The 57,671-nt window shown below is 44.2% G+C and carries 51 protein-coding genes (2 of these 51 running past the window's edge); 7 read left to right on the forward strand and 44 right to left on the reverse strand.

Going from position 1 to position 57,671, the window contains the following annotated elements; all coding sequences use genetic code 11:
* Positions 1 to 844 carry the end of a sensor histidine kinase gene (locus tag AC58QG_RS05420; protein ID WP_497361078.1) on the forward strand. 959 nt of this gene lie to the left of the window's left edge, so 844 of the gene's 1,803 nt are visible here — the last part of the coding sequence; its start codon lies beyond the left edge, outside the window; the stop codon is at positions 842 to 844.
* A 57-nt stretch (positions 845 to 901) separates the two neighbouring features.
* Here the strand turns inward: AC58QG_RS05420 and AC58QG_RS05425 are convergent, their stop codons facing one another.
* The 21 genes from AC58QG_RS05425 to AC58QG_RS05525 all read right to left on the reverse strand — a co-directional run bounded on the left by AC58QG_RS05425 (position 902) and on the right by AC58QG_RS05525 (position 28,103).
* Positions 902 to 1,960 (reverse strand): glycoside hydrolase family 183 protein, encoded by a 1,059-nt coding sequence (locus AC58QG_RS05425; protein WP_497361079.1) that lies wholly within the window; start codon positions 1,958 to 1,960, stop codon positions 902 to 904.
* Between the two features lie 3 nt (positions 1,961 to 1,963).
* Complete coding sequence (locus AC58QG_RS05430; RefSeq protein WP_497361080.1) at positions 1,964 to 3,163, reverse strand: Gfo/Idh/MocA family protein; 1,200 nt, start codon at positions 3,161 to 3,163, stop codon at positions 1,964 to 1,966.
* Positions 3,164 to 3,187: 24 nt separating this feature from the next.
* Complete coding sequence (locus AC58QG_RS05435; RefSeq protein ID WP_497361081.1) at positions 3,188 to 4,177, reverse strand: Gfo/Idh/MocA family protein; 990 nt, start codon at positions 4,175 to 4,177, stop codon at positions 3,188 to 3,190.
* Positions 4,178 to 4,202: 25 nt separating this feature from the next.
* Complete coding sequence (locus AC58QG_RS05440) at positions 4,203 to 5,486, reverse strand: Gfo/Idh/MocA family protein (RefSeq protein WP_497361082.1); 1,284 nt, start codon at positions 5,484 to 5,486, stop codon at positions 4,203 to 4,205.
* A gap of 26 nt (positions 5,487 to 5,512) precedes the next feature.
* The gene (locus AC58QG_RS05445) at positions 5,513 to 6,661 is read right to left on the reverse strand and encodes a mandelate racemase/muconate lactonizing enzyme family protein (RefSeq protein ID WP_497361083.1); all 1,149 of its coding nucleotides are present in this window, start codon (positions 6,659 to 6,661) and stop codon (positions 5,513 to 5,515) included.
* Positions 6,662 to 6,684: 23 nt separating this feature from the next.
* The gene (locus AC58QG_RS05450) at positions 6,685 to 7,488 is read right to left on the reverse strand and encodes a sugar phosphate isomerase/epimerase family protein (protein ID WP_497361084.1); all 804 of its coding nucleotides are present in this window, start codon (positions 7,486 to 7,488) and stop codon (positions 6,685 to 6,687) included.
* Between the two features lie 74 nt (positions 7,489 to 7,562).
* Positions 7,563 to 8,444, reverse strand: a complete 882-nt coding sequence (locus AC58QG_RS05455; protein ID WP_497361085.1) for a carbon-nitrogen hydrolase family protein — start codon at positions 8,442 to 8,444, stop codon at positions 7,563 to 7,565.
* A 23-nt stretch (positions 8,445 to 8,467) separates the two neighbouring features.
* Positions 8,468 to 9,349, reverse strand: coding sequence for an AEC family transporter (locus AC58QG_RS05460; RefSeq protein ID WP_497362785.1), 882 nt, complete (start codon positions 9,347 to 9,349; stop codon positions 8,468 to 8,470).
* A gap of 29 nt (positions 9,350 to 9,378) precedes the next feature.
* Positions 9,379 to 10,401, reverse strand: coding sequence for a DUF4185 domain-containing protein (locus AC58QG_RS05465; RefSeq protein WP_497361086.1), 1,023 nt, complete (start codon positions 10,399 to 10,401; stop codon positions 9,379 to 9,381).
* Between the two features lie 20 nt (positions 10,402 to 10,421).
* Positions 10,422 to 11,123, reverse strand: coding sequence for a gamma-glutamyl-gamma-aminobutyrate hydrolase family protein (locus AC58QG_RS05470; RefSeq protein ID WP_497361087.1), 702 nt, complete (start codon positions 11,121 to 11,123; stop codon positions 10,422 to 10,424).
* Between the two features lie 33 nt (positions 11,124 to 11,156).
* Positions 11,157 to 13,184 (reverse strand): serine hydrolase, encoded by a 2,028-nt coding sequence (locus AC58QG_RS05475; protein WP_497361088.1) that lies wholly within the window; start codon positions 13,182 to 13,184, stop codon positions 11,157 to 11,159.
* 4 nt (positions 13,185 to 13,188) lie between these two features.
* Positions 13,189 to 14,184, reverse strand: coding sequence for a hypothetical protein (locus AC58QG_RS05480; protein ID WP_497361089.1), 996 nt, complete (start codon positions 14,182 to 14,184; stop codon positions 13,189 to 13,191).
* Positions 14,185 to 14,217: 33 nt separating this feature from the next.
* Positions 14,218 to 15,699 carry a sulfatase-like hydrolase/transferase gene (locus tag AC58QG_RS05485; protein WP_497361090.1) on the reverse strand — a complete coding sequence of 494 codons (1,482 nt, stop codon included), beginning with the start codon at positions 15,697 to 15,699 and terminating at the stop codon, positions 14,218 to 14,220.
* Between the two features lie 2 nt (positions 15,700 to 15,701).
* Complete coding sequence (locus AC58QG_RS05490) at positions 15,702 to 16,937, reverse strand: TolB-like translocation protein (protein ID WP_497361091.1); 1,236 nt, start codon at positions 16,935 to 16,937, stop codon at positions 15,702 to 15,704.
* 114 nt (positions 16,938 to 17,051) lie between these two features.
* Positions 17,052 to 19,709, reverse strand: a complete 2,658-nt coding sequence (locus AC58QG_RS05495) for a dockerin type I domain-containing protein (protein WP_497361092.1) — start codon at positions 19,707 to 19,709, stop codon at positions 17,052 to 17,054.
* A 31-nt stretch (positions 19,710 to 19,740) separates the two neighbouring features.
* Positions 19,741 to 20,871 carry a Gfo/Idh/MocA family protein gene (locus AC58QG_RS05500; RefSeq protein ID WP_497361093.1) on the reverse strand — a complete coding sequence of 377 codons (1,131 nt, stop codon included), beginning with the start codon at positions 20,869 to 20,871 and terminating at the stop codon, positions 19,741 to 19,743.
* A 110-nt stretch (positions 20,872 to 20,981) separates the two neighbouring features.
* Positions 20,982 to 23,192 carry a hypothetical protein gene (locus AC58QG_RS05505; protein ID WP_497361094.1) on the reverse strand — a complete coding sequence of 737 codons (2,211 nt, stop codon included), beginning with the start codon at positions 23,190 to 23,192 and terminating at the stop codon, positions 20,982 to 20,984.
* Positions 23,193 to 23,327: 135 nt separating this feature from the next.
* Entirely contained in the window at positions 23,328 to 24,209 is an 882-nt protein-coding gene (locus AC58QG_RS05510; RefSeq protein WP_497361095.1) for a carbohydrate ABC transporter permease, read from the reverse strand.
* A 13-nt stretch (positions 24,210 to 24,222) separates the two neighbouring features.
* Positions 24,223 to 25,128, reverse strand: coding sequence for an ABC transporter permease (locus tag AC58QG_RS05515; protein WP_497362786.1), 906 nt, complete (start codon positions 25,126 to 25,128; stop codon positions 24,223 to 24,225).
* A gap of 73 nt (positions 25,129 to 25,201) precedes the next feature.
* Positions 25,202 to 26,854, reverse strand: a complete 1,653-nt coding sequence (locus AC58QG_RS05520) for an extracellular solute-binding protein (protein WP_497361096.1) — start codon at positions 26,852 to 26,854, stop codon at positions 25,202 to 25,204.
* A 244-nt stretch (positions 26,855 to 27,098) separates the two neighbouring features.
* On the reverse strand, positions 27,099 to 28,103 hold the full coding sequence (locus tag AC58QG_RS05525; protein ID WP_497361097.1) for a hydroxyacid dehydrogenase: 1,005 nt from the start codon (positions 28,101 to 28,103) through the stop codon (positions 27,099 to 27,101).
* A 207-nt stretch (positions 28,104 to 28,310) separates the two neighbouring features.
* On the opposite strand from AC58QG_RS05525, the gene AC58QG_RS05530 reads away from it, so the two are divergent.
* Entirely contained in the window at positions 28,311 to 29,495 is a 1,185-nt protein-coding gene (locus AC58QG_RS05530) for an ROK family protein (protein ID WP_497361098.1), read from the forward strand.
* A 150-nt stretch (positions 29,496 to 29,645) separates the two neighbouring features.
* On the opposite strand, the gene AC58QG_RS05535 is transcribed toward AC58QG_RS05530, so the two are convergent.
* Both AC58QG_RS05535 and AC58QG_RS05540 read right to left on the reverse strand, forming a co-directional pair.
* Entirely contained in the window at positions 29,646 to 30,122 is a 477-nt protein-coding gene (locus AC58QG_RS05535; RefSeq protein WP_497361099.1) for a MarR family winged helix-turn-helix transcriptional regulator, read from the reverse strand.
* Between the two features lie 12 nt (positions 30,123 to 30,134).
* Positions 30,135 to 30,908, reverse strand: coding sequence for a pirin family protein (locus tag AC58QG_RS05540; RefSeq protein WP_497361100.1), 774 nt, complete (start codon positions 30,906 to 30,908; stop codon positions 30,135 to 30,137).
* Positions 30,909 to 31,151: 243 nt separating this feature from the next.
* Between AC58QG_RS05540 and AC58QG_RS05545 the strand changes: the two genes are divergently transcribed.
* Positions 31,152 to 32,252: a GerAB/ArcD/ProY family transporter gene (locus tag AC58QG_RS05545; RefSeq protein WP_497361101.1), complete on the forward strand. Its 1,101-nt coding sequence runs from the start codon at positions 31,152 to 31,154 to the stop codon at positions 32,250 to 32,252.
* 215 nt (positions 32,253 to 32,467) lie between these two features.
* Here AC58QG_RS05545 and AC58QG_RS05550 read toward each other — a convergent pair whose 3' ends face one another.
* The 9 genes from AC58QG_RS05550 to AC58QG_RS05590 all read right to left on the reverse strand — a co-directional run bounded on the left by AC58QG_RS05550 (position 32,468) and on the right by AC58QG_RS05590 (position 39,750).
* Positions 32,468 to 33,640, reverse strand: coding sequence for a Ger(x)C family spore germination protein (locus tag AC58QG_RS05550; RefSeq protein ID WP_497361102.1), 1,173 nt, complete (start codon positions 33,638 to 33,640; stop codon positions 32,468 to 32,470).
* Entirely contained in the window at positions 33,637 to 35,241 is a 1,605-nt protein-coding gene (locus AC58QG_RS05555) for a spore germination protein (RefSeq protein WP_497361103.1), read from the reverse strand. Before AC58QG_RS05555 ends, AC58QG_RS05550 begins: the two co-directional genes overlap by 4 nt.
* A 112-nt stretch (positions 35,242 to 35,353) precedes the next feature.
* Positions 35,354 to 36,445: an NAD(P)H-dependent flavin oxidoreductase gene (locus AC58QG_RS05560; protein WP_497361104.1), complete on the reverse strand. Its 1,092-nt coding sequence runs from the start codon at positions 36,443 to 36,445 to the stop codon at positions 35,354 to 35,356.
* A gap of 17 nt (positions 36,446 to 36,462) precedes the next feature.
* A complete protein-coding gene (locus tag AC58QG_RS05565; protein WP_497361105.1) occupies positions 36,463 to 36,690 on the reverse strand; it encodes a tautomerase family protein in 228 nt (75 codons plus the stop codon).
* 61 nt (positions 36,691 to 36,751) lie between these two features.
* Entirely contained in the window at positions 36,752 to 37,384 is a 633-nt protein-coding gene (locus AC58QG_RS05570; protein WP_497361106.1) for a DsbA family oxidoreductase, read from the reverse strand.
* Positions 37,381 to 37,923 (reverse strand): NAD(P)H-dependent oxidoreductase, encoded by a 543-nt coding sequence (locus AC58QG_RS05575; protein WP_497362787.1) that lies wholly within the window; start codon positions 37,921 to 37,923, stop codon positions 37,381 to 37,383. Before AC58QG_RS05575 ends, AC58QG_RS05570 begins: the two co-directional genes overlap by 4 nt.
* A 62-nt stretch (positions 37,924 to 37,985) precedes the next feature.
* Positions 37,986 to 38,309 (reverse strand): NIPSNAP family protein, encoded by a 324-nt coding sequence (locus tag AC58QG_RS05580; protein WP_497361107.1) that lies wholly within the window; start codon positions 38,307 to 38,309, stop codon positions 37,986 to 37,988.
* Positions 38,310 to 38,358: 49 nt separating this feature from the next.
* Positions 38,359 to 39,102, reverse strand: coding sequence for an SDR family NAD(P)-dependent oxidoreductase (locus tag AC58QG_RS05585; protein WP_497361108.1), 744 nt, complete (start codon positions 39,100 to 39,102; stop codon positions 38,359 to 38,361).
* Between the two features lie 66 nt (positions 39,103 to 39,168).
* Entirely contained in the window at positions 39,169 to 39,750 is a 582-nt protein-coding gene (locus AC58QG_RS05590; RefSeq protein WP_497361109.1) for a TetR/AcrR family transcriptional regulator, read from the reverse strand.
* A 207-nt stretch (positions 39,751 to 39,957) separates the two neighbouring features.
* Here AC58QG_RS05590 and AC58QG_RS05595 point away from each other — a divergent pair, with 207 nt between their 5' ends.
* Both AC58QG_RS05595 and AC58QG_RS05600 read left to right on the forward strand, forming a co-directional pair.
* Positions 39,958 to 41,316 (forward strand): catalase, encoded by a 1,359-nt coding sequence (locus AC58QG_RS05595; protein WP_497362788.1) that lies wholly within the window; start codon positions 39,958 to 39,960, stop codon positions 41,314 to 41,316.
* A 269-nt stretch (positions 41,317 to 41,585) separates the two neighbouring features.
* A complete protein-coding gene (locus AC58QG_RS05600) occupies positions 41,586 to 42,677 on the forward strand; it encodes a phosphodiester glycosidase family protein (RefSeq protein WP_497361110.1) in 1,092 nt (363 codons plus the stop codon).
* A 383-nt stretch (positions 42,678 to 43,060) separates the two neighbouring features.
* Here AC58QG_RS05600 and AC58QG_RS05605 read toward each other — a convergent pair whose 3' ends face one another.
* The 4 genes from AC58QG_RS05605 to AC58QG_RS05620 all read right to left on the reverse strand — a co-directional run bounded on the left by AC58QG_RS05605 (position 43,061) and on the right by AC58QG_RS05620 (position 47,075).
* On the reverse strand, positions 43,061 to 43,504 hold the full coding sequence (locus AC58QG_RS05605) for a cell wall hydrolase (RefSeq protein ID WP_497361111.1): 444 nt from the start codon (positions 43,502 to 43,504) through the stop codon (positions 43,061 to 43,063).
* A gap of 125 nt (positions 43,505 to 43,629) precedes the next feature.
* Positions 43,630 to 45,093, reverse strand: a complete 1,464-nt coding sequence (locus AC58QG_RS05610; RefSeq protein ID WP_497361112.1) for a flagellar hook assembly protein FlgD — start codon at positions 45,091 to 45,093, stop codon at positions 43,630 to 43,632.
* 60 nt (positions 45,094 to 45,153) lie between these two features.
* A complete protein-coding gene (locus tag AC58QG_RS05615) occupies positions 45,154 to 45,924 on the reverse strand; it encodes an arylamine N-acetyltransferase family protein (protein WP_497361113.1) in 771 nt (256 codons plus the stop codon).
* 149 nt (positions 45,925 to 46,073) lie between these two features.
* Positions 46,074 to 47,075 carry a glycoside hydrolase family 130 protein gene (locus AC58QG_RS05620; RefSeq protein WP_497361114.1) on the reverse strand — a complete coding sequence of 334 codons (1,002 nt, stop codon included), beginning with the start codon at positions 47,073 to 47,075 and terminating at the stop codon, positions 46,074 to 46,076.
* Positions 47,076 to 47,182: 107 nt separating this feature from the next.
* On the opposite strand from AC58QG_RS05620, the gene AC58QG_RS05625 reads away from it, so the two are divergent.
* Entirely contained in the window at positions 47,183 to 48,043 is an 861-nt protein-coding gene (locus AC58QG_RS05625; protein ID WP_497361115.1) for a helix-turn-helix transcriptional regulator, read from the forward strand.
* A gap of 80 nt (positions 48,044 to 48,123) precedes the next feature.
* Here AC58QG_RS05625 and AC58QG_RS05630 read toward each other — a convergent pair whose 3' ends face one another.
* The 4 genes from AC58QG_RS05630 to AC58QG_RS05645 form a co-directional block, all read right to left on the reverse strand.
* The gene (locus AC58QG_RS05630; RefSeq protein ID WP_497361116.1) at positions 48,124 to 48,654 is read right to left on the reverse strand and encodes a hypothetical protein; all 531 of its coding nucleotides are present in this window, start codon (positions 48,652 to 48,654) and stop codon (positions 48,124 to 48,126) included.
* Positions 48,655 to 48,725: 71 nt separating this feature from the next.
* Positions 48,726 to 49,685, reverse strand: coding sequence for a D-2-hydroxyacid dehydrogenase family protein (locus AC58QG_RS05635; protein ID WP_497361117.1), 960 nt, complete (start codon positions 49,683 to 49,685; stop codon positions 48,726 to 48,728).
* A 63-nt stretch (positions 49,686 to 49,748) separates the two neighbouring features.
* Positions 49,749 to 50,741 (reverse strand): glycoside hydrolase family 43 protein, encoded by a 993-nt coding sequence (locus AC58QG_RS05640; protein ID WP_497361118.1) that lies wholly within the window; start codon positions 50,739 to 50,741, stop codon positions 49,749 to 49,751.
* A 155-nt stretch (positions 50,742 to 50,896) separates the two neighbouring features.
* On the reverse strand, positions 50,897 to 51,691 hold the full coding sequence (locus tag AC58QG_RS05645) for a Nif3-like dinuclear metal center hexameric protein (protein ID WP_497361119.1): 795 nt from the start codon (positions 51,689 to 51,691) through the stop codon (positions 50,897 to 50,899).
* A 278-nt stretch (positions 51,692 to 51,969) separates the two neighbouring features.
* On the opposite strand from AC58QG_RS05645, the gene AC58QG_RS05650 reads away from it, so the two are divergent.
* Entirely contained in the window at positions 51,970 to 53,019 is a 1,050-nt protein-coding gene (locus AC58QG_RS05650; RefSeq protein ID WP_497361120.1) for a rod shape-determining protein, read from the forward strand.
* 65 nt (positions 53,020 to 53,084) lie between these two features.
* Here AC58QG_RS05650 and AC58QG_RS05655 read toward each other — a convergent pair whose 3' ends face one another.
* The 4 genes from AC58QG_RS05655 to icmF all read right to left on the reverse strand — a co-directional run.
* Positions 53,085 to 54,377 carry a sensor histidine kinase gene (locus tag AC58QG_RS05655; RefSeq protein ID WP_497361121.1) on the reverse strand — a complete coding sequence of 431 codons (1,293 nt, stop codon included), beginning with the start codon at positions 54,375 to 54,377 and terminating at the stop codon, positions 53,085 to 53,087.
* Positions 54,378 to 54,803: 426 nt separating this feature from the next.
* On the reverse strand, positions 54,804 to 55,700 hold the full coding sequence (locus AC58QG_RS05660) for a polysaccharide deacetylase family protein (protein ID WP_497361122.1): 897 nt from the start codon (positions 55,698 to 55,700) through the stop codon (positions 54,804 to 54,806).
* 172 nt (positions 55,701 to 55,872) lie between these two features.
* A complete protein-coding gene (locus AC58QG_RS05665; RefSeq protein ID WP_497361123.1) occupies positions 55,873 to 56,640 on the reverse strand; it encodes a sugar phosphate isomerase/epimerase family protein in 768 nt (255 codons plus the stop codon).
* 89 nt (positions 56,641 to 56,729) lie between these two features.
* On the reverse strand, positions 56,730 to 57,671 hold the final stretch of the coding sequence (icmF, locus tag AC58QG_RS05670; RefSeq protein ID WP_497361124.1) for a fused isobutyryl-CoA mutase/GTPase IcmF. 2,325 nt of this gene lie beyond the right edge of the window; the window shows 942 of its 3,267 coding nt (coding positions 2,326-3,267); the start codon falls outside the window, past its right edge; it ends in the stop codon at positions 56,730 to 56,732.

A 57,671-nucleotide genomic window follows, 5' to 3' on the forward strand; every position in this document is an offset into this window, starting at 1 on the left:
TGTTTCATGGCGAATGTTTATACCGATTAAACAGATCATGTCTGTTGTTAGTCGACCTGGCGACTGGCTGGAAGATTCAGAGCGAGCCAGCCCTATTAAATCGGTGAAAACGCAGGTTAACGAAATCAAATATATTACCTCTAGCATACTTAGTTCTTATGGCGAAAAGCAGGAATTAGAGAATGAGCTTCGCTATCGCCTGTCGCTGCTTGATCGCGCGTATGCAGTGGCCTTGCAATCCCAAATTAATCCCCACTTCCTGTATAACACACTCGAAACGATTAATTGGCAAGCGTTACGGCTTACAGGCTCGGAAAATCCCGTTTCCGAAATGATTAGTTCGCTTTCTCAGCTTCTACGCTTTTCCTTAGAAGGCGAAGGACATTTAGTTTCGATCCGAGAAGAGCTCGCGTATTGCATGCACTATCTCGACATACAGAAAATTAGATATCCTCGGAAATTTGAAGTGGTCGTGCAAGTTGATGAGAAACTCAATGATTACAAAATCCCGAGGATCACCCTCCAACCCCTGATCGAAAATTGCATCTATCACGGGATCAAACCCAAAGACGGCGAAGGTAAAATTACAGTTACCGGAACGTTGGAAGGTGCTCACGCCGTGCTCCGTATTTCTGATAACGGAATCGGAATTGAGTCGGATAAGTTAGAACAAATTAATGCCGAGCTGGCCAATAAGAATTGGATTACCGGGAATCATATAGGCGTTATGAACGTGAATCAGCGGATTAAATTAACCTTCGGAGAGCAATGTGGGTTACAAATGGTGAGCGAGCTTGGACTTGGCACTGAAGTAACGGTTAGAATTACCGCGTTAGAGGGATAAGGAAATAAGGGGCTGAGCGAATGTACTGCATCGCTCGGCCCCTTATATTTCGTGGTCTTATAGCTGTAATTCCGCTTTTCTTACACAGAAATTATCGTCTCCTGAGAATACCAAGTAGACTGTCTTGCCATCCGGGCTCATCCACTTTGCGGGAAATTCTCCTCGTTCTCCCGGTCCTATGTCCCATTTTTCAGTAAAATAAACCGTCGTCCATGGTCCCCATGGCTCAGGGGCATCATAAACCCCGAATCCTCCAGAGAAGCGAGTGTCGCCTCGATCCCTATGACCAGGCTCGTTTGGAATATGCTGCCACCATAAATACCTTTTTAAAGCACTATTGTAGCTGATACCCGATCTTAAGCAGGCATCTTGGTGCTGGAACACCGCACCTCGATCTTCGATATCCTTCGTCCACCCCGGAGACTCTCCGTCAAATGAATGCAAGAATTCATATGCCCCCCTATCTGCAATCCTGTCCTTCGGTACTCGCATGAGTATCATTCGATCTGAAGGTACGTCCGCTTTCGGATGATCATGGGTTACGGTGTAGACATATTCGTCCCTTGCATCCCAGTAATTCTTACCGTAATTGATAAAGGCGCACAAGCCAAATTCTTCAAACTTCCAATCGCTAAAGCTCCAGGTTTGGGCATGATCTATTGACCAGGCTAACTGCGCCTGTCCCCCTTTCTCATCTGCATGAAACAGCCACGCATAAAGAACTCCGTCGACCATGAGAACTCCGCTACCTTTTTTTCCCTGTCTGCCATATCCTTTGTTTTCACCTGATGCGGAACGCACATTAATTCCCTGAACATCAGGTGGATTCCCTGTTACATAGGCAAAGCCCAGACCTAGCTTCTCATCCAATACGGGGTCAAAGCCATATCCATCACCATATAACGTATAGAGGCTATCATCATCAGCCCACGTTACTGGCCAATTATCGCTCCCATCATATTTAACAGGGTCTGTCATATAAACTACACCGATTGCTGTACGAATCATGCTTTCAGTTGGCTCCCAGACAAGTCCCTTAATAACACTACTTTTAGGATACGGAGGTTTCCTAAGCTCCCGTTCCATATCTGTCGTTTTACCTTTATTGTCATTCATTGGTCACCTCGACATAGAGATTTCTTCACCCGACTTTGCCCAATGAAGTCCAGCTTCTGCAGGCAAGATTGCTTGCTCATAACAATAAGTCATCTGTTCAACAAGGCCTTCAACGTAATTGCCAGTCTCATTTTTCCAGAAGTGCTCTCCACGTTTTACGAACTCTTCAGGGAACTTCACAATCTCACGCATAGATGCCTGCATGCCGCTAATACACATCGTTTGGGACATGGCTGCCTCCACCCCGCAGACGGGCATCCCATCCCCCGCAGCAGCGGCTATAGCCATCCATAGCTTGGTGTCCGCTTGTTGATTTGGATTCTCGTATTCTTTGGTTTCTCCATTATGAAAACGTGCCATAATAGGGGAACCTTTTTTGTAATCCCCATCGTCTAAATCGACCACGGCATGCTCGAACTCATAGCGGAACAAAGCCCCCTTGCTTTGATTCACGGCATGGGATCCGTAATATAGCACCTCTATCCCACTGTCCGTAATGGCTCTCATTGCTGCGGTATCGAAATTGTCAATGTAATTCGCACGGTACAACTCCGCAATGACCAAGGATGGATACGCGCTTGCAGCGATTTCCTCACCAAGAACATAGAACATGTTATGTAAGTAATGCGCCGTTGCATTATTAGCTACACTGTCTAAAATCATCGTTCCATTCGCATCTTGCTTTTTTCCTGCCCAGCCTCTGGCATAATAGGTATCTGTTCGTGGCCAAAGGACGAGTGTCTTGAGCCGCTTCGGCTTCCCAAATAATCCAGCTATGATATCTCTCTTTAGTTCCTGTATGCCTCGACTATGACTCCACTGGTACCCGATTGAAACAAATTTCTTCGCTCGATCCCTAGCCGCAATTATGTTGAAAGCTTCTTCGATTGTAGGGCTTAACGGTTTTTCAGTTAAAACATTACTCCCCTGTGACAAAGCCAGACAGGTTTGGGAACTATGAAATTGAATTGGCGAGGAAATAATAGCCAAATCGGACTTGGCGTTTACATAGAAGTGCTCCAGAGACGGATAAATTGGTATCTTCATTTCTAGTATTTTTTCATAATGATGACTTTTTTCAGGATAAGGATCTACAACGCCAATAAGGATATAGGGGTAATTGCCACCACCCTTTAACAAAGTATTCACATAGAAACCACCATATCCTCCTATGCCGACCAATACTACTTGTACAGGATTCATCGCAACTTCTCTCTCCCGTTCTATTCAAAAATAAACGACGCGACCTTCATCTGCGGACATTCTTGCTCGAAGACTAGCTTCTGTAACAGCAAACGATTGTTCAGCACTCACTAAACACGTTCCTTGTCCCCGAACCTGCTGCAAGAAATCGACAAAAATATCCTGTGAAGGCAGCAAAGGGACTTCTTGGATACCTTCGCCTTGTTCGTTGATTAGATACACTTGATTATGCATCACTTCGACAATGCCTCGCGTACCTACGATTCGGATTCGATCATCCGCATGACTCGGAGCCTGCTTCGGTCTTAAATAGTCGATGGTGAGAGAACCCATGACTTCATTCGTAAATGTAAAATGGCAAAGAGCAGTCGCCTCTAATTCGCCATGATCCTTATTGGCCCTCGTCGAGTGGGAGGCGAATACGGACAGCAATTGCTCACCACTCCATTCGTAGAGCCAATCAATTGCATGACTTCCCACCCAAGGAATCGTGCCACCATAGGTTTCACGTCTCTTGTACAGCGCATTACGCTCCCCTAAACGGTATGATTTCTGCGCATTAATTAGTCTAATTTCACCAATGCTTCCATCACGAAGCAGCTTTCTGATCGTTAAAAAACAAGGTGTATAACGGATACCGAACATCGCAGCCAGTTGTGCATTCGCGTTCTGATAAGCCGCCTTTACTTTATCCAAATCCGTCAAGGTGGTAGCCACTGGTTTTTCCACAAAGACATGGATACCTCGATTTAATGCCTGTATGGTAATTGAAGCATGATCATTGAAATGGCTAGCGATGGCTACGACATCTGGCTTTAATGTATCCAACATGACCGTATAGTTTTCATATCGCTCAGGCGTGAATCCACGCTGAAGCGCATGGCGATATAAGCCATCAACGTCCTCTCCCAGTGATCCAGGTGCAATGCCTGCTAAATAGGCATCTGGTTGTTCCCGCAATCCTTCCAGCACATAACCTGTGTGGCCAGATGAGCCTATGATACAAATTTTCAATACCAAACTCCCTACCTTTCTATGACTAAAATTGAACCAATTTATCCACTCTCACTAATTGACCAGTTTGTATGGATATATTACCTGCGATACCAGTCAGAATGGACATGGCACCGTCTATATGTGAAGCAGTGCGATTCAAGCGGTCATTCACCGGCTCCACAAAGATATCCCGAAGTAATGCTGGATCTCCGCCGCCATGGCCGCCTACGCCTTCTTCGTACGCAACCTCATAAGAGCTACCGAACATCGGATGAACGGTAATCGATGCTACTTTTGAATATTCCTGTGCATGGGTTCCATCCGGATTGTTCAAGTGCTTTACAATTGTTTTGATTTCCATTCTTCCTTTTGTTCCGTTCATACTAACGGCAAGACCCTCCCAAGGGGTGTAAGCATTTAAAGAGTAGGTCATAATTGTATTGTTCTCATAGCGAACAAGAACACCAAGGGTATCCTCAATGCTGATCCCGTCGCCAAATACACTTTGATCACGTTGATAGCCATCCTCTTTCTCAGCGTCTAGATACATCTCTTTCAAGGTTTCATTGCCTGCCAGATCAATAGCGAACGGGTCATTTCTAGCAGCCTCGCTGCCGAATGAACGCTGGTAGAATTGTTCCACGCCGCGTCTTTCCGCGTTTTCTCTACCATAGAACATCAAATCTCCCATCGCAACAACCGTTTTCGGCTTGGTTCCCAACCAGTAATTGACGAGGTCGAAATGATGCGTCGACTTATGAACCAGCAAGCCCCCACTATTTCGCTTATCCCGATGCCATCTGCGGAAATAATCAGCACCATGCTTAATATCAAGCAGCCACTCAAAATTGACAGACTGTACTTCTCCGATTACGTCATCCAAAATGAGCTCACGAACCTTACTGAACTGAGGGGCATATCGATAATTGAATGCAACTCGCAATTGTTTACCCGTCCGTTTCACAGTATCAAGGATGGCCTGACATTTCTCGGCGTCAACCGTCATCGGCTTCTCCGAAACAACATCACAGCCCATTTCCAACGCTTTGATGATATACGTATGATGGGTTCGATCAATAGAAGTTACAAAAATAACATCTGGTTTCTCCGTTCGTATCAAATCCTCGAATTGATTCGGTTTATACGTAGGTACAGGATGATAGCCGCATTCTTCCACTAAGACGCGATTCGTGAAATCCATACGTGTTTGATTAATGTCACATATCGCAACTAAATCTACGTTAGATTTAAAATCTGTCACCATAGCTGTATAGAAAAACTTTGCTCGTATTCCGCAACCTACTAAGGCATATCGCTTCTTCGACATTGTGTAGTTTCTCTCCTTTTTTTTCATTAAGTTATAACGATTTCACCTATCGTTTTTATGAGTAATTCATGCAGTTTTTCAACTTCAGGTTCAACACCTAAACCCGGTGCAATTGGAACCTGCGCCATACTTCCTTGGATATCAAGTCCTTTAACCAACATATCTTGAAGCAGCTCTGGACCATTTAATTCGGCAGGAAGCGCAAGATTAAGTGTACTGAACAGGTGAATGGACGCTGCAAAGGCTACGCCGCAATCCGTCAAACCACTGCCTAACAATTCGACTCCGTTCGCTTTCGCAACAACAGCCGATTCCATGCATTTGCGAATACCAGCTGATTTGCAAATTTTGAGTACAACCATATCTACAGCTTCCATCTGAATAGCTTTCGCCAGATCCATGGCTGAGAAACTACCTTCATCAATTGCAATTGGCAATCGGCTTCGTCTGCGTATAGCTGACATTCCTGACCAATCCGGGCTTTTAACCGGTTGTTCTACGCAAACGACAGATGGGAATCCACGGATGGCTTCCAAGAGCTGAACCATCGTTCCGGGAGTGTAAGACTGGTTGGCATCCAGCCATAGTGGTTTATTCCCTGTTACTTTAAGTATGGCTTGTATCCGCTTAAGATCACCGCTAACATCACCCGATATTTTAATCTTATACGCAGAATAATGACTAGATTCTTGCGCTTGCTCGGCCATGACCTCAGGTAGATTCACGCCAATCGCAGAACAAAGCGGAATTTCCGAAGTGATCGCCCCGCCGAGTAAGGCATGTAAAGGCAAACCAGCCATTTTTCCTGCAAGATCGTGGAAAGCCATGTCGATTGCAGCTCTAGCAAATGGCATACCATTGGAAACGGATACGCTAAGTGCCTCTTCTGCTCGTTTATGGAACAGGTTAACCTCATAGGGGGATAAGCCGAGCGCTAATGGAGCTAGATGATGTTGAATCACTGCAACCATCGTTTCAATCGTCTCATAGCTCCATCTAGGTTCGGCTCGTTGTTCCCCCCAGCCCACCATTCCGTCATTCGTTTCCATTCTGATAAACAACACGGGCTTACCAGAATCATTGGTATTATTGGTGGCGCCGTTGCCAAGTGTAAACACTCTACGGTAAGGAACAAGTACTGGATATAGTTGTATCTTGGCTATATAGGAACGCATCCCATCTCTCCTCCTAGTAGACTTCATTTATGAACGAGCGCTTTTACATAGGCCATATCTTCCGCAATATGTGAGTCAACATTCGCTTCATCGTTATATTCGGCTGTTAAACACAGAACACCCTTGTAATCCCGTTGAATCAAATTATCAATAATGGCTGACCATGAGGCCATTCCATGGCGTGCCGTTGTCCAATAGGGCTCCCATTGCGCCTGCTCTGCTTCATTTCCGTTCACTCTATGGTAGAAGCCATTTTTTAAGTTCACCATGCATAAGTATGATGAAACCACATCGAGACTCAACTCGTGCCGCTCCCCCGTTAAAGCGTCATGTGCTGCATCCCAAATCGCTCCAATGCAGTTCGGATCTAAGCCTTCAAGGATACGATGTAGACCAAAAGCATTTTTGATGCGGGTACGTCCAATATGCTGTTGAATGCCAACTTTTACCCCGTATCTTTGACATAACACTTGAATCTTCTCCAGTTCCAATTTAATTCTTCTCTCAGATGCCCAATAGCCTTCATTAAAATCTACATCGACCATAATCCGAATGAGGGGAATGCCTGATTCCGCGCAAGCTGCAAAAATCGATTCATCTGTTGTACTTGCGATACTATAAATTTGCAAACCATACTCCTTAAATGTGCGGCTTACGATTGGCAACTCTTTCTCTACCTGATTGGGCTGAACTTGAAATCCTTCTCTAACGGGTAATTCAATGCCATCAACTCCTAACGAATGGACCTTTACTGCTAATTGATCTATTGGCAATGATTTCCATGGCTTGGTAAAGACAGAAAAGGCAAAACGAGATTGTTGTTCCACACATAAAACCTCCTTCATGTTAACGGAGGCCATCCAGAGATGATCTGAATGGCCTTATCGTCCTCTTCCTGTCTTTACTCAAAAAATTCAATCTCATTCCAATCCTTTTGCGGACAATCTTCTAATAATGGTTGATAGGCTTCCATTCGACGGAGCTTAAGCAACACTTGTTTAATATCCTCGCAAGAGCCTTTTACAGCTCTCGTATTCGTTATAATCTTGGTGCTCAAATCGATTTCAACCACTTGATAAGTGCCCTCTTCCTCTACTTTGCTGATGATCTCTCCGCTTGGCGAGACCATCCCAGTAAAAGAAGTCCCCGGCTCAGCATGTAAATGGCAAGTCGCGACATAGACAGAATTGTCAATTGCTCTTGCTCTTAATTTGATTTCCCCTTGCGGATTTAAGGTATCGCCAAACAAAGGAAACAGGATCAATTCTGCTCCACGTAATGCCAATATTCTAGCGGATTCTGGATAATAATTGTCAAAGCAGATCATGATGCCAACCTTGCCGAAGTCAAGGTCGAACACAGGAAAATCGTGACCATTGGTTAACACTTTCGTCTCACCGCGGGTCAGATGCACCTTCCGATACCTTCCGATCTCAACGCCATTTCGGTCCAGAACATAAGATACGTTATAGACATTCTCATGCTCATCTATTTCATAATCCCAAGGAACTACGTAGGCATTGTACTTCTTGGCGAGGTTGCTGCAGCGCTGCTTATAGGCTTCGGAATACGTTCTGGAGAGCTCACCCCTTGGAATATGACGCCTGGCCAAACGATATTGATATGCCTCTGGCATGAATACAAGATCGGCTCCATCCTTAAGGCTTTCCTCTGCCAGAAGCAGCAGCTCTTCTAGGCAACCCTCTACAGTAACACTGTCATCATACCTTGGCTTCACTTGAATGAGACCAATTTTGGCTGTTCGTCTCGGGCTATCCTTCATTGCTCTCAGCTCCTTTTTTTTATTTACGCTAAAGCGAAGATGGTGAACGTAACCGTCAACATGCTGGCTACTGTAGAGAATAACACGGCATGCGCGGAGAAGTAGGCCTCATTATCGTATTCCAGTGCGATCAATGCACAAATTAAGGAGGTTGGCGCCGCACATGAGAGGACTAAAGCGCTCGCAATATCTCCTTGGAAGCCCATTAGTTTGACAAGTCCATATCCGATCAGAGGTCCTGCCAGCAAACGAAGTGTGGCTGAGATGAGAACATCATCGTATCGTATGTTCAAATTCAATGTGGAAAGCTGAACGCCTAATGTAATGAGAGCCAAAGCAATCGTTGCACCAGACATATATTCCAAAGGAAGATACAACGGTTCTGGAATCGTAATATGCCATAATCTAATAATGATCGCTGCAAGCACGGCATAAATGCCGGGATATAGAATAATTGTTTTTATTGCAAATTTAAATTCACCTTTATGCGCATTCGCGTTATAGATGCCATATGTTCCCGGCAGCAGATTTTGAATCACCGAAACGATAATTTGAACGGCTAGAGTAACCGGATTTCCTGCGAACACAAGTTGATTCAGAGGAATCATGTAATTGCCACTATTATAAAATAGGATCGTATTACGCATAGCCCCTCGCATCGGAGCATCATATCGACGTATTCGGATCACAACTTCCGCCAATACAGCTGAAACAACAGCAAATAAAACGCTGAATAAGGCTACTTTCAATACGAGCTCCCAACTAATCGACACTTTGATTAAAAGTACAAACATAAAGATTGGCATAAACAAGTTAAATACTAGCTTGGATAAAGAAGCTGCGTGAATCGTATATTTTCTTCCCATTACAAAACCAATCGCAATGATCAAGCCAATGGGAACCACATTCGACAATAAAATATGTAAAAAATAGGTCAGATGATGAAGCCTCCCTCAATGGAATTCCAAGCATCATTATATTCTCTGCCTGAGAACACCATGACGAATTCCCAGCCATCGTTGTCCCACCATTTCGGAGAAAAGCTCAAGTAAGATACTAGTTTGCATTCCCAATCTTCCGGAACGAAGCAATCCGAGTAATAGATCGTTTTCCATGATCCCCAAGGTTCATTAGCTTCGTAAATGCCCCATCCGTAGTTTCTTGCCGTATGTTGGGTGACGAGAAGATATTTCTTAAGCGCAGGATTGTACACCGCGTTTACCCGCATGACGCCATTCGCATCGTAAAAGACAGGCCTGCGCTGTTCGCCGTCTTTGGTCCATTTCGGCGTTCCACCGTACTCATTTCCAGCGAAAAACTCATAATGTTCCTGAGAGGTAATTTTATCTTTCGGTACACGGATTAACGAGATTTCGCCTGGCACTTGAAGCTCCCAGACTAAGCTCTTCACCTCCGGTGCATACATGTAGACGTAATTGTCTCTAGCCCCTTGATAATTCTGGCCAAACTGCAAGAAGGTCGGTACGAAAAACCCCCTAGATCGGCTAAACGAATCGATATGGAACTCGACACCGGTATCGTCCCAGGTAGCTCCACGATCATCTGATTTGTATAGCTTCTGAAATTCGTAGCAATCGCTAGATGCCGCACCGCTTCGCCACATGTAGAAGATCCCGTCTATACAAATAATGCCCCATGATTTACCTGTAAAAGTTGCCGGATTCTCCGCATCCTTTCCACCCCAAACATTAAACGTCTTATACGCTTTTCGATCCCCTTCTATTCTTGCTACACCCATACTGGCACGCCCAATTTCGTTCGTACCACCAAAACCGCCGCCATCGCCAAATACCGTATATTGGTGCCCATCATCCGCCCAAGTTAACGGCCAATTATCACTTCCAGGGGCTAGTCGAATGCGACTGGACCAATCAAAGGTGATACCTTTGATGAATTTACTATTCGGATAAGGCGGGTACAATTTATTAGCAGACATCTCGTCCATCCTCCTGCTTTCTATTCACCGCTGCATACACGGACAAATGCTTTAAAAATACGACTCGCTGTCTCGTCTGTTCTAGCTAAGTTTTCCGGATGCCACTGCACGCCTAATACAAACCGATGAGTCAGGCTTTCCAACCCCTCAATTATGCCGTCAGCAGCGGTTGCATTCACAAGAAAGCCAGGTGCTGTTCGTTTAATCGCTTGGTGGTGGAAGCTGTTCACGCGAATGTGAGTGGAACCGATGATTCGTTCCAACAGCGTTCCTTCTTGAATGAGTACCTGATGTGACAGGTGATCTCTCGGCGCATTCTGTCTATGCTGTAAACATCCCGAATGCTCCCGATCAATGTCTTGGATTAACGTTCCCCCTGCGACAGCATTCAAAAGCTGCAAGCCTCGGCAAATGGCTAGGATGGGCTTACCCGATTGTAGAAATCGTTCTGTTAATCGTCTCTCGATCTCATCGCGTTCTGGTGATATGGTTCCTAAACCTGGAGAAGGTTCTTCACCGTACAGGAAAGGATCAACATCCTCTCCTCCGCTTAGCATGAGCCCATCTGCCATATCGCAAACTTGATCCAACATGTCCTCTGAAGTCATATATGGCAGGACGAACGGGATGCCGCCAGCTTCCACGATTGCGTTCGAATAATCCTTATGAAGAAACGTATTGCCGCTATCGAAAGTCGAGGTTACCACAATAATAGGTTTCATGTACTAGAAGCCCCCTATAGGTGAAACTGCTTGTCAATCAGTCAATGTAAGGGTCATGGAACGAACGCACATCGCATCATAATCAATCGATTTGAAGCGTCTTCCGGAGAAGATTAGATTCAGTTGAGTCCCATCTTCACTAATCCATTTCGTCGGAAACCGGTAGGAGTGTGTCTTGCCAAGTCCCCAATACTCCGTGAAATAGACCGTGCTCCATGGACCATAGGGGGTTGGTGAATCGAAAATCCCCCATCCACCTTCGTGATTGCATGCTGAAACGAGCCAATATCTTTGGGTGGCCGCGTGGTAGATGGCTTCGAGCCTGTGACAGTGCTTGGGAAACGTGAATACCGGACCCATCTCTTCAATATATGGGGTCCATACAGGCTCCCCTAACTCATCGCGACCTCTGAAATATTCATATTCAGCTAAGTGCTTGAGTTGATACCGATTTACCCGAGCCATAACGATATGGTCATATTCTTCATAAGCACTAGTCCCGTGAGGAGAATAAATGTAGATGTAAGCGTCAGGCGCACCGGCATAGTTTTGTCCGTAGTTGACGAATGTCGGGCAACCAAAGCTGGTTTCAAACTTGAAGCCCCACTCCCAAGATTGCCCTCTATCCTCTGACCAGGCGATTTGCGAATTGCCTGCATTCCTAGCAAGCATATACATCACACCGTCCACCATGAGTAAACCGCTAGCTTTTTCACCTGAGGGTCCGTCGCCTTCCCGCTCGCCTGTTTCCGTACGCAAATTAATGCCCTCAAATGCTTGTGAAGTACCTAAGATTTTGGCAAAGCCTAGGCTAAGCTTTTTCTCTGTATGCGGAAGGAATCCGTAGCCGTCCCCGTAGGAAGTATAGAGCTCTCCATCATTCGCCCATGTACACGGCCAATTATCGCTGTCTTCACCGCTCATTCTGATCCGCTCAGGAGCTTCGAACGATACATGACGTACCTTATCACTTGCTGGGAATGGGCTTTGATGCAGCAGCATGGCTTGAATTGGATCGCAGATATAGTCCTTGATCTCGGCCCAGATCGTAGGATTCTTAAGTTCGAGCATCCGATTACCCATCCGAACTACAATTAAATCGAGACTCGGAATAACCATCATCACTTGTTGTCCTGCGCCTGCTCCAATAAAGGTACAATCCGGAATGTTAGGAAATACCGTGCAATGATTCGAAAATCCGCAAATGGATGCGGTCAATAGGTCACCATGCGGGAATCCTTCCTGTGTGATGGAGTGAACGTTTGCTGTCATCATCGGCTTTAACACCTGGGACTTAATTAAAGTTTGACCTTCCCATTGGCCCTTTTGAAGGTATAAACGAGCAATTTGGAGAACTGCGCGAGCCGTAAATTCTGCTCCTCCCCATGTCCCGTACACGTCTATGCCATTATATCGAATTGGCTTTTTGTAACCGATGCTCCATTCATTATCCGGAATGCCAAGGGGGCTGAAGATCCTTTCTTGCAGCAACGTCTGAATATCCGGATAAGGTGAATGCTGCAAGCTTGCCGTAATGGCATAAGAAAGGGCACCAAATCCCGGGTTGCTGTAAAGAAACTTCGTCCCAGGAGGGTGCAGCATTTGCGCCATTTCAAGGGAACAGGTAATTGGATCCAAGGCCGAAGGACTAGGATCTTTTTGCCAAAACATCAGCTTCCACCCAGTTAACTCATTATCAAACGCCGATGTGTCTTCTAAACCCGAGGTATGCGTAGCTAAATGCCGTATCGTAATTTTCGATTTAAGGGGATCGTTCTGCCAACTTGGAATGTAAGTACAGGCAAGATCATGATACGCGATGTACCCTTCCGTTACCGCAACCGCCAATGCTAAGCCACCTACGATCGTCTTGGCGAGCGAAGCTGTGTAATGCGGACTTTCTGGACTGAAATCATCCGAATAACATTCTTTAATAAGTTTATCGTTGCGCATGATCAGTAAAGCTTTGGTGTTCATCTCCATTAATTGCTTCGCGTAATTGTCGATCAACTGCGTATCAAGTCCTTGATGATGAGGTTGATCGTACTCAAAAGAAATCATATGCTTATGCCTCCAAATTCTTGTCAAGTAGTCGCTTCAATGTCGTTTCAATCGCGGAAGATTGCGCTTTGACTTGAATGTCTACGGGATATTGAGCACGATTTGTAATGACTTCGGTACTGATTCTACTCATACGTTTATGGATTTCACGGAAGTTTCGACGGAAATACTCAGCTTGGATATCGGTATATGGCGTGCAAATAGGAGCCTTCGCTGCAAAACCATTATCCTGCCAGCCCTCCGTAATGTCATCTGCCCAAGCTCTGTTCTCTTCTGCGTGCTTACCGTGTACAAGATCAGGAAGCGGCATGAAAATCTGACATGTATATCCCGTATCTTGAGAATTCTGACCTAGAAACATCATTTGATGTAAATCTAGCCAATATTCATAGCTATACTGTTTATCCATTTGATAAAACAGTTTAAAGTAGGACGAAAGTTGGCTTCGGTTCGGCTCCACATAACGGAACTCATCAATGGGTTCATAGACGATACCGATAGGATTAGGCACCTTTTCCTCTCGGCTATCCCACAGATCTACTCTCTTCCATGACTCACCAGGCTGATCTGGGTCTTCACCAAAAATCAGACATCGGAATTGCTTAGGATCGTATTTTGATCCATCGTAATACAGCTCAGGCGAGTTCTCGCGACCGAACGGATTGGCATCCGGACTGAAGGTAATGATTGTATTCGCCAGCACCTTCTCGCGGTCAAATTGACAAGGATTCCCGAGCAAATCTTTACCAGTAAGAAGCTGCTCAATGACATCTACCATGCCAGCTGTCGTTCCTGGCTCATGCGCATGTGGCTGGGAGATGTACAGCGCTTTTTTCTTAGAGCGATCAATTGAAAAATCTGAAATCGTGATGGCATACACCTTATGCCCGCTGTAAGCTACCAAATGATCCAACACCATGTTAGAACCTGCTATGTGCTGCCATTCCTTTATTTTCTTTTCAACTTGTTCTGGCTTCGCAATGAATGGAATCATTGTCATCTCACCTCTTCCATTTGCAATTAATTAACATCATTAATGAATACCTCGGGGGTTAAAATCTTGTACTAGATCAGCTTTCTCTCTAGCATTTAGCAAGCGTTTCGTACCTTTCGGAGCCAATTGCCCATCATTTACAGCCAAATCAGACTCTCTTGCGCTCAATATACGCACCAGCTCAGCTCTCCATTGCTGCAATTGCTCCTCGTTCAGGTTCGTTAGATCATGCGTTTCCAAAGGATCCGCGAAAAGATCGAATAGTAGCTCCTGTCCATCTTCTTCAAACCAAATATATTTCCAATGTCCGTCAGTTACCATCAGGGTCCGTTGACTAATGCGGCCAAATTCACCTAATAGGCAATTCCGAACAGAAGATTGCTCTGGTTCTACGACAAGCGGCAATAAGCTTCTTCCATCCACCCCTTCTATCTCCGCTATACCAGCAATGTCTAGACATGTCGGCATAATATCTTGAAGACCTACCGGTGAACGATTCGTACGACCAGATACCCAAGATTCTCCACGGATTGGGCTCTTAGAAGGCGGCACAACAATGAGTGGTATTTGGCATGCGCCACGATTAAAGTTAGCCTTGAACCAAAGCTTATGGTCCCCCATGTTATCACCGTGATCGGAAGTAAAAATAATCCAAGTGTTATCAAGTATGCCAGCTTCGCGCAAAGTCCCAATGATTCGGTTGATCGCGCGATCAACCTGAGTAATTGACGCATAAAAACCGCGATAAGCTAGATCTGTTTGTTTATCCGTCAAGCTTTCTCCGCAATACCCCTCAACCGTTCGTTGATCATATAAAGAGTGCCGTTCCACCCAATCTCCGATGACGGGCTTCGGCATCTCATCACGTTCATACATATATAAGTCGCGCATCAAAGGCGCTAATGGTGGATGAGGTGCAGTAAAGGACGCCCAAAGAAATAATGGACGCGTCCAATCCCTCCTCTTGATCGTCTTGCAGCTCTGGTCTGCAATCCACTCCGTCGGGTGTAAATGGTCTGGCAAATGCCACGGGGACATCGCATATTCATTGTTGGCTATCCCGTGCGCAAAGGCCTGCCCGGGGTAACCTTGCTCCGCCAACCAAAGCTCATAATCGTCATAGCCTCGTTTATCCGATGATTTGGCACCAAACATGCGACCTTCTTCACACAAGAGCATACTGTCAAACCCGTAATGGCATCGCTCAGGATAGACATGCATCTTACCAACTACTCTCGTTTCATATCCCGCTTCTCCGAGTGCTTTAGGCAAAGTAGTCTCCGTAGGTAGTTTGAAGCCCTCCACATACGTGGTAATTCCCATGCTGTGTCCTTCAAGTCCCGTCATTACACTGGCTCTAGCCGGAATACAGATCGGCGTTGGGGAATAAGCTTGCTCGAACCGAATACCACGTCTAGCCAAAATATCAAGATGAGGCGTTTGGATAATCGAATTGCCTGCACATCCCATCAAATCCGCTCGCATTTGATCCGTCGTGATGAGAACTATATTTGGCTTCATACTCAGCCTCCTACTCTCTTAGCTAAGCAGCTTAAATCAGCGATTAAGATTTGCCTATTGCCATCTGGTGTTCCATTAAAACAGATATATTGGAAGTCTTCGCTCCACACCGGGTGAGGATCGCATCGTAATTCGGCAGGTATAGGCGTACCTCCGAGCGTCCATATCCAACAAATGGCTTCTTCTTCTCCCGTACTCGTTTCTATTAGACGAATGGGGACCTGATGGGCTTCATTCGTAAACGATTCACCGGTATAGGCATCTGTTACAATATAAGTGCCATTTCGATAAAAGCTCGGGTGTCCTCCGCCTCGAACTTGTGGGGCTACAATTTTGAATTTCTCTCCTGCACTGTCAAACTGACAGAAACGAATCTCATTCATGTTTATATTCATGAGAATATGTTTTCCGTCGGGATGCCAATCAGGATGATGTGAGCCTTCCATCCACATTTCATAGGGAAGCGCGATCTTAGCGTCACTTCCATCGGGAGCCATCGTGATAATGAACTTTTTTTGCGGCCTTCCATGATCGAACAAACACCGAACAACTTGCATAATGCGGTCTTGTTGACGGTTGATTTTTGTATGGAAAAAGGTGAATCTAGCGCCTTCGAACGGTTTCTTATCCGGTAAAAGCTCATATGCTTGCTGCAGACTGAATAATAGTCGTTTCGTATTTGTCTTGACGTCCACTTGCCACAAGCCCTCATCATGAGGCGCTCCGATTGACGGCATACAATCGCAGTGCGCCGGCATCGTTGCGCCATATCCATTTTGCGATGCGTTAATGAGGGTTAGGGACGGACTCAATAAATAAGAACCATCCGGAGCGATCTGATAAACAGGCCCAGCCATCCTTCTTGTTGATCCTGTGTCTAGCGAATACTCCATGGCAAACACGTCACAACCATCTTTATCGTTATAGTAGAGATGATTGTCGCTGCCCCAACAAAGATGAGCGCCTACCTGCATCCCCCAGCCCTTCGTGTCAGCAATTTCCGTAATCGTTTGTTCCACCAAATCAATGATACAAACCGTCGCTGCATCATCAGAACCTGGCAAACGGTCTTGAAATGGCAACTTCAAGCAAGCTAAATACTTGCCGGACGGACTCCAAGGACGTACATCGAAGAAAGTATGAATATAAAACCCATCTTCAGGCGTAACGATCATTACAGGATAAGCCGTATCGCCAGGTGCGTAAGGTCTGAACTTCACTCTGCTTGTTACCGTCATTCACTTCACTCCCTCCTGCATTCTCTGAAATACGACAAGTTCGCTGTAAAAATATCCCGTTAGCTCATGCTGAAAGTTGAGAGGATAGTATGTGTTAGCTATCCTCCCCATTTCTCAATCGTGTATCATTTTTGATACGATGAGTCTAATATCATTGGCATCTACGGTTTGATCACCATTCACATCCGACATTTTAATCGACTCCCAGTTAGGGCTGTTGCTGTTTTTATGCAAATTGAAAACAACGACAATCAAGTCGAGCACATTGACATGACCATCCGTATTCACGTCTTCTGGTTGTCGGGGGTTGATTTTCGCCTGAAAGGCCTGAACGGCGGATTGCAGAGCAGCTGTTGCAGCATCCAACTGAACTTGAGTTGCGCTTCCATTCGCTGCGGTAACTTGCGCAGTCTGAATTGCGCTGACAAGGATCTCCTTTGCACCCAGCGGATATTGTCCTGGCTTCGTTCCAACAACGGCTGCATCATGGAGAGCTTGAGCGCTAGCGATCGTTGAAACTAGGTTGGATGGATCTACGACAGCCACATTGAAGTAGCTTTCTGCGGTTGCGCCAACTGCGCCATCATAGACAGAAGCCGTTACGGTGTACTGTCCATTCGTAAAAAGCACGTTCGATACATCTAAAGCCCAAATACCCAAATTTACATCGTACGTACTGTAAACATTAAAACTAACAGAATGGCTTTGATCAAAAGCATTCGTTAGTGGGTTTAAGTATTTGTTTGTCGCGTTTTGTAGAATGGAAATTCCTACATCTGTGATGGCTAGATTTTTCGTGTCGTTATCGATAGCTGTTCCAGAAATCACGGTTGGTTTTGCAAGTAGTGTTGAACCCACTAGTGGGTTCGTAATGGCAGCGGTTCCGTTTCCTGCTGCTGGACTACTTTTCACGACAGGAATGAATTGTAGATTCGTTGAGTTTCCGTTCTTGCCCAGCTTGACCGTGGAACCGGCAGGATAGGTCTTCTTAAACAAATCAAAGGGCAACGTCTCATTAATGATGAAAGCTTCTCCAGTAGCTGTATAACCAGCATCAAGGAACCATTGAGGTTTCGCAGTCAATCTGCGGTCGTAGGCTACATATACATCCGCATCCGCCAGAACTTTGAACGTTGCTAATGGATCGTTACCTAAATAGGCTTTCGAGTTGGCCGCTGTCATGATCCAGTTACTGCCCTCAACGGAAGGAGGCACAGAATTAAATTTAAATGCTCTGTCACTATAGGTTAGGTTTCCCGTCTGTAAGTTGGTCATGATCGCCCACGTGCTCCCGCCGCTTGCGGCAGGATTGACGAATAGATCTGAGATTATTTGTGGAAATTCTTCATGTCCTTGTTCATCCTCGGGTTCGCCTTCAGCAGGGTCGATCAGTGGTGGCTGAGAGCCTCTTCCCTCGACGAAGGCTGCATATGATTCTAACCACTCTTCTAAATTGGTGTATCCATCCCCGTCTGCATCGGCGCTTGGATTTTTGGGAATGACAAGCTTTCTTTGATTCGTTGGAACAACTGGCCAGCCACCGGCCTCAGCAATCGAGTTCACGATAATCCCTGTGCCATTTCTTGCCTGGTTAATGATCTTTGTTTCATACGGCAATCGATCTGCTGGTCTTGCCCCTGCTTGATTCAATACCCAGTCCATCACTTCTCCGACAGGCTTGGCAACAAGTCCATCTACCCATACCGGAGCTTCTGTTGCTTGTAAATCGGCCTGCGTCCATCCCGTTCTGTTCTGCACATGATCCCATTGCGTAGCTACGGTCCGAGCTACATATTCATTATTCGCTGTGCGATCCAGAAATTGATTGTCTGCAACATAAAGCTTCGATCCGTTCGGGACATCGGCTAAGATTTCAATTGGTTTCTTCCCAATTGACCAATCCGCTAGCGAAGGACCATTTTTAAATAAGTTCCCGACGATGCTATTCTTCGTTGGAATACCTTTCTGAGCACTCATCCTAACGAAGTTCTGATGGGTGTCATACAGTACGTTGTTCACTTGCACATATTCCGTTGCCATGGTGTAGGGTATACGCCCTTCATTATGGCTAAGCAGGCTGCCGATCAACGCGACTTTGGAATCCGGCTGATTATCGAATATGGGTCCGAAACCGTGTGGAGCAGTTACGGTTGCCCCCTCATCGATATGAATAGAATCGTTCAAAGGCTCAGCACCGATCACGTTACGGAAGGTTACATGGCCATAGGGGCCCCAAGTTCCGAATATTTCGTCAACTGACCACGTGAATGTGCTATGATCGACCACGATATTGTCCGGTCTTCCATTTGGAACGCCAATTGCGAGCGCATCTCGATTCGTCGGAGTCACCGCGTAAGGCTCGTCACCCGGAGCAGTTCTAATATGCTGGATCAAAACATCATGTGTGAAAATTCGAAGGTTCGCTCCTCTTAAGAAAATCCCTGGCGAAGGAGCGGTCTGACCTGCAATCGTAATATAAGGATCAATGATATCTAAGAAGTTATTAACCACAATCGTCCCAGATACTTCAAAGACCACGACTCTTGGTCCTGATTGACTAATGGCATATCGTAACGTTCCTGGTATGTTCTTATCCTCAAGGCTAGTTACTTTATAAACCTTGCCACCGCGTCCTGCTGGAGTATCCATCCCATAACCGGCGGCACCTGGAATGACTGGCTGAGCATAAACGGAATTTGAAATGAGGAAGATGAAGAAACCAAAACCAAAAAATAGACTAAGAATGAGCTTTACACCATTTTTCACTGTCATCACCCTTCTATTTAAGACGGATATTCGGTTATCAATCCCAATTAATAGGTTGGAAAGTGCCAGTTTGTGCAGATTGCTTCGCTTTCAGGCACATCAGCGCACTTAGTAATCCATCATCCAGCGTACTTACCGATTTCTCTTGTCCCTTCATGACCTTCACGAAATTTTTGACAAGCGCTGTATCGCCACCGAAATGATCCGAGCCCAAATCCAAATCATAGGTTTCCACGCGAGACGTGTGATGCATATAAACCTTTAATTGGCTCGTATAAAAGTCGAACTCCAGTGTGCCTTTATAGCCCATAAATCGAGCTCCACGGTAACCTGCCTTATTACGGACAAAAAAGTTTTGTGAATATGTGGCATGCATACCGCTTTCGTAACGGACTAAGGCACTACCCGAATCCTCATTCCCCGTATCTTCAGCGAATGCACAATAAGCCCATTTCTCACGCTTCGGACTTTTGAAGAATGCCGTACTCTCTTCGCATGTCGTGTTCTCCTCACAATCCACACACTTAAGCCCAGCAGGTTTCGTGCCTTTGAAAATTTGCTTGGAGGTCATCGCGCAAACAGTTATTGGTTTCTGTCCTGTTATATAATTGATATAGTCTAAGTCGTGTGTAGCTTTCTGCAGAAACAATCCCCCTGTTTCATTCTCGTCCCTATACCAATTGTGATAGTACACGGATCCATAGGGAGTATTATTTACAGCTTGCACATGCTCCACCGTACCAATTTTTCCGGCTTCTATGATTTCTTTGGCTAGTCGGACTAGCCGGGATACGCGAAGCGGAAAGGAAACAACAACCTCCGAAGTTGAGTTGTCACTAGCTTTTTTCAGCAAATGAACATCTTCTAATGTCGTAGAAACTGGTTTCTCTAGATATAAAGGGATCCCTGATGGCAATACTTTAAGAGCCATTCGTGTATGCAGCGAGCAACGAGTTCCGATCAGAAGACCATCAGGACGCTCGTTCTCTAGCATCTCTTCAACCGTTTCGTAATAGTGCACATCACTTAGATTGCTATTTTCTTCTTTAATGGCATCATTACGAACATCGACAATAGTAGTTACGTTACATTCTGGATGGTGCTCTTGCATGACCTTAATGACATTGCGAATCCTCGAACCATATCCAATAACACCTAATTTCAACATCTGATATCCCCCTCTGACTGACTTCTTCAAATAAACAATTTCGGGAGGAGCACTGCACATTGACGGCCTGCTCCACCCGACAGTGCTTACTGGAAGTTGATTCGAATACCTTACTCGACTGCGATCATGTACTGTCCTAATGAAATGTCCCCGTTATTCCCCAATGACACCGTAGAGCCAGACGTAAAAGCTTTTCTGAATAAACTGTAGGTCAAACCGTTACTTGCCAGCTCCGCTCCCGTGTCTGTCCAAGTAGACAGCCAAGAAGGTTTCGTTGTAATCGCGTCATTATGCGCAACATACACATTGGCATTACTATTTACCGTAAAGCTTACAAGTGTTGTTCCCGTGTAGGCTTTCGAATCCATGGCAGGTCGAATCCATGTCCGTCCTGTCACACTTGGCGCCACGGCAGAGAATACAACCGTTCTGTCTCCGTATGTCAGATCTCCCACTTGTAGATTCGAACGAACAGACCAGTCTGCCGCATTGGCTGAATCGTTAACGGTTAAATTCGAGACTAGCGGTGTGACTGGTTTTACCACTACCAGATATTGACCTAAAGAGGTATTGCCATTATTTCCGAGCGATACTGCTGCACCAGAAGAATACGATTTCTTATAAAGACTGTAGGTTAACCCATTTCCAGCTATATCTTGCCCGGTATCGGTCCAAGTGGATAGCCAAGTGGGTTTTGTCGTAATCGCATCATTATGTGCAACATACACATCCGAGTTCTGGTTAACATTAAAGGAAGCAAGTGTAGTACCTGTATAAGCTTTAGAGTCCATTGCAGGTCTAATCCAATCGCTTCCCGCTACACTTGATGACACAGCAGAAAATGCGGTCGTTCTATCCCCATAAGTGAGGTCTCCAGTTTGTAGATTAATACGGGTGGACCAATCAGCCGCGTTCGCTGAATCATTGACAGTGAGATTGGAAATTAACGAAGAAGATACCGCTCTTCCCTCTACCTCAGCTGAATATGTCTCTAGCCACTCTTCCAAATTCGTATAGCCATCAGAGTCATCATCCGCGTTCGGGGATGGAGGAAGTACGAGTGTCCGGGTATTGTTTTGGAGAACTGGCCAACCACCAGCTTCAACAATGGAATCAATAATGGCACCTGTACCATTTCTCACATTGTTAATAATGGTGTTCTCGTAAGGAAGTCGATCTGCTGGTCTTGCTCCCACGTTGTCCAGAACCCAATCCAACACTTCACCAACTGGCTTAGCCACGAGTCCTGTACTCCACGCTGGAGGTGTCGTTGCTTGCAGCTGAGCTTGTGTGTAAGATGAGCTATTTTGAATAAGATCCCACTGCGTGCTCACCGTAAAAGAGTGATTCAGCACGATATTATCGGACAGATACACTTTCCCGCCAGAGGCGAATCCAGCATTGATTTCAATCGGCTTCTTCCCCACAGCCCAAGCAGCGAGTGAAGGACCGTTTTTGAACACATTACCGACAATACTGTTTCTAGTCACCACATCATTCTGCGCGTCAAAACGGTTAAATGAATTGACTCGGTCATAGAACACATTGTTGACTTGCACGTAATCGCTCGCCATAACATAAGGCATACGGCCTTCTGCATGGCTGACCAAACTGCCCACTACAGTAGAATGTGAATTCGGTTGATTATCATAAATGGGACCAAATCCATGCGGCGCCGGTGCGGTATCCCCTTCATCAATATGGATCGAATCATGGAGTGGCTGAGAGGCAATTACGTGTCGGAAAGTGATATTGCCGTACGGATTCCACGCTTGCCATAATTCATCTACCGTCCAAGTAAATGTACAATGGTCAATTACGATATTTTCTACCTTCCCATTCAGTCCATTAATGGATAATGCGTCGCGACTCGTCGTTGCAACACCAATGGGGTCGTCTCCTGGGGCGACTCTTAGATGCTGAAGCAATACGTCATGCGTTAATATTTGGATCACAGCTCCCCTTAGGAATATGCCTGGTGAAGGAGCTGTTTGACCAGCGATGGTGATGTACGGATCGTTAATGTTCAACGTGTTGTTGACATTGATCGTTCCAGATACTTCGAACACGACGACTCGTGGGCCCGTACGGCTAATGGCATACCGCAGAGTGCCTGGCGTATTCGTATCTGCTAAACTGGTTACTTTGTAGACGGTACCTCCGCGTCCTGCTGGCGTATCCATCCCATATCCTGCGGCGCCTGGAATGACTGGTAAAGCAAATACGGAACTTGATGCGAAGCATGCTGCAACGATCATAAGACTGAACAAAATCGCAAATCTTAGTTTGGCCAGTGTAGTCATCAGAACACGTTCCTTCATTTTAATAAGTTCACCTCATCCGAATAGAATGGTTGACCTTTTCAATGAAGACTGACAAGAAGGAGTATGAAAATCCATTCTAGATGTACATCCAGATTACGATTTTTGCACATCACCCCCTATCGGTTGAGCCTGCTATTCTTTTAAAGACCCGATCATGACACCTTTCACGAAATATCTTTGGAGGAATGGATATACAATCAAAATGGGTAAGATGGAAACGATAATGATGGCGTATTTCAATTGAATTGCGAAGAGTGCTCGATCTAATTGATCGCTCATTCCCTCTAGCATGGAATTGTTGTTTTGTACTAACACTTTCATCAAATACAAAGACATGGGCTGCAAGTTCACATTCGATAAATAAATCATTGCCGGTACATAGCTATTCCAGTGTCCTACTGCATAAAACAGCGTTAATACGGCCAAAATCGGTTTGGATAACGGTAAAATGATCTGAAGTAAAATACGGATATCATTCGCCCCGTCGATTCTTGCTGATTCTGTTAAGCTTTCAGGGATGCTTTGTAAAAATGAGCGAGTAATAATGATATAGAAGGCGCTCGTCAAGCCCGGGAGCAGAATTGCCCATCTTGTGTTGTAAAGCCCTAGTTCCTTAATTAATAAGAAGCTTGGAATGAGTCCCCCGCCAAAAAACATCGTAATGACGATAATAACCATGATCCAGTTTCTGGCAAAGAAAGTGCGGCGTGACAGCGGATAAGCAGCTAAAATGGTAAATATCAGATTCAGTAATGTACCTACTACGGTATAAAAGATAGTGTTATAGTAAGCAATCCAAATGTCCTCATTCTCAAATACTCGCTTATAGCTTTCTAAGGAAAATCCTTTAGGAAAAAGCCATACGGAACCCGTCACTACATGCCGAGGAGCGCTGATTGACATACTAAATACATAAATAAACGGATACAATGTGATCACGATGACCATGACCATCATGAAATAGATGAGCCAATCAATGAAATTCCCTCTTTTTGCTCGTCTCACTACGGCCATTTCGATGTCCCCCTTACCATAACGACGTTTCTGACACCTTTTTGCTTATTCGATTAACGGTTACCAGCAAGATCAGGTTGATGATGTTATTAAATAAACCAATGGCTGTTGTGTAACTGTAATCGGCACTTTGAATCCCTTGTCTGTATACATAGGTGGAGATGACATCCGCCGTTTCATACGTGGTAGGGTTGTAAAGTAGATTGATTTTCTCAAAGCCAACATCCATTAAATTCCCCACACTGAGGATTAACAGAATGACAATCGTCGGGACTAGGCCCGGAAGTGTAATGTGCCACATTTTATGCCAACGGTTAGCTCCATCCATTTCTGCTGCTTCATATAACTGAGAATCGATACCTGCAATCGCTGCCAGATAAATGATTGAGTTCCAGCCAAAGCCTTGCCAGATGGAGGATGAGATAAAAATATCTCTAAACCAGCTAGATTCACTAAGAAAATTGATCGGTGTAAAACCGAACCATGTAATCACGGTATTAATAATACCGCCATTCACTGTCGTAAAGTTGGTTATCATTCCTACAATAACTACAATGGAGATAAAGTGAGGAAGGTAGCTAATTGTTTGAACCGACTTTTTGAAAATGCCTTCACGGACTTCGTTCAACAGTAGTGCAAACATAATGGGAACCGGAAAACCCCAGAGTAACGAATAGAGACTAAGTAAAAGTGTGTTTTTCATCAAACGCCAGAAATATACGGAATTAAAGAAGGTTTCGAAATACTGGAATCCAACCCATGCACTGCCGAGAATCCCTTTTAGCGGCTTAAAGTTTTTAAAAGCGATGATGATACCATACATTGGAATGTAGTGGAAAACTAAATAGTAAAGTAAGACTGGTAGAATGAGTAATATCAAATATTTATCCCTGTTTAGTACTTTTGCTACATTCCCCATCATGTTCACCTCCGTATTTCAAAAGGCAGGCGTGTGTAGGAACACACACGCCACGTCCTTTGTTTATAAGTTTTTAATTCTTAATGTAACGATCGTATTGTTTTTGTTTGATAGCAGTTAACTGATCGACACCAAGTTCTTTACTGCGTTTCACATATTTATCCCAATCAATTGGTTCTTTTCCGAAGATATACTTGAGGATGGTTTCTTCATGGTAGGTGTTCAAATCCGTGGAGATTCGTTTCTCATCTGCCGCTTCTTCTTTCGTTGCCAACATAAATTGGAATGGAATTGGATCGATTAGATAGGGCTCTATTTTCTTGGCCAATGCGACCAAATCAGGCTTCATTTGCAACAAATCCATTGCTTGATTGGAGAACACGCCTTTTTCGTCACGAATCCAAGGTGTAGATGGGAAAGCTCCTAGACTTCTTAATGCACTTGTTGCGTCAAGCTTATCTGGATTGTTTTTGATAAAATCAGTGAATTGCGGTTTGCCACTTACCATCGTATAGCTGATTCCTTCAACGCCATAGCTTTGCATTCTTGCCCCTTCTTCACTGGCAAAAATATAATCCAGCCATTTGATAGCAACTTCCTTATTCTTTGCGTCTTTGCTGATGGCGTAGTAACCGTTGAGAGGACCGTATTTTTCAAGCCATGGTTTCACGCCGGCATTAGCAGGCGGTACTGTGATTATCCAATCCGTGCCTGGTTTGTTAATAGCTGCTTCTAAAGTTGCCGTATTGTTAACGAAACCTTGCGTGGCTCCAACCAATTCCCGTGTAATGTCAGGAAGTACTTGTGCAGGTGTTCGTTTGGTTACGAATTCTGGATCAATTAATCCTTCGGTATACAGTTTATTTAGCCATACAATCAAGTCTTTCGCTTTCGGATCCATCCACTCGTATTTGACTTTGCCATTAGCATCCACAGCATAGTTGTTGCTGTAATCACCCATTTTGAGCCCAAGTGCTTTACCGAAGTTTGACAAACCACCCCATGAATAGTTGGGTGCAAGTGGGATTTCATCCGCCTTGCCGTTGCCATTCGGATCTTTTTCTTTAAAAGCCTTTAACACGGTATACCATTCATCTAGATTCGTCGGTTCTTTTAAACCTAGTTTATCCAACCAGTCTTTCCGGATCAGCCAGCCTTGAGGATCGGAATAAGCTGTTCCACTGGTATCGCTGGAAAGTGCGTATATTTTGCCGTCAGGCGCGGTAAACAATTTGCGCATTTTCGGATATTGTGCAAAATACTTTTTAATGTTTGGCGCATATTTATCAATCAGTTCATCCATCGGAACAATGAGACCGTCGTCAGCTGCTGCTACCGGATTGGATGGTAGCTTAAGAATGTCAGGTAAATCCGTAGCAGCTGCTAAACGTATATTCATATTCGCATTATATTGAGCAGACGGGCTGACATCCCATTTAATCTTGACCCCTGTCTTCTTCTCTATTTCTTGCCATACAGGGAGGTTTTGTGTGTAACTTTTCGGAGCATAGCTATTGTCAGGTATTCCAATGGATAACGTAACGGAGCCATCTTTCACGATTGGCAACGTATATGCCGACGCCTCGGTAGCAGCAGGTTTAGTAGGCTCAGTACTACTTTTGGTCTCGTTGCTTTCTTCACTACTCGATTGGCTGCATGCTGCCAGCACGGTCGAAAGTAATACAATGCTTGCAGTTGTTAAAGCTATTTTTTTCTTTTTTGGCATATACGAGAGCCTCCCTTATTTGTTTGTGACACGATCATGTATGCGTTCACATTACTATTATTAACGATTTTTGAAAACAGAAAAATACTATAAATCCGCTATCTAGTGCAGTAAATTGACAACTTTACTTCGTGAAAGGTATACAATCGAGTTAATTGGTTCAAAAAGCTGCTTTCTATGAACTCAGTCCCATTGGAAAGCAAAAAGCCATCACGGCTAACCGGATGGCATTCTTGGAATGATATTAGGCCAAAACTTCCCACATGCGTTCATAAATTTCATATCGGGTCAATTGATTATTCCTGCTGTTATGAATGTCTCGGGCAATTTCCAACATCAATGCCTTGAAACATTCCACTGTATGTCCTGCAATATGAGGAGTAACTAAGACATTATTAAGCTTTGTAAATGGTGAATCCAGATCAAGCGGCTCTTTCTTAAATACGTCAAGTGCGGCATAGAAACGACCGGTCTGCAACTCCTTCAGTAGAGCTTCTTCATCAATAACAGAGCCTCTGGATGAATTAATGAGAATAGCTCCATCAGAAATTAATTGTATGAAATCCTTATGAATGAGGTTATCTGTTGAAGGAAGTGAAGGTGCATGTATGGATATGATCGGACACCGCATTACATCTTCTAGTGAGCTAAGCTTAACACCAAGCTTCTGGGCATTTTCCTCTGTGAGAAATGGATCATAGAGCAGCACATTTAGCTTAAATGGTGCCAATAACTGAAGAAATGCTCGTGCTGTGGAACTCGCAGAAACGATACCTATCGTATTGCCTGTCAATTCATGACCCTGTTCTCGTTCCGCAATTTCCCACCAACCGCCTTCTTTCACCGCGTTGGTGCATTGCGGAATTCTTCGTAGAAGAGATAAGAGAACGGTTAAGCAATATTCGCCAACGCTCTGAGCCAATCGAGGTGCACCAGAAAACACCTTAATATCGTGTGAGAAAATTTCTTTCGAAATGCAACTTTTGACGGATCCAGCAGCATGGCCAACATATCGAAGCTTGCTTGCCTTCTGCAGCATGTCCGGTGTTAGTCTCGGCGTCCCCCAGCTCGAAATAAGTATTTCTGCGTCTTCCAGTATGTGATTCATTTGTTCTTGCGAATAGTGCTGGTTGGATGTATTCCAGACTGCATCAAAATTTTCGTCAATATACGTACGAGTTTCTTGTGAACAAACCTTCTCTAAACCTGGACCAAAAGGTAAAATGTACATCTTTGCTTTTGTAGTCATGTTCCTTATCCCCCTGCTCATTTGTCATCGTGTGCTCATTGGGAATCTCAAAGTTGGTTAGGGTCATCATAATTCCAGCTCACAACTTTGTCAATATATGAACTAACTTGCCAATTAGAAGGGGTGATTCCTTTTATTGTGGAAGGATGTTTGTTATGATAAGTATAACAATGCATTGCTCTTATATGTCCTATCCTAGGTGAGTCTATGACCATAAGAAATAAACACGTTGAACAAAAAAGTAAGCTCGCCATCCTGCAAGCGCTCCGGATGCATGGTTCCGTACCTCGCGTTAGACTGGCCATGTTGACGGGGTTAAGCCGCGCGGCTGTCTCTTCTGCAATCACTGAACTCCTGGAAACAGGACTTGTTATCGAGAGGGAACTCCTCCAATCTACTGGTGGTAGGCCACCTATTGCCATTCAACTTACGCCTCACACACATGCTGTCATCGGCGCCGACTATGAACATCAGCAATGGACACTTGGTGCTTTTGATCTCCTTGGCAATGTCATAAATTTGATCCAGATTCCGGTTAGCCACGCCGATGCTGAAACTGCCATCCACATCCTCTCTGACTCTCTTCCCAATTTTGTTAAGGCCTTACAAATACCCGTTATTCCCCTTATTGGACTTGGAATGCCTGGATTAATTGACACGCAGAAAGGCATGATTATCAGTGCCTCTGATCTAGGTTGGGGAAGTGTAGACATTAGAAAATTGATGGAAGATAACATGGGTTGGTCAACGAGTGTTTTAAATCGACATCGCGCCAGAGGACTTGCTGAATGCCGCTTCGGTTCGGGTCGTGAGAGCAGTCATATGATTTATGTTGGCGTTGGTACAGGCATAGCCGCTGGTTTATTTCATAATCAGATGTTGTTGTCTGGCGCACTTGGTGGTGCTGGTGAATTGATGGGGCATATCACGATTGTGCCTGATGGTCCCTTATGTCCATGCGGGAATCATGGTTGTCTGCAGATGCTTGCTGCTGAATCAGCCATTGAGCTTGCATACAGCAGAGTGACATCTGACCCTACTGAAAGCATCACGGTGGATAAGATCTGCGAAGCCGCGGAGCAAGGTGATTCCATTGCGCTTCATGCTGTGAACAAAGCAGCTTCCTATTTAGGCATTGCTTTGGCTACAATGATGAACTTATTTAACCCAGAAGCTATTATACTGGGTGGGCCTATTCCCAGAGCTAGTCGTATTTACGTGAGTACAGCTATGAAGGTTATGAAAGAGCGAGCGATGAGCCCGATAGTCAGCAGGTCCGACTTCCGTACGGCCACGATTGATGAAGCTGGCGGCGCTTTAGGTGCTGTGAATTTCGCTCTTGATCAGTTCTTGACGTACCCGATGCTTGTAAAAGAAGACAGTAAACCTTAGCACTAGTTACCTAGGTGTGAGCGAAACAGGGTACCATTCCTCAGCATGAGGAATGGTACCCTGTTTCGTGCCTAACGTGTCGCTGAACAATAAAAAATCCCCATCGTGCAAAGAACGATAGGGATTTTTATTGTGTTATCTTAACCGAAGTTAATCGCTGTTTTCCGTAGAACCATCCTGCGCATTCTTGATCCCATACCCAATTTTCTTCATCAGCTCAATCAGTTGGAGCTTCTCCTCATCCGTTACAAAAGACAAATTGTTCGAAATTGTCTGCACATGACTGGGGAAGATCGTATCAAAGTAGCTGCGTCCATCCTCGGTTAATGCCACATTCGTTTTACGTCGATCTCCTGGAATGGGAAGGCGTTCGACGAACCCTTTCTTTTCCAGCTTATCTACCACATAGGTGATGCTCCCGCTGGGAATCGAGAACGTATCACTTATTTTCTGAATGGGGTGCGGACCTTTATTGTATAGAAACTCAAGAATTTGAAAGGTTTCCATACTGAGACCATAGCTGTCAATGTCGCGTTCTAAGCTGCCGTACAGTACGTTCACCATGTTTTTGAGTACGCGTGTAAGCCTTAAATCAAGAGCCTTACCCTCAGCATCGCGTTCAGTCATTCTTCAACCACCTTATCTAGCTTTGTTATACAAAGGATAATCGACTTCGGTAGGAACTTCAATCAGAAATATTCGAAGCGTCTCTCCTCCCGCGCGGATAATGATTTCTTCCTCTTGATCCGTTTGAGCGATAGCAAAGTCCTTATTCTTAAATTGGACGGGCTCTTGCCCCGTTGTCAGGAAGGAGCCGCCGTCACCTCTTATCGACAATCCGCCAAGTGTGCGGTTCGGTAATAGACGATGAACATACGACGCTCCTGCCTCCACTTCGACATCATACATACGTGCATCAGTTACGAGTTGGCGGACAGGCGAGCCTTCACCCAAGATTGTCTTAACGTTCACGCCATCCTCGCGTGTCTGAGGGAACTGCTCGTGCTTGAATAGTGAATAGGTTGGCTCTCGCTTTACAGCTTCATTCAAGTAGGGTTCAAGCCAGATTTGAAAGCTTTCGAAGCCTGCTTCGACGCTCTCGGCATGATGCATGCCCGAGCCCGCTTGCATGAGTTGAATATCACCCGGCTGAAGTGTGCTTTCAGTACCTAGCGTGTCTCGGTGAAAGCCTTGACCCGCAATACCATAAGATAGAATCTCAAACCCTTGGTGAGGATGAAAGCCAATCCCTCCCGCCGCTTCTGCCTGTCCCCAAGCCCAATAGAATAGCGGGCCCAGTCTTACTGTAACAGCCCCTTGGCCCGAGAAACCTAAAGGTTTCTGCGCCATTATTTTGCCTCCATCGAATTCTTCTTTCCCTTGATGTTCTGGCCCTAGTATTTGAATATTCATAGGAATAGCTCCTTATCTGACAGGATGTAATGATTATCTGATTTAATATCCTAAAATTATTTAATCTAATAATATTAAATATAGTCCTATTATAGGAATCAGTCAACATGTAAAAATAAACAGGAATACCTCCAATGAGGATCCCTGCCTAATCGATTCAACTCCCTTTTAAAACGTATAAATGGATAATGATAAGTCAATACTTGGAACGACCTCTATGAGGTAAGGAGAGGGAGTGTGAACATGCAGACCACAGAAAAAATCACGGCTAGCCAATTTGGTATATTACTATTCTCTTTTGTCGCATCCACAATCGTCTTAACCATCCCCGGATTGATGGCGATGTTTGCCAAGCAAGATGCTTGGATATCGGTGATACCATCAACTGCAACAGGATTTTTAAGCATTTGGGTGATGATCAAACTCGCGAATCGTTATCCGGGTTTGACAATCATACAATACAGTCAAAAAATCCTCGGGAAGTGGTTAGGAACAATTTTGGGGCTTTATTACATCTATTTTTGGTTTATGTCTATTTCGATTATGACTATACAGCATACCTTTTTCATTAAAACACTACTTTTACCAAGAAGTCCGTCCATAGTAGGGAGTCTAACGTTATTGATCCTATGTGGTCTAGCCGTTTTTATGGGAATTGAGGTCATAGGAAGATGTTCTGAGTTTCTTACGCCGCTGAAATTGATATTTTTGATTCCGCTCTTGATTCTGACGATTGGAGCGGCGGACTCTGACCAACTAAAGCCTATTTTAGGAGACGGAATACTCCCTGTTTTACAAGGAGCTATTCTTCCAGCAGGCGCATTTATGAATCAATTGTTTATATTGGGATGGATTCTTCCTTTCTTGAATCAACCGAAAAAGGCTCTCAAAGTCTCACTGTATGCACTTTTATGTATCTTTGTTTTTATTTTTATCGTAGTATTATCTACGATTATGGTACTCGGTTCATTAACAGGTCAACTGAACTATTCTTATTTAAGCGTCATGCAATATATTGGTGTTGAAGGTTCATTTGAACGTCTGGAAGCCATCGCGGTTATGATATGGGTAATTGGAAGTTTTGTGAAGGTTTCGCTGTCGTTGTTTATATTATGTCTTAGTATAAGCCAGCTATCCGGCATTCGAAATTATCGGGATATCGTGGCTCCGCTAACACTTTTGACCCTCCTTGGATCGGTTTGGGTTTTCAAAAACGGTGCGGAGCTTCAAACGTATCTTACTTTAATTTACCCGAGCGGGGGTTTTTTCACACAAAGCCTTATACCGTTATTACTTCTCATGATAGACACTATCAAAAGAAAAGTGGTACCTTCACCTCAATAAAAGCATTCTTCCGATGGGTTCAAAAATAATTTTATACGGGGTGACCATACTCGGTATGTTAACTCGGGCAATTAATAACGAACCGATAATAGAGGATACTCCTATTAAAGCACCGGATAACGCTGCTTCCTTGTTTTTTTGCATACGAAGCAAGGATCGGATTTTAAAAAAAGACCATATCACCAATATAAATACATAGGCTATGATTTGGACGATCATTTTTTGATCTCCTTTTTCTCCAAATGTAGAGGAGGACCTGCCATCCCGCTTCCTAATATCGTTATCTTAACTTCAAGCGAAACATCTACCTCGGGAAACTTTTCATCCCATTGTGCTTTCAACGCTTTCCATTGTTTCGGTTTATTACGGTAAATTTCTCGACCGAATCCCACACTATCTACTTTATACCGCTTTTGGACTTTGGATAGTGTCTCCAGGACTTGTTTCTCGACAGATTTTTCCAATGCTTTCTGTATAATTCTAAGATTCTCCGGCATGCGGATATCTAATGGGGAATTATTTTCCCAGATTGTTCCTTCCCCTTGCATTTTTATATTGAATTTGACTTTATCCCCGTTAATCTCCGAGCTAATCGTTCGATTTGTTTTTGCAAGAAGCATCCCTACAGTCCCACCACCATCTGATAATTTGGCGTTAAGACTGCCATACTTCATTTTATCTGTAACCCAAAGAAATCCATTTGTTTCATTCTCGTTTAAATAACCGATTAATTTGAAATCCTTAAAAATCGCTGATCCAGATAACTTAAAAATGTTGTTTTCTTTTATTCCTTCTGAAAAATCGTCGACCATTACGACTCCCAAAACGGGACTGATACCTTCACCTGATGACGCTAAAAAAAAGTCCCGCAATGAAACCGCCAACTCGCTTCTTAAAGTTTCCATTTCCTTGATTGCTTCGCTCGGAACTTGTTCAAAAGGATATTTAATTCTTAGAATTCCGCGTCCTTCCCCCCCTTTTACAACCACCATATAGGTTTTTAATCGTTGTTTCGAATCGTGGGTGTAAATATCAAGAATATCTTGAATCCCTTGCTTGGATAGCTTTTCGCCGATAAAAATAACGACGCGATGCGCGGTAAATAACCTGCGTGAACTCTTTTTCTGAAGTCTATAGAACGCTTCATTAATATTCTTTCCAGATGCTGATATAACAAAGTACTTCTCTTGGTTACTACCTCCACTCCCTGGTCCCCCCTGAGCGGAAGAAGGGATCGCAATCTGATGTGATAAGATATAGTCCCCATCATCGGATATGTCAAATGCTGTACCCACAATGAATGCAAGATCATTGATCTCCGTACGATCCCAACAACCACTTGTGATCAATAACGTGAATAGCACTCCGATGTATAGGACTGGTTTCATTCTGAAATTCCCTTCCCTTCCCTCGATGAGTCTGGACTTGGTTTCTGACCTGCCGGCTCACGGACCGGATTGTTAGATCCTGTTGCTTGAGGACGACGTGTTTTGGCCCATATAGGTGCCCGGATGATTACATCCTTCAAATCCGTCAATGTTAGCGGGGTTGCCGGAGCGAAATAAGGGACGCCGAATGAGCGAAGTGACGTGATATGTAACACGATGCCTAGTAACCCAAGTACAATGCCATAAAGTCCAAGCGTTCCCGCCAAAAATAGCATCGGAAAACGCAATAATCGGATTCCATTGGCAAAACTGTAGCGTGGAATTGTAAACGCTGCAATGCCAGTAATCGATACAATAATGACGACAGGAGCGGATATAATTCCTGCCAGCACAGCTGCTTGGCCGATGACCAATGCCCCAACAATGCTTATCGCTTGCCCAATTTGTTTGGGTAATCGAATCCCAGCTTCCCTTAGAGCCTCAAAAATAATTTCCATTATGACGGCTTCGATCACAGCCGGGAAAGGAACAGGCTCCCTAGAGGAGGCAATACTCAGCACGAGATTAGTCGGAATCATTTCCTGGTTGAAGGTCGTAATCGCAACATATAGGGGAGGAGCACATATGGCGATCATGATGAAAAGGAATCGAATCCACCTCACAAACGTAGCGATGGGCCATCGAATATAGTAATCCTCGCTTGCCTGGAGACCATTCCAGAATGTCATGGGAACAATTAATACAAATGGACTACCATCGACAATAATGGCTATCTTCCCTTCCAGAAGCTCCGCAGCTACAACATCAGGTCGCTCTGTGCTATGTACGAGTGGAAATGGGGAATAAGGTGAATCCTCAATAAATTCCTCAATGTAGCCTGAATCGATGATTCCATCAATTTGAATCCGGGTTACCCTTGTTCTCACTTCCTCTACTACAGCCTCGGAGGCGATACCAACGATATAGGTAATAACCACTTGGGTCTGAGAAAGCTCACCTATCGTACAGGTCTCCATTTTTAGTCGAGATGTTTTAATCCTGCTGCGTATTAATCCGATATTTGTTGAAATATTCTCGATAAATCCCACCCTAGGACCACGAATCACGGGTTCGGATGAAGGCTCTTCTAGGCTTCGTTGTGCCTTACTGTTAACCCTGACCATCATCGCTTCGCTGTCCCCTATTGTAAGAACTGCTGCATGACCAGTTAGCACATGATTAACAATATCAATAATTTTGCTTGACAAATTCGTGCTCCCAATGGAGATCATCTGATCATCAAGAGCTTCCGTTTTGTCAGCTATCCTATCAACTTCAACTTGGATCGCAGATTTAGAAATCAATGGTTTCAAGATATGTTCGTCAATCAATTGTTCTTCAACTAGGCTAGAAAGGTAGATGACAAGCCAATGATTGTGTCCAGCGATTCGAACTTTACGGAATATGATATCAGAGCTATTATGAAATATTTCCTTAAGAATCAACTCATTTTGCTCTAAATCCGCAGTTAACTTGGAGTTCTTTTCCTCCTCAGATATATGATCATCCGGTACAATTGGATACACAGGATTCGTGCGCATCCATTTCCTAAACCATTTCACTGAATTGCCCCCCAAACACTGATAGATCTATTTTTCCATTACTCGTCGAAAATATTCCTAACATAGGAAAAGGATCCCAGTGCCAACTTGGCTCTGAGATCCTATCAATATCTTAACCTTTTTTAATTTGGGTGAGAATGGTTTGCGCTTGTTCGATGGTTTCCATAACGATACTTTCTGCACTTTGGCCCTCAGTAAGCAACCGCAAACCTTGCCCAGCCCACAAAGACATATACTCGGAATTACTTTGCTTAGCCGCAGCATTTCGAATATCCCTTGTCGCCGTATTTTGAGTCGGAAACGGAAGCGGCTCTACCCCGTTCTGATCCCAGACTTTGATAAATTCGTTCGTGATACCTCTGGCAGGTCGACCCGAAAATACATTCGTGATCACTGTGCTCTCCTCGGTACTAGCAAGCAGTTTTTGTTGATATGCGCTATGGGCTCCCGATTCAGTCGACGTCAGGAAGCGCGTCCCCATCTGTACTCCTTGCGCCCCAAGTACCAACGCGGCGACAAGGCCACGACCATCCATAATCCCTCCTGCCGCAATAACAGGGACATGAACATGCTCAACAATTTGCGGCACTAACGCCAATGTGCCTATATTTGCACCCATAGGACGATTTGCGATGTCGAATGTCCCGCGGTGCCCACCAGCTTCACTTCCCTGTGCCACAATCGCGTCACAACCTGCTTGTTCAGCAAGGATTGCTTCCTCAACGGTCGTCACCATAGTAACAATTCGAATACCCTCGGCTTTAGCTTGCTCCGTCATATGAAGAGGAAGTACACCAAAAGCCGTACTGATCACGGGCACTTTTTCTTCAATCAAAATGGCGAATTGTTGCTCAAATTGATCAGGTGTTTTCACGTCTTTACCCTCAACCTTCTGTAGGCCGAGTTTAGCTCTCATTAGATTTAGTTCCCGTTGAACTTCCGGGGTTCTCGAATTGTCGTCACTAGCCCGAGTAACAAATAAATTCACGCCGAAAGGAGCGTTCGTTAACTTACGAATGTCCCGAATGGCCGTTCGGATCGCTTCAGGCTCCATATAGGCAGCACCTAGTGTACCTAATCCGCCCGCTTTCGATACGGCAGCAGTCAAGTTGACCGTTCCAGGTCCACCCGCCATGCCCGCTAGGAAGATGGGATAACGAATATCAAATATGCGGCAAAGTGCTGTGTTCAGATTAATGATCATCTGCCTCCTATCACTTTTTAACGGGAGCGCTTATTGCGGTATTCAAGAGCTGGTAGTCCGCCCCATCCCCAATTGTCCAACTCAACTTCCTCAATAATAACATGAGTTGATTCTAATGGCTTGTTAAGCACGTTGAGAAGAAGCTCGCTGACACCTTTGATAAGCGCCGCCTTTTCTTCTGCCGTAACTGACTGATGATCCGGGGTGGTTCCTTCACGGGTTACTTTAATTGTCACGACTGGCATAGTAAACGACCTCCTTGAAAAATTAATTTCGCATACTTATCTACCTATCGAAAGGTAAATCTTAATTAATATCGCTCCAAATTTTAGTAAACTGTTCAGGGGATTGTAAGCCAGATAAATGGACCTGCTCATTTATCACGAAATATGGAACCCCTCTAATCCCTAACTCTTGCGCATTCTGTTGACCAAATTTAACTTTGTCAAGACCCTCGCCATCCGTAAGTCGCTTTTTCAACTCCGCATCGTTTGGAATCCCAACTGTTTTTGCAATCTTTATAAGTTCGTCCATATCTCCGATATTTATCCCATTTTCAAAATAGGCTGTATAGATCTGCTGAATCAGCGACTCCTGAAGGTTCTCCGGCGAAATAGCGATTAGCTGATGAGCTAATGTCGTATTCGGCGTATTGGTAACTCGATCCATATTAAACTTCAGGCCATACTGATCACCGTATGCTTGATATTGCTTTAAACGCGCCTCGAATTGGGAAACTCCACCTAATTTGCCTATCATCACTTGCCGATAATCTTCTCCCTCAGGACGAATACCGAAATTGATCTGAAAAGCATTCCAACGGACTGTTACCTTCGTTTCCTCGGGTAATTGTTTCAAAGCGCTTAACATACTAGTGGTTCCCATGCGACACCAAGGGCAAGTCACATCCATATATACGTCAATTAGTAGCTCTTTCATTGGGTAACCAGGTTAGGCTTTACTGTTTTAATATGATGAATATAATCCTTGCTGCTCTGTGCTAACCGCTCATCCGTAACTGTAGAAGTATCATTTAGTGCAAAGTGAGGCAGATAAGAAGCGCTGATAAATTGGGCAAGTGCTTCCATCGGACGCAATATTTCCTGAAGTGTAAAACGGTTAGCTCCTGTTGGCTGATAAGATGCTTCCGTGCCATATGTCGAGATCGCTACACCGATTTCTTTCCCTGCTGTTTTACTGCCATCTGGACCATAAGCCCAACCATATTGTAAGACGGTATCAAACCACTTTTTAAGTAAGGACGGCGTACTGTACCAATATAGGGGATATTGGAAAATAACCCGATCATGTGCCTCAATTAGTTTTTGCTCTTTAGCAACATCGATATTTTCGTCAGGATATGTTTTATATAATTCATGTATTGTGATATCACCTTGCTCTTGTAATGCTTCCAGCCAAGCTTTATTCCAGTTGGATTTCTCGATATTCGGATGAGTTATGATGACTAATGTTTTCATAGTAGTTTGCTCCATTCTAGTTATATTATTTTATATTTAATAGACAGCATTTCTGTCCTGTGTCATTTGTTCTCGAAAAAAGCTACGTTTTTCATAAATATACTTTCTTGATCTTGTAGAAAAGGTCCATCAAGCTCTGAAATTCGTTTCACTTGAATCCATTCGGGATCGTTACGGAAACGTTCATAATTTAGGTTGCGCATTTCCATATTTTCGTGCTCAACAACATAATAGAGTCGGTTATTTGCTTCATTGATATCTTCCCAATATTGCGTAACCTTCATGCCATGTTTCAAAAATAATTCAATCACATGATCTCTGAATCTTTCATGAAGAACCTGCATTTTACCAGGATTAACGTGATATACTCGCAGCTCATACAACATGATTTAACACCTCCTTACTCGAGTAGTAAAGTTGCGTGCACCTTTATTCTTACCATTGGCCAGCGTTTTGGCCGCCATCGACATGAAGAATTTCTCCGGTTACGAAACGAGCGGACTCCAAATACGCAATCGCTTTAACAATGTCTTCAACCTCACCCATACGGCCCATGGGATGAACTTTTGCTAGGAAATCATGCGTCTCAACCTCATGCATAGGCGTTTTGATAACCCCAGGCGCCACGGCATTCACCCGAATGCCCTTGTCAGCAAACTCAATAGCCATCGACTTCGTTGCTGTGTTCAAGCCTCCTTTAGTTAATGCGGCAAGTACGGATGGGACGGCTTTAATTGGTTGTTCCGCGACGCCGCTTGCTGTTATGTTGACGATGTGGCCAGAGCCTGCTTTAAGCATCTCAGTTACTGCACGCTGAGTCACATGGAAGAATCCTGACAAATTCGTGGACAACACCGATGCAAAATCTTCTTCCGTATAATCTGTGAAGGCTTTGGCAATAAATATGCCTGCATTGTTCACCAGGGTGTCGATTCGTCCAAAGCGTGATAGGCCCTCGTGAATTAAGCGTTCAGCGACTTTAGGATCTGCAATGTCACCGGCAACATAAGCAACTCGCTCTCCTGATGGATCGATTTCCTTGGCTACCTCAACTAACGCTTGTTCGCGGCGGCCATTAAGGACAACAGACGCACCTTGTTTCGCCAATCCAATGGCAACTGCTTTACCAATACCACTACTTGCCCCAGTAATTACGACTACTTTATCTTTTAAATTCATATCAACATCTCCTCGTTTTTTCTACCTATTAAAAGGTAGGTATGTGGTGAAAAATAATCCGCCTACTTAGTTAGCTAAAGCGGACATTAAGCTATTGGTAATCTGATCAAATTTACTGGTATCATGAAAACTTCGTGAGATTAATTGCGCACCTTGAAGTGATGCAAGAAATTGGTGTGCTTGTACTTCCGCGGTGCCTTCAAACTTCAGCTGTCCTTCACGCCTGCCTTCTTCCATCACACGTTCCAACCACGCTAAATTAGCAGTGAAAAAATTGGATAACCCTGCCTGCACTTTCCCTGATAATGTTGCCAGGTCAGCCGAAAGCGTAACGCTTAGACACGTGCAATACTCTTGTACAGGTCCATTGTAAAGTAAGATGAATTTGCGCAGCTTCTCTACATTGTTCGTCGTATCTGCATCAACTTGATCCACATACACAATAAAACTTCTGAGATACCTTGCGATCAACGCTTCCCCTAAATCCTCCTTGTTCGGGAAGTAATAATGAATACTGGCATTTCGTATACCTACTTTTTCGGCAATATGCGAGTAGCTGAATCCGTTAAATCCGAATTGCTGCACAATCGCTTGGGCCGTGTCCAGAATAAGTTCTGACGTGTTTTTGCTGTTGTTGTTTTTGTTCATGAGGTTATTCTACCTTTTAGTAGGTAGTATGTCAACCCCAAAAGTTTTCGTTGCTGAAACTCTGATTGTTACTGGCTTTCCATCATGATTATAGCCATCCTTGCATTTGTAGTTTGGCATAATTGAAGGAATACCCGCATAACGATCTAAATCAAGGAGATGCAAACAGGAGGTTGAATCATGGAAGATAACAGAGGATTACCCCAGATGCCTAACCATCAGAACGGTCCCCCTTCATGGTCAGGCGACACACCAGCTCATTTTCATTCCCAAACTGTTGGTGAGCGAGGACCCGTGTTGGAACAAGACAGTATGCTGCATGAAACCTTAGAGACATTTATACATACGAAGATCCTTGAAAGACCTGTACATGTAAAGGGATATGGCGCTTTTGGCTTCTTTCAGACCGTGAACTCGATGACCCCCTATACGAAGCTGAGCTTTCTGCAGAAGCCAGGTCAACAGGTTCCTGTTACAGTTCGATTTTCCCTTGCAGTAAGTAACAAAGGCACCCCGGACACCTCCCGAAATGTGCGCGGCTTTTCCACCAAATTTTATACGGATCAAGGTGTTTTCGATTTACTCTGCAATCATATCCCTGTCTTCCTCGTTCGGGATGCGATCCGATTCCCAGAATCAATTAAAGCCTTTTTACCGTCCCCGGTTAATAATTTGATTGACCCCGAACGTTTCTGGAGTTTTATCGCTCGCGCGCCAGAAGCTACACATTTCCTTGTCCGACTCTACTCGGATGCTGGAACCGTCAAGAGTCTCCGTCATATTCCAGGTCATAGCGTTAACACCTATGTTTGGCGGAATGAGCATGGTGCTCGTACGTTTGTGAAATATCTCTGGTATCCACTGGCAGGCGTTCAGTATATTGATAGCCGCGAAGCAGCCAAATTAGCCGGGGAGAATCCCGATTATGCTGGTAAGGACCTCTTCGATACGCTTGCAACAGGAAAGTCAGTCGAATACGGGCTGTACGTTCAGTTGATGGATCCCAAAGTTGGAGAAACTCTGCCTTACGATCCATTAGACGATACGAAGGTTTGGGATGAAAGACAATTTCCATTGATGCCGGTAGGCCGACTCGTCTTAAACCGCAATCCAGATAACTATATGGAGCAAGTCGAGAAAATCGCCTTCTCTCCATCTAATCTATTAGAAGGAGCGGAACTCTCGGACGATAAAATGCTGCAGGGACGTACGAATATATACTCGGATTCCCAGAGGCACCGAATAGGGTCCGATTTCCGTAAAATTCCGATCAATCATCAACAAAACTGGACACCTCGTTCACAAGTGACCAGCGGTGAAGGTAGATTTGTTGAAGGACGTCTCGTTCGCTCGGATATCCCTGAACCGGATAACTTCACACAGGCGGGTCAGTACTATAGTTCACTCCCTCCCCTTCAACAGGAACATCTGGTAGCGAATTTGGCCGCTGATCTAACCAGCATTTCTACGGACACACAACGAATTGTTCTCCATTATCTATCCCAAGCTTCGGAAGAGCTGGCAAACAGGGTTTCTCGGCAGATTCAACTCCATAACAAAGGTTAATTCTGTGAATCGGCTGCCCATCAGGGTGGCCTTTTCATTTTTATTCACCGTTTAAGATGAATTATATGGCAGGATTGGTTCTATTTACACAGCGTTATTTTAAAAATTTTAACCTTATCTTCATCTAAACAACATGTTCGTTTTGTATACTTACAGTAGCTTTATGCTAGTTGTGAGGCTGCATCAACATCACATTCTTAAGAACGCAACGCTATGCATATAGATCTGATCGGTTTTTATAATTTATAAGAAAGTAGGCATGAATTAGCATGAAGCTAGCGGGAATTAATTACAAACATGAACAAAGCGTCAGCTGGCTAAAACGTTCCATATGGATTTGTACGATACTCGTATTTTTATCAACCAGTTTTCTGTTCTTAACACCACCAGGGGAGAAAATCCGCTTGTTCCTTGCGGACACCTTTATTGCTACCCAACATCGTGACTGGGCGTGGATTTTTGTTGGTGTGAAGAAAAGGGACGAAATGATTCAAGATGTCCAGCAGATGAGTGAAAACAACTCGATTGAGAAGCAGGATTTGAATGCGATCACGATTCAAAAACAGGACGGTAAGATCATTGATGTCGAAGATATCTCTGGACATGGCTGGGTGGGCAAAAAAATGTACGTATACGATCCAAGAGCTATTCGTGTAGTTGTTCCAAGTAAAGTGGGTCAAGGGGAAACGATTAGTTCCATGGTGAATCGTACTGGAGCACTTGCAGGCGTAAATGGCGGAGGCTTCGATGACCCGCAGGGGCTAGGCAACGGGTTTGCTCCTATTGGAGTTATTATGTCTGGAGGTAAGATTTTGTATACGAGCGTTGATGGTACTGTGCCACAACAAGTCGTCGCATTTGACAATACCGGCAAATTAATTATTGGGAAATATTCCATTGATGAGCTATTAGACTTACATGTGACCGATGCCGTTTCCTTCTATCCACGCATCATTGCAAACGGAAATGCACTCCCCATCGTTGGAGATGGTCTTAACCCGCGGACAGCCATTGGTCAACGCGCAGATGGCGTTATCGTCATTATCGTCATTGACGGACGTCAGACAAAGAGTATTGGCGCTTCCCTAAAGGATGTTCAAGATCTGTTATTGAAAGAAGGATGCGTCAATGCCGGTTTCTTAGACGGTGGTGCTTCCTCTGAAATGGTCGTCGGGAGTGATCTAATCACGCATCCATCAAGCCGATATGGCGAAAGAAGGCTCCCTTCAGGACTCCTTGTTTTTGAACACCCGGATAAAGTTGATGTCCCGAATATTTGGGAAGGTGTGACCGAGATTGATCCAGGCGGTGCTTATGATAATCCAGGTTACCTAGCGGAACAAAATAAATCAAATAAGTAAATGAATGAGTGCCCCGAAAGCCATAAATGTGGCGGCGGGGCCTTCTTTTTTCATGTATACAGCCGTGAAAGATGCAAAAGTGCAACTATTGGATTCACAAGATCCTCTCTAAATGAAATGCTTGCTAAAAGGCACTTATTTTAGCCGGCACTCATCGATATGGCACCTTAACGATACTAAAGGATGCTCTTTAGCACTAATTGCTCTTTATTTAGCTAGTTCATCCAAAAACAAGTGTACTAATGCATCTTTGACCATTTACACTTCCAAACAAATTGAAACAATAAGGGAGCTAAGCGCAAATACGCCTTAGCTCCCCTTCCATTCTAACTATTAGCTTTTTCAGCCCACCTCTTCATGTCGAACGATTCTGTTCCTTAGTATTAAAACGTATTGTAGACATTTTGACACTCTTTGGCGGTTGGCTCATAAAAACAGTGCTTCTTGAAACGTCCAGCTTTCGGCTGATTATACCAGGTATCCGGACATGGTCCAGGATTGTCGAACGTTCCCGGTCGAAAATACCAGAGTGAAAATTTACCTGGCCAAAGCCGCTCTCCATTTACAGCTCTTTGCGCTAGGCGCCTCTCTCTTTCTCTTGCGTTTTGATAGTACAACCCGTGCTGTAACGCTTCAAACGCATGCGGTTGGTTGATCATTTGGGGAATTGTCCGGAGATTCTTAAAATCAGAGCAATTCGCTCTTATTCGATTAATGCCGACATTTCCAACAAGCAGCATACCCGTTTCGCCTTCGGTCTCAGCTTCAGCTCGAAGCAACCTTGCCAACATGTCGATATCCTGCTTTCTAGCTTTTACGACTGCCATTCGCTCACCTCAATTGAGTATATGTCTAGACCCATCATATTGTAGGTGAAGTGGAAATGTTACTTACTTACCGCGAAACGATAATTTAATCTGATTGTTCTTCGGACGAAACGTGCAGAATGCTATCACGGAGCCCCAATGATAAATGGACGACTCGTATACATGGAGAATTCCACTTTTTGTAACTGGACACCTTGGTTTCCTTCGATCTTGTATGGAATCGTCCAAGGAACCTTCAAGCTGACTATATACTCGCCGAATGGGACCAGCTTTCCATCGGAGTCTTTCCCATCCCAATCAAAGTTTATCACCGCACTCCTCATTCTCGTTTTAAACGCATAAGTAAGAGCTGGTAACTGACCACTCCACACAATCTCTCTGGATTGTTCGTAGAAAGAACCCGTTAATCGTGATATTTCGATAACTAAATTTTCTTCCTGCGAGAGTGTGATTGGGTCATTGCTTGCATTGATCAATTCGAAACGAAGCGGAACTTGCTTACCAAATGGAACAATCCCGCCAACCATATCGGAATCTCGGTTTGAATCAAGCACGATCAATGGAGCTAGTGGAAAGCCACTCTTGCCTCCAGTCGATTCTGGATCGTATTGAAACTCGCTCCAAGTTCCAGAAACCAATTGATTTTCAAGTTTGAGTGGTGGTTTATACGTTTCCGGATCCGAATCCGGTTCGTTAACGTAGACCCAAACATCGCCAAGCCAACTGCTATGAATATGATGCCAGCCGCTCCCACTCTCGAACGCCGAAACTTCTTGCGGAGCAAGTGTTCCCAGTACTTTGGCTTGCTTGTTAGGATGTTCATAAAGTGGCGTATTTGCCTTAAGCTCGATCGTTCTATCTCGTGTTTGTAAGTCTTTCGGTAAGGAATACGACAGATTGATCCATTTCTCTCCCAACCACGTATGGATATGAAACCAGTCTCGATTGATGCGTTCGAAGGCGATCACGGACTGTGGTGAGCTCAAGTACCCTTTGACAGTTGAATTCCCTTCCGGAACGTCGAAAATAGGTGTGTTCACGTTCAAGGTAATGGTTTCGTCCGTTGGCATGTGATATGGAACAAGTTTATGTTTCGGTTTGATCCATTGGTACCCGAGCCAAGTCTGAATTCTGTAATATCTGTTGTTAGTTCCCATCGATTTAAGCGGCTGCGGTGATACGGTATTCGTTGTTTTCCCTTGTTCGGATGGTTTATTGTAAAGGAACTCTTCTCCGGTCGTTTGAATCCATTCGAAATAATCTTCGGGAAATTCAGGGTGTAGGGGTCTAATCCAAGACTCCCCCTGTTCGGTCGTTACTTTGTACCAAATCAAAGGATCAGCTTCTTGGATAAGATGCTCTTGCCATCTCGGTTCTGCTTCTTGCACATTCACTACGTTGTCGGATGTCGTTCCGATCTGCTTACCATTCAGCGCATCATACATAGCAGTTTGCTTCTCTGTTAAAAAGAGTAAGCCCGGCAGCTTCTTAGTTAGCAGCTCTTGCTGAGCGGCCAATGCCGATGTAGATGGAATCTGAGATAGGACCATCGACGTAAGTACAACGCAAACGAGTGCGATTTGCTTCAATACCTCTCCCTCCAATCAAAAAGACTCATCCCTTATATTACCATATTATCCACTACCTGTTTAGAGGAGATGAATGCCAAAATACGATAACAACGCTGCTTTAAACGCTTCAGGAGATTCTGTTGTAAAGGTACTTACACCTTCCGAGTTGAAAATCCGAAACTCCTGATCAGCAACTGTAAGACGTCCGTCCGGAGTTCGTTTGGCGACAATCGGATATTTGTTAAAAATCGAATCCGGCGAATGTTCGCACCAGAAACTCGCAAATAGGTAGTCTTTCGGTAGTTGCGGCTCCTCTGTGAAGGTATATATGCGATGCCATCCCGTGTTTTTCTGTTCACAAAGCGACCAGCCGTAATAAGAGTCTTTCTCAAGGCGATAGCATTCTTCGCCTTGCTGCTGTTCAAGACCTTCGATGAAGGCAACCGACCTAAGTGGTACCATTCCCCCAACACCGACGTCGCAAAGGTAGTCCACACCTTCCGCTTCTACTTTCAGAACATGATGGCGTCTTTTGGGAGGGAGATTACGCTCATCGCGCCAAAATCGTGCAACCAAATCAGTTACCGAATAACCCAACTCCCGAAGCAGCCAGCCGAATAATGCGTTCAATTCAAAGCAGTACCCGCCACGCTGTTGTATGACAATTTTCTGATATAGATCCTGCGGATCGAGAGATAAAGCTTTATGTGCCAGAATATCTAAATTCTCATAGGGAATCGCGTACAAATGCCGTTCTTGCAGGTCCGCCAGCGTCTTTGCGCTGCCATTGAGCGTGCCTTTAAAGCCGATACGATCTAAATAACTCTGAATTTGTGTGTTTGAATGCATTGATTTTTTGACACCATCCTTGAGAGATTTATTTACTATGAGGATCATTGCTTTTAAATAAATCATACCATGAGAAAACTAAAGTAACGAGGAATAAAAAATAAGCGTAAAGCGCACCAAATCATCGGTATGCCTTACACTTATTGGTGTTATTTATTTCCTTCCAAACACAACTTGACCAGATCATCCACATGCGCGGTTGCCAAGCACTCCACGGTATCTGCCGCACCGTAGTAAATTTTTACTTCGCCATCATCTTCCAGTATCATGCCTCCTGGGAAAATAACGTCATTGCGGAAGCCGCCTTCCGTCTCATAGCTAACCTCAGGAGCCAATAGCGGTTCCTTGTAGAGTCCAATTACCTTCTTCGGGTTATCCAAATCAAGCAGCATAATGCCGGCTGTATAACGTTTTTTCCATGTCGGCTCCCAGCCATTCTTACCGCGATTTGCATCGATGTCAACGGCATGAATCGTCGTTAGCCATCCCTTTGAAGTGCGGATTGGCGGAGCGGCTGGGCCGATTTTATCATTCGCATACGGGACATGCTCCACGCCTAAGACAAGATCCGTTTCACCCCAGTATTTGAGATCAGGCGATTGTGAAATCCATATATCAAATTGATCTTTACCACGGCTGTACACGGGAAATGGACGTTCCAAACGCACATAATTGCCATTAATTTTCTCTGGAAAAAGAACCATGTTCCGATTGTCCGGTGCAGACAAGGAAAGGATTTCGAAGCGATCGAAATCATCCGTTACGGCAATGCCACCTCTGACACCATGACGGGTATCGACAGCGAAACACATGTATACACGTCCATCCATCACAGTTAATCTAGGGTCGTATACTCTTGTGATTTCCTCATCATAGAGCTTCCAACAAGGGCGTGACTGCACATCCCAATGGATGCCATCTTTACTGTAGGCAAGCCCCAGATCCGTTGTATGTGAAGGTTCTATCGTTTGATCTTTGACAGAACCATGGTCATTGCGGAACACCATCACATATTGACCTTGGAACTTGGTGACACCTGCATTGAATGTAAGCGCTGTAGGATAGGGCACGGAATCTGCAGTTAAGATAGGGTTGGCTGGATGTCTTGTAATGACAGAGCTTGATGTTAATGAACCGATTGTTAAGGTCATCTGTGTTCCTCCTTCATTCTTATCTTTCTTTAGGTTACAATAGGTGTGCTTACTATACCTATCAATCCTTGAACAAACCTCTCATTTCTTGAATAGGCAGTGATTCCATGACCTTTCCAATCAATAAGCAATTATCTGATTATCCCAATATCGGATCCTTCCCGTTTCATTTATCCATTAATCGGGTTGATCAGCATTTTCCTAGCCATCGTCATGATTTTCTGGAATTCTCGTTAGTCGTTGAAGGCTTCGGATACGAAACCGTAAATGGTCAAACGCATCCCATGAAACCTGGAACCTTCACGCTGCTGCTTCCTTATCAAGTACACGAAATCACTGCGAATCCCGGCAGTCCTTTAATCTTATTCAACTGTATGTTCGGCTTAGAGCTGCTTGGCGACCCTGCAGAGCGCTTGCTTCTTTCGGATAACAATCCGTTCCAGACTCACTATGACCTGAACATGGATCAACGTGAGCTTGTAACCCAGAAACTCCAAGGCATGCTTCGTGAATATGAGTTACCCGCTGATATCTGGCAGTCGCTTCTCCTGAAAGGTGAGCTCCAGCGCATCCTTGCGTTTCTCCACAGGCTGCATCCGAGTCGTACACCTCAGCCGATGACGGAGATTCCTTCTAAGACAGCCCTGCCATGGGCCATTCTGCGTTATATTTATACGCGCTATCGGGACCCGCTTACATTGGAGCAGATTGGCGCACATTTTCATTGCCACCCTTCCCGTGTAACGCAAATATTGTCACAGCATCTTGGCGTTACCTTCGTCGCGCTTCTTCAGGAGACACGGATTCGTCATGCGTGTAGTTTACTAACTACTACGGAGATGAAGGTGACCGATATCGCGTTTGAAGTAGGTTACGAATCGTTTGCCAGCTTTAGCCGCAACTTTCTAAAGCTTGTAAGCACTTCTCCGACGCAATATCGGGCATCCATGAGGGAGAAGTTACCGTAAATCTCACAACAAAAAACCGACTGAGCCTGTGCTCATTCGGTTTTTTGTATGTATGAAGTCCTTGCAATACCTTGAAGCCACTATACGGTCATAAATCGAATCAAACCTAGTATCGCGAAGCTGAATAAAACGATGCCGGCACCTATACCTGTAATTGCGCTGTTCGCCACTTGAAGCTTGGGAGCCACTACAATCGCAATCAACGAGACAGCAACCATTAAAGCGGCCAATATCCATAAGCTGGGATCATGAAATACACTTTTCAAGCTAATGAAATGAATCCCGACGATAAAAGCGATCCAGGGAGCGACATAGGCTTTTCGCTTTTTCCTGATCAGTGCAAATGCACCAGCACCACCCAAAATAAATTCAGCATAAAACGAGAATAAATAATTACGATAGGCAGATGGCTCGTTCAATGCCGAGGGTTCCTGCCAGTTCTGCACGCTTAAATAGACGCCTAACAAGCATACGAGTAACGCAATACAGGAAGAAATGCCAAGATAGATACGCCAACTTGATCTAGGATTCTCTTGTGCCCAACCGAACCAGACAAAGCTAAACATGCCAAATACGGATGCATACATCGCATAATCCCTAACGTATTCCATTCACATCCACCCCTGTTCGTTATGACAATCAGAAGACTGCTCCTCCATCCAACCTATGCATAGGTGAGGAATTAATTCAGCCTTCGAACCGGCGAGCCGGATAGGTAAGCTTCAATGTCTTCAACCACGTCTCTATAAAAAGCTTCATAATTCGCTTTGGATACATAACCAATATGCGGTGTTGTGAGCAAATTTGGAAGTGAGCGGTACATATGATCTTTAGGCAATGGTTCCACATCGAACACGTCGACCGCGGCCCCTGCAATGCTGCCAGACTGTAAGGCATCTGCAAGTGCAGCTTGATCTACGATTGGCGCACGGGACGTATTGATTAGGTAGGCTGATGGTCGCATACGTTTGAGATCATCTGCACGAATTAACCCTCTTGTACGGTCACTTAAAACGAGATGTATCGAAACAAAATCGCTGGTTTCCAGAAGCTCCTCTTTGGATGCCGCTAATTTCACTCCGATCTCGTCGGTCCGCTCCTTCGTTAAATTCTCACTCCACGCGATGACATCCATACCGAACGCCTGGCCAAATTTCGCTATCTTACTGCCAAGTTTTCCGAGTCCAAGTACACCTAGCGTCTTGCCGTACAAATCCGTTCCTAACGTACTTTGCCATTGTCCATTGCGAATCGCGTTGTGCTCCACCACAATGTTTCGGGCGAGCCCTAAAATCAAAGCCCAAGTGAGCTCCGCAGTTGCGTTGCCTGCGCCGCCTGTTCCGCAAACAATAACGTCTTGCGAAGCCGCTGCAGTCATGTCGACCGACGCATTGCGCATGCCTGTGGTGATAAGCAGCTTTAAGCGGGGAAGCTGGGCAAGCAGTGATGCAGGGAAAGGCGTCCGTTCACGCATAATCACGACAATCTCGCAATCAGAGATCTGATCGAGTAATTCTTCCTGTTGATCAATGTGTCGCTCGATACTCTTAACCTCAACCTTATCCTTAATCCGCTCCCAGTCCGCGGAAGCTAATGCTACTTGTTGGTAGTCATCTAATATGGCACAACGAAGTTTCATCATTCATCTGTCTCCTTAATATTCCCATAGTTGATTAACCTTGGGTGCAAGAATTACAATCCTATTTTACAGTATACCATCCAGCGATCTAACCATTCTGAAGCTGTCTCCAGTGTCTTCCATTTCGAAGAGTTTGCATCTCGATTCAGGCATTTTGAATGGCCGATGGAGGATTAACATCCATGTTCCCTCGAATGTTCGGAACAGCATGCCGTGACCACTGTCTTCTTTCACTAAAGGCGGGAGTTGTTCCCAAGGACCTGCCAGTTTGCCGGTTGTTGATCGCGCGATCGTCTGTACATAACTATCAGCTTCATAGCTCGACCAAAGCATGATAAGATGTCCACCCGAAGTTCTGTATAATTGGCACCCGTCCGTTACGTGAACACGAATATGGCCGTCGGGGAGATCTTCTTCCTTGTCCCAAGGTGCTTCAGAGGCGTTGAACAGACGAATCGGCTCGCCAACAGCTTCGGCTAAATCTTTTGTCAATTGTACGGCTTCAATTGTACCATCTATCGTCTGGATCCACTCATGACAGTAGACCATCCACGGTAATCCATCTTCCTCCACATATAATGTGCCATCGAGTGTCATCATCGTTTCCGGCAGCACATGCGAATGTTCATTCAATAAGTTGAACGGACCTTGTGGCGAATCGCTGACGGCTACGACGGTCCCCCTCCAATGCTTAGCATATCCTTTTACAAGCTCGCCTTCTAGTTGTCTGTCCTTATTGTGCAGCGTAACGAACATGTAGAATCGTCCATTGTACGCATGGACTTCTGGTGCCCACGCGCCATGCTGCGGATGTGCCCAACATCCATCCGGGACTGTGAATACGATGTAGGGTCCTTCCCAATCTGATAAATTAGTGCTTTTGTAAGTAATAACCCCATAACGATCCATACCGTTCAATCTAGGTGAACCTCCCGTATACAAGTAATAAATACCTGTAAGGCTATCGGCAAATACAAAGGGATCGTGCGCGGGAATATCAGCTAGATGGTGACCTTTTTGTGGATGATTTATATCGCAGGCTGTATTATAGATAGTCAACTGGAATCAACTCCTCTCCCATGGTTATTGGAATAGCCTTTCTTTCATACTACCATGTTAATCGTCAGAATTGGATGTTATTTCCTTAAACTCACTACACACAATAAAAAGAACAGGCTGCCGAAGCACCTGCTCATTCCTTATAGTCAAATAGCTTATACAATTTGGAAAATAGGACGTTCTTTGATGTGATGAACAGGAATCTCAGGGAACATGTCGGTCAGTTTATCTGCCAGAAGCTTCATCCCTGGTTCTTCACTCTCTGCATGACCTAGAACAATTAAAGCCTTCTGCCTTCCTTGATATAAGGCATCCCTTACATATTCCGGTGTTTCCCATTCCGGACCTTCCCCGTAAATAACAAGATCCAGTTGCTCACGTTCGAAAAGTGGCAGCGCGGTTTGAGCTCCACCTCTATAACCCGCGAGCAAGCCTATTTTCGAACACTTCAACCCAAGATCACCGTGAACTCTTACATAGCTAATTCCGAGGCATTTTTTCACATGTTCTACGATCTCGCTTACCGTTTCAGTAGGTATATGTAAGATGGACGACGCGGCATGATGCTCTTGTACGAAAGGCAGCCAATTGAGCGCCCGAATGAGACCTTCCGTTACACCATCAGGTTTATAACGATGATAGTAATCATGGAATCGAAATAGCGCGATGCCCGATGATTCCAGAAGGTTTCTTTTTTCCTCAAAAATAGGATCATTTTGCAGGTTTGTTGTATCATCATGATGCGAAAAGAATGGCCCTTCGTGAGCAACAATGAGATTTGCTCCTCGCTCTATAGCTTGCTCTATAACAAATTGCGTAGGCATAAAAGTCGTCACAATACCCGTCACCTCAGTGTCAGGACTGCCAAATTTCAGCGTATCTACGGTTTGCTCTAGCTTTCCTACTGGGGCTATTAACGCTTCAATAACTGATTGTATGTTTACACGCATGGATCGTCCCTCACGTCATTCGTATACTTACTGCTTTCTTATATTTTCAGCCTTCCATTTTCAAGCAGCTCCTTCATAATAACATAATTCAACAATTAATGGCATTAAGTAACCCTGCGGATCCTGCCAAACAGTACATCCATTCGAGCTTTTTAATGGTTTTTCCTGGTAATTTGTCATCCACCCCCCTTAAAACTGCAAATGAAGAAGAATACTATACAGACGTGAATGCCACCTCCATGCTAATGCCTTACTACAATCAAAGGAGGAACATAGTAATGTTCAAACAGTTCGATAAGTTATATGGGATTGATTTAGGTACCTCAAACACCGTTATTTTCGAAAAAGGAAAAGGGATTGTGCTCAACGAACCATCCGTCGTTGCATTTAACCAAAATACAGGTGAGTTGCTGGCGGCAGGAGCTGAAGCACAAGCGATGATTGGTCGTGCCCCTGCTCATGTGGATATCACGTATCCACTAATCAATGGTGTCATTGCTAATTTTGACAAGACAAGCATCATGTTGAAATATTTTATCAAAAAAATTCAAGGCAGATCCTCGTTTTTACGTAGTTCACAAATTTACATTACAGTGCCCTGCGGGATTACGAACGTACAGAAGCGTGCGATCGAAGAAACAATTGTTCATAAGGGAGCCAAGAAAGCGATTGCGGTCGAAGAACCTATTGCTGCGGCGCTTGGAGCTGGACTTATGCTCGATGAACCTATTGGTCACTTAGTGCTCGATATTGGTGGAGGCACATGTCAAGTTGCCGTTTTGTCGCTTGGAGGCATTGTTGCGAGTCATACGATTAACCGGGGAGGTCTCTCGATCGATCGTGATATCATGGATTATGTGAAGCGGCAATATAATTTGGAAATCGGTGAGCGAACCGCTGAGCAGATTAAAATGGAAATTGGGACTGCCAGTTCTTCGACTGATGAGCGTACGATTGACATTCGTGGACGTGATCTGGTAGATGGATTACCCCGTTCAATTCGATTAGTCTCTAGTGAAATCTACACGGTCGTCAATGAATTCTTAGGTGCATTGATTGAAGCTATTCGATCTACTCTGGAGCTTTGTCCACCAGAACTTGCAGGCGACGTCATGGAACAAGGGATATTGCTTTGTGGCGGCGGCGCGTTATTGGAAGGGATCGATGATCGAATTCGTGCCGAAACAGGGGTTGCCGTTCATATCGCAGATCAACCACTCGTATGTACCGCACTGGGGACAGGTCAGATGCTTGGCATTTATAGAACGAAAAGTAGACCTATCACACAGGATCGTGAGCCTGCAGAACAAATAGCGGTTAGTCAATAGAAAAAGCTTAGTCTGTGAGGCGTCGGCCCATTGACTAAGCTTTTTTTAGTAGAAATGATTAGAAATCAATCCGTAGTTACACCAGTCCAGAGCGGGATGATCACCTTAATTTCGGTTCCTTCTTCTGTGCTATTTACGATTTCAATATATCCGCCATGTGAATTGATAATGCGTTGAGAAATAGACAAACCTAAGCCCATGCCTGTTTTTTTGGTGGTATGAAAGGGTGTGAATATGCGGTCCCATTCCACTTGCTGAATGCCGGAACCCGTGTCCGATAGGAGAATATGGATTTCATTATTCTTCGTGCAGTATTCAATCGTGAGAATCCTTTGGTCTCTCCCTACCATAGCATCTACACTATTATTGATTAAATTAACAAACACTTGCCTTATTTTATCTCGATCTATCGACACAATCATATTTTTATGTTGCTTAAATACGATGGTTATCTCGTTTTCTTTCGTTTTAATGGAGGTTAAAGCAAGTGATTCTTGAATAACCTCCACAATGTTCGTTTCATTCGTTTGTATTTTTCCACTTTTGATAAAATGATTGTAGTTCGTAAGGATGCTGTTCATATGTTCACCAGCAATTTCGATATGATCTACCATCCCTTTGACACTGACATCCAGTTGTTCGTTTCGTGATAAGAGATCAGAATACCCTTTCACAACGGTTAGCGGATTATTAATTTCATGAATTAAACCTGAAGTTGATATCTCAATTTGTTCTTCTTTTTCTTTTCTTTTCAAGATTTGAGAAGTATCTCTGATCATTCTTGTACTCATATGTACAAATATAAAGAAAATAATGATTGAAAAAATCATAACAGCAATTTGACTAGAATAAATGAATGTGCCGGCTTGTAAATTTAATACCCCGATCATATAGGTTAAAAGGAAAGTAAGGCTGAATAAAGTTAGGAAATTCCTCACATACTTGTCCGTTACTTTTCTACTTGCAATAAGCGTCAATAAAATACTAACAATTAATAGTTTAATATGGTTCACAAAAAAGCTGCCCCATTCACCATAGATGGGGTACAGGACCGTAATTTGATTACCGATGCCATTAATCGACTTTAAACCTTGTACACCGAGTTCTGTCCAATTTATGATGTAAATGAAAGCAGACCATAGCGCATAAACGCTGAGCGTATACTTATTAATGATCAGATTCATCCATTTCGCTTCTTCTTTTGTTAGATATTTGAGAGTGATATATCCAACATACAAAAATGCCGGTGGAAGCATAATCGAACCGATCCGTAAAAGCTTAAATAGAAATAAAATCGATTCCGTTTCTATTACATCGCTGCTATACAACACACTGACATCTAATTGCCATATACTCATGCAAAGCAAAAATATGACCATGGCGTTGGTTAATTTCATTTTAAATAACATTTTACAAGACATTCCTAAAAACAGCGGTACCAAAGAAATGGCAGCCATGAGTATAAAATTCATAAATGAACCTACTTTCGATATCACAATTGTTTGTAGTTTCCGCTATATTCTTAGGATGTTATTGCGATATCTAGCACATTCCTGAAAAAAAGACCTACAACGTTAGTGGTTGTAAGCCGGGTTTTATGAAAGTTGCCCGTTGTCAATAATTGGAGTATCTAATGACGTATGGGTCCGTATCTTTTCACATTTACAACAGTGACTTTGAGCATTATAGCATATCTAACTAGGACGTGGAATAGAAGTTTCAATGGGCATTCATGGAAGAGATTTGCTAGATCAATCTACCTATCAAACCCTACTTGCGAGCAACTACTGATCGTAAAGCTGCATTTTTTTGAGCAAAATATCCGAAGACACATACGGCATTCCCGCACTTATACGAGTGATTTCCTCACTGCTGCCTGTATTGATTCCTTCTCTAGTTGTGAAAAACAAAGTAAATCCAAGCTGTTTCGCATCCTCCATAACTGACTGATTGTATTCCCCTAATGGGAAACAGAGGAATGAAAGTTGATTGTGAAGCTTAGTCTTTAAAAACGCCTCTCCCAACAGTAAATCATCACGTACACGCTGCTTCCTCTCCTGTTCTGTTTCCAATCGTTTCTCTTTAGACAAGTAGAGCCGATTAGTCAAAGGAGGAACCAAATTACCAGCCTCATCCCGCTTTTTCTGATGAAGATCATACGTATGCGAGTAAAAGCTAAATCCATCGCGTTTCATTTCAAGAATTTGCGTCCAGTTCAGAAATGGCAAGGATGGATTATCAGAGTCAACATCGCTCAAGATAAGAAAGTTCGTCGCTGGATAGCCCATCTGCTTCAGCAAAGGATAGGCTTTTTCATAAAAAGATCGGTATCCATCATCAAATGTAATCACCACCGCGTTCGGAGGCAACGTCTTCCGATGAGCATGGAAACAAGCATAATCTTCAATCGAGATGATCGTATAATGCTTATCTTTTAAAGCCTGCAGATGCTGTTTAAATTTGGTTGGGGTAATTGTAATGAATGATTCCTGGTCATCCAGATGATGATAGGTTAAGAATAACGCTTTGTTCGTGTAATGAATCGATTTCATATCCATCGGGGATTGTGTGAATGCGCTTACAGCTGTAGTCGAACACATTGAATCCAATGGATTTCCTTGCTGCCCTGTTTGTGTCCAACCTCCCGTGAGAAGAAGCATAAGAAAGAAGTAAACAGGCAATGGTAATCATCCTCCCCTACTAGCTCCTGAACCATCACTACAATATACTCGCAGGTTTAGGAGATAGAACGAAAAGAAAAGCCGTCCCCGAAGGTCAATAACCTTGTGGGACAGCTCATTTCTTTCTATGTACGTCATTTGAAAGGCGAATTGCGGTTTTAGAATTTTTTCCTTAACCCTTCAACCCTAATTTAGCAAGATTGTTATAGCTAATCTCCAAGCTTTCGAATGGATTACGATCATAGCAGTCGTCTTGCTCAACCGCTGCCCACTCCACGCCGATTTCTTCACAAGCTTGAATAATGCCTTTGAAATTCATGTTTCCTTCACCGACCTCGGAGAAACGTTGCTTCCGGTCTGGTGTGACGATCATGTCCTTGAAATGCACAACCTTCATTCGACCATCCACCTTGCGAATCCACTCGATCGGATCGGCTCCGCCAGCTTGCACCCAATATACGTCTAGCTCGAAGTCCACGGCTTGTGGGTCCGACTCTTCTAATAAAATGTCCATGCCTGTCTTTCCATCATATTTGGCAAATTCGAAATCATGATTATGATAAATGAACTGTAACCCTGCACTTTTCAGCTGTCTCCCAAATTCGGAGGCTTGCTTAGCAAATGCAGCGTACCCTTGTCTAGTTTCCCGAAATTCAGGAGGAAGACCGCCTAACCCGACATATTTGCAATCCCATGCCAAATGTTTCTCAATCACGGAATCCATATCGTTTAACAAATCATTGTAACCGATGTGAGTCGCGCAAATGATCAAGCCTTCCTGATCCGTAAGCGCTTTAAATTCATGAATATCGATGGGCCCAACACCTGATGCTTGTACGGATTGGTACCCCATTTGCTTTACTTTCTTCAAACTCTCGCTAATAGCCTGGGGGGTTTGCAAAAAGTTGCGAAGCGTATACAATTGCGTTGCGATTCTCATTTCTCTCACTCCATTCAATAAATTTGGGTCACTTCATATATATCATGGAATGGACGGCAGTGCTATATGATTATATTAAATTTTTAAACTTACATATTCCTACGGTACTGTCCACCCACCTCATACAAGGTCGCTGTGATCTGTCCTAGCGATGCAACTTTAACCGTTTCCATAAGCTCCTCGAAAAGGTTTCCATTATTGCGCGCCGCTAACTTTAATCGCTCTAGCGCTGCAGGGCAAGTCGACTTGTGCTTCTCCTTGAAAGCTTGCAGCTCAAGTATTTGCGACTCTTTCTCTTCTACGGTTGATCGAGCCAGCTCGATTTCGTCAACGGGTCTATCCAATTTAGGTTTTATGAACGTATTTACGCCGATGATCGGCAGCTCCCCAGAATGCTTCTTATGCTCGTAAGCGAGAGATTCATCTTGAATTTTGCCACGTTGATATTGCGTTTCCATGGCACCTAACACACCGCCACGAGCATGAATGCGCTCGAATTCTATTAACACGGCCTCTTCCACGAGATCAGTTAAATCATCCATAATATAGGCACCTTGCAGCGAATTTTCATTCTTCGTCAAACCAAATTCCTTATTGATGATCAATTGAATTGCCATTGCTCTGCGGACTGAATTCTCCGTTGGCGTCGTAATCGCCTCATCATAAGCGTTCGTGTGTAAGGAGTTGCAATTATCGTAAATCGCAATGAGCGCCTGCAAACTGGTACGAATATCATTAAAATCCATTTCTTGCGCATGTAAAGATCGGCCAGAAGTTTGAATATGATACTTCAGCTTTTGACTTCTTTCATTACCGCCATATTGATTTCGAATGACAGTTGACCATATGCGACGCGCTACTCTCCCCATAACGGTATATTCGGGATCGAGACCATTGCTGAAAAAATAAGAAAGATTCGGCGCAAAATCGTCGATTGACATGCCACGGCTCAAATAATATTCGAGGTAGGTAAATCCATTTGCCAGTGTAAAAGCTAACTGCGTAATTGGATTCGCTCCCGCTTCCGCGAT

The sequence above is a fragment of the Paenibacillus sp. J22P169 genome, from assembly GCF_059691995.1.

Excerpts from the sequence above, each read along its gene's own strand:
- AC58QG_RS05425 (WP_497361079.1), bottom strand. The coding sequence starts at position 1,960 with ATGAATGACAATAAAGGTAAAACGACAGATATGGAACGGGAGCTTAGG.
- AC58QG_RS05430 (WP_497361080.1), bottom strand. The coding sequence starts at position 3,163 with ATGAATCCTGTACAAGTAGTATTGGTCGGCATAGGAGGATATGGTGGT.
- AC58QG_RS05440 (WP_497361082.1), bottom strand. The coding sequence starts at position 5,486 with ATGTCGAAGAAGCGATATGCCTTAGTAGGTTGCGGAATACGAGCAAAG.
- AC58QG_RS05445 (WP_497361083.1), bottom strand. The coding sequence starts at position 6,661 with ATGCGTTCCTATATAGCCAAGATACAACTATATCCAGTACTTGTTCCT.
- AC58QG_RS05455 (WP_497361085.1), bottom strand. The coding sequence starts at position 8,444 with ATGAAGGATAGCCCGAGACGAACAGCCAAAATTGGTCTCATTCAAGTG.
- AC58QG_RS05465 (WP_497361086.1), bottom strand. The coding sequence starts at position 10,401 with ATGTCTGCTAATAAATTGTACCCGCCTTATCCGAATAGTAAATTCATC.
- AC58QG_RS05470 (WP_497361087.1), bottom strand. The coding sequence starts at position 11,123 with ATGAAACCTATTATTGTGGTAACCTCGACTTTCGATAGCGGCAATACG.
- AC58QG_RS05475 (WP_497361088.1), bottom strand. The coding sequence starts at position 13,184 with ATGATTTCTTTTGAGTACGATCAACCTCATCATCAAGGACTTGATACG.
- AC58QG_RS05480 (WP_497361089.1), bottom strand. The coding sequence starts at position 14,184 with ATGACAATGATTCCATTCATTGCGAAGCCAGAACAAGTTGAAAAGAAA.
- AC58QG_RS05485 (WP_497361090.1), bottom strand. The coding sequence starts at position 15,699 with ATGAAGCCAAATATAGTTCTCATCACGACGGATCAAATGCGAGCGGAT.
- AC58QG_RS05490 (WP_497361091.1), bottom strand. The coding sequence starts at position 16,937 with ATGACGGTAACAAGCAGAGTGAAGTTCAGACCTTACGCACCTGGCGAT.
- AC58QG_RS05495 (WP_497361092.1), bottom strand. The coding sequence starts at position 19,709 with ATGACAGTGAAAAATGGTGTAAAGCTCATTCTTAGTCTATTTTTTGGT.
- AC58QG_RS05500 (WP_497361093.1), bottom strand. The coding sequence starts at position 20,871 with ATGTTGAAATTAGGTGTTATTGGATATGGTTCGAGGATTCGCAATGTC.
- AC58QG_RS05505 (WP_497361094.1), bottom strand. The coding sequence starts at position 23,192 with ATGAAGGAACGTGTTCTGATGACTACACTGGCCAAACTAAGATTTGCG.
- AC58QG_RS05510 (WP_497361095.1), bottom strand. The coding sequence starts at position 24,209 with ATGGCCGTAGTGAGACGAGCAAAAAGAGGGAATTTCATTGATTGGCTC.
- AC58QG_RS05515 (WP_497362786.1), bottom strand. The coding sequence starts at position 25,128 with ATGGGGAATGTAGCAAAAGTACTAAACAGGGATAAATATTTGATATTA.
- AC58QG_RS05520 (WP_497361096.1), bottom strand. The coding sequence starts at position 26,854 with ATGCCAAAAAAGAAAAAAATAGCTTTAACAACTGCAAGCATTGTATTA.
- AC58QG_RS05525 (WP_497361097.1), bottom strand. The coding sequence starts at position 28,103 with ATGACTACAAAAGCAAAGATGTACATTTTACCTTTTGGTCCAGGTTTA.
- AC58QG_RS05530 (WP_497361098.1), top strand. The coding sequence starts at position 28,311 with ATGACCATAAGAAATAAACACGTTGAACAAAAAAGTAAGCTCGCCATC.
- AC58QG_RS05535 (WP_497361099.1), bottom strand. The coding sequence starts at position 30,122 with ATGACTGAACGCGATGCTGAGGGTAAGGCTCTTGATTTAAGGCTTACA.
- AC58QG_RS05540 (WP_497361100.1), bottom strand. The coding sequence starts at position 30,908 with ATGAATATTCAAATACTAGGGCCAGAACATCAAGGGAAAGAAGAATTC.
- AC58QG_RS05545 (WP_497361101.1), top strand. The coding sequence starts at position 31,152 with ATGCAGACCACAGAAAAAATCACGGCTAGCCAATTTGGTATATTACTA.
- AC58QG_RS05550 (WP_497361102.1), bottom strand. The coding sequence starts at position 33,640 with ATGAAACCAGTCCTATACATCGGAGTGCTATTCACGTTATTGATCACA.
- AC58QG_RS05560 (WP_497361104.1), bottom strand. The coding sequence starts at position 36,445 with ATGATCATTAATCTGAACACAGCACTTTGCCGCATATTTGATATTCGT.
- AC58QG_RS05565 (WP_497361105.1), bottom strand. The coding sequence starts at position 36,690 with ATGCCAGTCGTGACAATTAAAGTAACCCGTGAAGGAACCACCCCGGAT.
- AC58QG_RS05570 (WP_497361106.1), bottom strand. The coding sequence starts at position 37,384 with ATGAAAGAGCTACTAATTGACGTATATATGGATGTGACTTGCCCTTGG.
- AC58QG_RS05575 (WP_497362787.1), bottom strand. The coding sequence starts at position 37,923 with ATGAAAACATTAGTCATCATAACTCATCCGAATATCGAGAAATCCAAC.
- AC58QG_RS05580 (WP_497361107.1), bottom strand. The coding sequence starts at position 38,309 with ATGTTGTATGAGCTGCGAGTATATCACGTTAATCCTGGTAAAATGCAG.
- AC58QG_RS05585 (WP_497361108.1), bottom strand. The coding sequence starts at position 39,102 with ATGAATTTAAAAGATAAAGTAGTCGTAATTACTGGGGCAAGTAGTGGT.
- AC58QG_RS05590 (WP_497361109.1), bottom strand. The coding sequence starts at position 39,750 with ATGAACAAAAACAACAACAGCAAAAACACGTCAGAACTTATTCTGGAC.
- AC58QG_RS05595 (WP_497362788.1), top strand. The coding sequence starts at position 39,958 with ATGCCTAACCATCAGAACGGTCCCCCTTCATGGTCAGGCGACACACCA.
- AC58QG_RS05600 (WP_497361110.1), top strand. The coding sequence starts at position 41,586 with ATGAAGCTAGCGGGAATTAATTACAAACATGAACAAAGCGTCAGCTGG.
- AC58QG_RS05605 (WP_497361111.1), bottom strand. The coding sequence starts at position 43,504 with ATGGCAGTCGTAAAAGCTAGAAAGCAGGATATCGACATGTTGGCAAGG.
- AC58QG_RS05615 (WP_497361113.1), bottom strand. The coding sequence starts at position 45,924 with ATGCATTCAAACACACAAATTCAGAGTTATTTAGATCGTATCGGCTTT.
- AC58QG_RS05620 (WP_497361114.1), bottom strand. The coding sequence starts at position 47,075 with ATGACCTTAACAATCGGTTCATTAACATCAAGCTCTGTCATTACAAGA.
- AC58QG_RS05625 (WP_497361115.1), top strand. The coding sequence starts at position 47,183 with ATGACCTTTCCAATCAATAAGCAATTATCTGATTATCCCAATATCGGA.
- AC58QG_RS05630 (WP_497361116.1), bottom strand. The coding sequence starts at position 48,654 with ATGGAATACGTTAGGGATTATGCGATGTATGCATCCGTATTTGGCATG.
- AC58QG_RS05635 (WP_497361117.1), bottom strand. The coding sequence starts at position 49,685 with ATGATGAAACTTCGTTGTGCCATATTAGATGACTACCAACAAGTAGCA.
- AC58QG_RS05645 (WP_497361119.1), bottom strand. The coding sequence starts at position 51,691 with ATGCGTGTAAACATACAATCAGTTATTGAAGCGTTAATAGCCCCAGTA.
- AC58QG_RS05650 (WP_497361120.1), top strand. The coding sequence starts at position 51,970 with ATGTTCAAACAGTTCGATAAGTTATATGGGATTGATTTAGGTACCTCA.
- AC58QG_RS05655 (WP_497361121.1), bottom strand. The coding sequence starts at position 54,377 with ATGAGTATATGGCAATTAGATGTCAGTGTGTTGTATAGCAGCGATGTA.
- AC58QG_RS05665 (WP_497361123.1), bottom strand. The coding sequence starts at position 56,640 with ATGAGAATCGCAACGCAATTGTATACGCTTCGCAACTTTTTGCAAACC.